This is a genomic window from Dactylosporangium cerinum, assembly GCF_042653625.1.
Classification (GTDB): domain Bacteria; phylum Actinomycetota; class Actinomycetes; order Mycobacteriales; family Micromonosporaceae; genus Dactylosporangium; species Dactylosporangium cerinum.
Genome location: NZ_JBHSIU010000027.1, coordinates 1 through 56,467, shown reverse-complemented (window position 1 = coordinate 56,467; position 56,467 = coordinate 1). Strand labels below are relative to the sequence as shown.

The window sequence follows — 56,467 nt, the reverse complement described above, 5'->3', positions numbered from 1 at the left end:
GCTCACCACCACCGCCAACCGCGAGGCGATCGACCGCATCCGGCGCGAGAACAAGCGCGACGACAAGCAGAAGGCGGCTTGGATGTTGCACGACGACGACCCGCCCGAACCGACCGGCGCCATCGACGACGAGCGGCTCCGGCTGATCTTCACCTGCTGCCACCCGGCGCTCGCGATGGAGACCCGGGTCGCGCTGACGCTGCGCATGGTCGGCGGCCTGACCGTGCCCGAGATCTCCCGGGCCTTCCTGGTCCAGGAAAGCGCCATGGGACAGCGGATCACCCGCGCCAAGGCCAAGATCAAGGCGGCGCGCATCCCGTACCGGGTGCCGGCCGCGGAGGACCTCCCCGGCCGCGTCTCCGGCGTGCTCGCCGTGCTCTTCCTCGTCTTCAACGAGGGCTACCTGGCAACCGGACCGGACACCCCGCCCGTCCGCCACGACCTGACCGCCGAGGCGATCCGCCTCACCCGCCTGATCCGGGCCCTCCTGCCGCGGGACGGTGAGGTGACCGGGCTGCTGGCGCTGATGCTGCTCACCGAGGCCCGCCGCGCCGCCCGGGTGTCGGCCGGCGAACTCGTCGCCCTCGACGAGCAGGACCGCGGCGCCTGGGACACGGCGCTGATCGCCGAGGGCCACCGGCTGGTGCGCGAGCGCCTGACCGTGGTCGCCACCACCGGCGTCGCGCCGGGCCGCTACCAGATCCTCGCGGCGATCAACGCCGTGCACACGTCCGCCCGCGACATCCGCGACACCGACTGGTCGCAGGTCGTCGCGCTGTACGACCAGCTCCAGCGGGTGGACTCCTCGCCGATCGTCGCCCTCAACCGGGCCGTCGCGGTCGCCGAGCTGGACGGCCCGGAGGTGGCCCTGGCCGCCGTCGACCGGCTCGAGGGCGCCCTGGCCGGCTACCACGCCTACCACGCGACCCGCGCGTTGCTGCTGCGCCGGCTGGGCCGCAGCCAGCCGGCCCGCGCGGCGTACGACCGGGCCATCGAGCTGGCCGGCAACACCGCCGAGACCGCGTACCTGACCCGCCGCCGCGACCAGTTGGGGTAACGCGTTTCACGACGCCGGAACCGGATCGCGCCGCCGGGCACCCAGGGTGACGAGCAGCGACGCCGACGTCAGCGCCACCCCGAACCAGACGGCGGCGTCCACGCCCAGCGCATCCGCGAACAGGCCGCCGAAGAGCGCGCCGAGGGCGATCGAGGTGTTGTACCCCAGCGTGTTGATCGACATCGCGGCCTCGAAGGTGTCCGGGGCGGCCGAGAGCATGAGGTTGACCTGGCACAGGTTCGCGGCGCCGAAGGACACGCCCCACAGCAGCACGCCGGCGACCAGGCCCGCGCGGGTGTGGCCGATCGCCAGGAGCAGCAGCATCGAGACGACCAGGCCGGTGACCGCCAGCACGAAGCTTGCGCGCAGGTGGCGGGCGACCGTGTGGCCCGCGACGAAGTTGCCGGCGGCGCCGCCGATGCCGTAGGCCACGAGCAACGCGCTGATGAAGGCCGGCGTCACGGCGGCGTGCTGCTCGGCAAAAGGACGGATGAAGGTGTACGCCCCGAAGTGCCCGAGCACATAGAGAGCCACTGCGTACACCGCCCGGCGCAGCGCCAGGTTGCGCAGCGGCAGGGCGAAGACCTCGCGGACCGCAACGGCGTTGTCCGATGGCAGCGACGGGACGACCACGGCCACCGCCAGGCACACAACGGCGCTCAGGGCGCTCCAGATGAGAAAGGTGCCGCGCCAGCTCGTGAGGTCCTCGAGCAGCGCGCCCAGCGGGATACCGGCCACGGCGGCGATCGAGATGCCGGACAGCGCGGTCGCGGCGGCGCGGCCGGCGTGGCGGGACGGGACGAGCCGGATCGCCATGCTGACGCCGATGGCCCAGAAGACGCCGTTGGCGAAGCCCATCACGAGGCGGGTCGCGAGCACCGGGCCGAAGCCCGGGGCGGCGGCGGTCACCAGGTTTCCGGCGGCGAGGACGGCGAGCAGCACGGTCAGCAGCAGCCGGCGGTTGACCCGGCGGGTCCACGCGACGATGAACGGCACGCCGAGGCCGGCCGAGATGCCGTACAGCGTGACCATCAGTCCGGCGACGCCGACGGAGACCGACAGGCTGCGGCTCATCGGGGTCAGCAGCCCGACGGGCATCAGCTCGGTGGTGACGAACATGAACAGGCTGGCGGTGATGACCGCGACGCCGAGCCACGGCCTTTCCTTGATCGGCATGCGTTGCAGTCTCTCGGGGATCGATTCATGAGTCCAATGCATGTTTGTCAGCCGAGCGATCGTGATTCACGATGGATGCATGGAGCTCCAGCAGATGCGGTACGTCCTCGCCGTCGCCGAGACCGGCAGCTTCACGCGGGCGGCCGAGCGCTGCCTGGTCGTGCAGTCGGCGCTGAGCCACCAGATCGCGCGGCTGGAGCGGGAGCTCGGAACGAAGCTGTTCGAGCGCACCAGCCGGCGCGTGCGCCTGACCCCGGCCGGGGCCGCGTTCCTGCCCGAGGCGCGACACTGCGTGAACGCCGCCGAGCGGGCCGCAGCCGGGGTCGCCGCGGCGTTGGGCGAGGTGCGGGGCCGGCTTGCCGTCGGGCTCATCTCGACCGTGGCCGCGGTCGACATCCCGGGCGCGCTGCGGGAGTTCCGGCGGCGGTATCCCGCTGTGCGTATCAGCCTGCGTGTGCACGCCAGCGACGAGCTGGTCGAGCTCGTCCGCGATGGTGCGATCGAGGTCGCGTTCCTCGGGCTGCCGACGGACGCCCGGCCCGCGGGCGTCGAGTCCCGCGAGCTTGCCCGCGACCGGCTCGTGGCCGTCGTCGCGCCCGACCACCCGCTGGCCGGGGAGCCGGCCGTCGACCTGCGCCGGCTGGCGGGCGAGGTGTTCGTCGACCTGCCGGCCCGCACGGCCGGGCGCGCCCAGTCGGATCAGGCGTTCGCGGCCGCCGGTCTGACCCGCGACGTGGCGTTCGAGGTCACCACGGCATACCTCATCGCCCGCCTCGTCGAGCAGGGCCTCGGCGTCGCCATGATGCCGGCTACCTGGGCGCCGCAGCTGCCCGGCGTCACGGTCGTGGAGGTCACCGACGCCCCCGAGCGGATCGAGCACGTCATCTGGAGCCGCGCCGGTCGCACCCCGGCCGCCACAGCCTTCCTCGACCTACTGGCCTGACCCGGGGCCCACGTGGTGGATCGACAAGAGCTCGCGACCCCGACCCGGAAGCACCCGCGACCAATTGGGGTAGCGCGTTTCACGGCGCCGGAAGTGGTAAGAGACGCTACGTTCCGGCAGCTTCGGCGAAGAGGTCCCCCTGTGTTCGACGGATTCGAAGCGTTCGACATCGCCACGGCAGGTGCGTCGGTGCACGGTCGCACGGGCGGCGATGGGCCGCCGGTGCTGCTGCTGCACGGCATCCCGGAGACCCACCTCATGTGGCACCGGGTGGCGCCCCGCCTCGCCGAGCACCACACCGTCGTGGTCACCGATCTGCGTGGGTACGGCGACAGCGGCAAGCCGCCCAGCACGGCTGATCACGAGCCGTACAGCATGCGCGCGATCGGCGCCGACCAGCTCGAGGTCATGCGACAGCTGGGTTACGACACGTTCAGCGTCGTCGGCCACGATCGCGGCGCCCGCTGCGCCTACCGGCTCGCGCTGGATCACCCCGAGGCGGTCACCCGGCTCGGCGTGATGGACGTGGTTCCCGTCGGCGACGCGTACGACCGTGCCGACAAGGACTTCAGCCTGACCTACTGGCAGTGGTCGTTCCTCGCCGCGCCGGCGCCCGTGCCGGAGCAGTTCATCGGCGCGGCACCGGCCACCATGGTCGACTTCATGCTCAACACCTGGGCCGAGGTGAAGGACGCCTTCCCGGCCGAGCTCCGCGCCGAGTACACCGAGAAGTTCCGCGACCCCGACACGGTGCACGCCATCTGCGAGGAGTTCCGGGCCGCCGCGACCCTGGACTACGAGCAGGACGAGGCGGATCGCGGCCACCGCAGGATCGAGTGCCCGGTGCTGTTCCTGTGGAGCGAGGACGGTGCGGTCGCGACGCTCTACGACGACCCCCTCGCCATGTGGCGGGCGTGGGCCGACGACGTCCGCGGCGGGCCGGTGCCGGTCGGTCACTTCATCCCGGAAGAGGCCCCCGAGGAGACGACCCGCCAGCTCGTGGACTTCCTCCGGTGACGGCATGACCGACATCGCCTACCGCACCGCGGACGTGGCCGGCCTGACGGTGTTCTACCGGGAGGCCGGCCCGGCCGACGCACCCACGTTGGTGCTCCTGCACGGCTACCCGTCCTCGAGCCACATGTTCCGTGACCTGATCCCGCTGCTCGCCGACCGCTTCCACGTCATCGCGCCGGACCTGCCGGGCTTCGGCAGGTCGGACATGCCGCCCAAGAGCGACTTCGACTACACGTTCGAGCACATCACGGACGTCATCGACGGCCTGACCGCGCCACTGCGCCGTTTCGCGCTGTACGTGTTCGACTACGGCGCGCCGGTCGGGTTCCGGATCGCCGCCCGGCATCCCGAGCGCATCACCGCGATCATCTCCCAGAACGGCAACGCGTACGAGGAGGGGCTGAGCGACGCATGGAACCCGATCCGGGCGTACTGGCAGGACCCGTCGGCGGCCAACCGGGCGGCGGTCCGGACCATGGTGGAGCCGCGCACGACGGTCTGGCAGTACACCACCGGCGTCCCCGACGAGACCCGGGTCGGCCCGGACGGCTACGGGCTGGACAACTACTACCTCGGGCGCGACGGCGCCGCCGACATCCAGCTCGACCTGCTCCTCGACTACGCGAGCAACGTGGCGCTGTACCCCACGTTCCAGGAGTACTTCCGCACCAGCCGGCCGCCGCTGCTCGCGGTGTGGGGCAGGAACGACCCGTTCTTCCTGCCGGCCGGGGCCGAGGCCTTCAAGCGCGACCTCCCCGACGCCTGCATCGGGTTCCTCGACACCGGCCACTTCGTCCTCGAGACCCACGCCGAGGAGGTCGCCACGGCGATCCGCGGGTTCCTCACCTGAGCGGTCGGCTCCTTCGAACCCGTCTCCCGGGCCGCCCGGCGGTGCCATGATGATCAGATGCGTGGCACCTACATCGGGCGCGACCGGATGCTCATCTAGGAGCGCCCGACGCACGCGCACCGCCTCGACGACATCACCACGATCGAGGTGCCGGCCGTGAAGCTCGACGACGCGCTGAAGGACGTCCCGGTCATCGATCTGCTGAAGATCGACATCGAGGGCGGCGAGTACCACGCCTTCACCGGCATGATGCAACTCATCCGCGAGGACCGGATCCGGCGCATCGTCTTCGAGTGGAACGCCGTCATGCTCGGCGCGGACACCGGGCGCTTCGCCGCCGTGCTGCGCACGATCCGCGACGAGTGCGGCGGCACCCTCCACGCCCTGAACCAGGAGGGTCAGCCGTCCCCGATCTCGATCGACGAGCTGGAGAAGATCCCGTTCTACCCGTTCGCGGTCATCGAGCTCTGACCGCGCCCGGCACCGTCCTGAGCGAGCCGCCGGGCGCCACCTCGAGGTCGGACGGCGCGCAGCTCGGGGTGCCCTGCGGGACGAGCGCGGCGACCACCGGCCGGCCGGACGTGCGGTCGATGAGCTGCACCGGGGGCCCGGCGGAGTCGCCGAGGTAGCGGTCGCCCCATTGCATGAGACCCACGATCACCGGATAGAGGTCCCACGCCTTCTCGGTGGGGTGGTACTCGGAGCGCTCCCGGGTCCCGTCCTCGCGGTACGGCACGCGGCGCAGCAGCCCGTCGTCCACCATGTCCTTGAGCCGGCCGCTGAGGATCGACGACGAGACGCCCAGGTGCTGCTGGATGTCCTCGAAGCGCCGCACGCCGTTGAACGCCTCGCGCAGCACGATCAACGTCCAGCGCCTGCCGACGACGTCGAGCGCCCGCACGATCGGGCAGTTTCCGAGGTCGACCGACGCCCACTCCATGACGCACGACTGTACCCCCTTGAGTTCGAAGTCAGAAGCCAGCTAGCATCTGGCTTCTGACTTCGAAGCTAGGAGCTATGGTGACGTATGCGTACGACACGCTGACGGTCCGCCTCAAGGACGGCGTCGCGTCGGTCTGCATCGACAACCCGCCCATCAACCTGCTCGACGCGAGGCTGATCGCGGACCTCGACCGCTTCAACACCGACGTGCGTGACGACGACGCGGTCCGGGTCGTCGTCTTCGGCAGTGCCAACCCGGAGTTCTTCCTCGCCCACGGCGACATGCGCCTGGTCACCGACCCGGACGCGCTCGCGGCGTTCGCGGCCGGGCCGGGACCCGGGTTGTACGCGCGGTACCGCACGCTGCCACAGGTCACAATCGGCAAGGTGACCGGCCGGGCCCGCGGCGGCGGCAACGAGTTCCTGCTCACCCTGGACATGCGGTTCGCCGCCATCGGCACCGCGCGGTTCGGCCAGCCGGAAGTCGGCCTCGGCATCTTCCCCGGCGGCGGTGGCACGCAGCTGCTCCCCCGACTGACCGGGCGCGCCCGCGCGCTGGAGGCCATCCTCGGCGCCGCGGACTTCGACGCCGGGACCGCCGAACGGTACGGCTGGATCAACCGGGCCCTGCCGGCCGACGAACTCGACGACTTCGTCGACCGACTGGCAGCCCGCATCGCCTCCTATCCGCGGTCGGCCGTCGACGCGGCCCGCAAGGCCGTCGACGCGGCCGACCTGCCCTTGGAGGAAGGACTCACGGTCGAGGGCGAACTCCTCTGGCCGGTGTTCACCGGGCCCGAGGCGGCCGGCCGTTTCACCGCCGCGCTCGCCGCCGGGGCGCAGACCCGCGACGGCGAGCTCGAGCTGGCCGACCTCCTGAGCCGGATCCGGTAGCCGCACCGGGCCCAGGCGGATGGTGCCGCGACGCACGACGGGGGGTGCCCGGCCCGGCCGGACACCCCGTCACCGTGCGGTGATCAGTGCTCGTGGCTGTGATCGGTGAGCTTGAACGCCAAGCGGCCGTGCGCGAAGGCGCCACCGGCGCGCAGCGCGGCCGCCACCCACGCAGCCTCGGCCAGCTCCGCCTCGGTGGCGCCGGCCTTCACGGCCAGGTTGCTGTGGCCGTCGATGCAGTACACGCACTGCGTGGTCACGGCCACGGCGACCGCGATGAGCTCCCGGTACTTCAGCGGGATCTCTCGCCCCTCGGCGGCGAACACGGCCTGCTCGAACTGGCCGAACGCCTGCAGGATGTCCGGGGTCTCGCGCTTGTAGACCTTCGTGTAGGCGCGGTCCTCAGGACTGTGGTACTCGGTCATCGTCACGTCCGATCATCATGCGGTCTCCTCCCTGCGAGCAGGACCTGCCGCACGCCATGGTGGCACACAACGACCGAATAGCCTAGTAACCCTATCTGCGAGCTAGGAAACAGTTCGGCCGGGGCGGCGGACGTCGCCGCCCCGGCCGGCGCGCTACTGGAAGGAGATGTGGTCGATGGTGATGGTGGAGTTGCCGCCGTACCAGAAGCCCATCGTCAGCTGCGACGGTGAGCTGCGGCTGATCCCATTGGCGGTCAACGGGATCCGGATGTCCTGATAGGACGTCGTGATGACGGGGTGGGCGCCGCCGTCGAGGGTGAAGTCGCCGAACACCTTCGTGGTCCCGCCGAGCCCGAGGTTGAAGTGCGCCTGCTCTCCCCCGGCCGCGCCCTTGACCCGGATCACCAGGTAGGTGCGGTTGCTGAGATCGACGCCGACGTCGGAGCCGAACCAGCCGCAGTTGTTGTACCGCAGGCTCAGCGCCCCGCCGGACACGACGCCGGAGCCGCCCCCGTCGAGGAAGCAGTTGCCGCCGGTCCACTTGCCCAGGTCGTTCTGCGCCGCCGACGGGTACGGCGGGGTGCCGTCGAAGTCGTCCAGGGTCAGGCCGGCCGGGGCGGCGGCGGTGGTGACGGCGACCGCGTTGCTCGCCGGTGAACGGTTCCCGACCGCGTCCCGGGCCTTGACCGTGTAGCTGTACCCGGTCGACGCCGTCAGCCCCGTGTCGACGAACGAGGTTCCGGTCGGCGAACCGACCAATGTGGACCCACGGAACACCTCGTAGCCGGTGACGCCGACGTTGTCCGTCGCACCCGTCCACGACAGCGACACACTGGTGTCGGTCTTCGCCGGCGACGTCAGCGACGGTGCGGTCGGTGCCGTGCAGTCACCGGCACATCCGCTGGTCGTCGCCGGCACCACCGCCGAGGGTCCCGACACGTTGCCGGCCGCGTCCACGGCGCGCACCGTGTACTGGTAGGTCTGCCCCGGTGACCGGCCGGTGTCGGTGTACGACGTGCCGGTCGCGGTGCCGATCTGCGTACCGTCGCGGAGCACCTGGTAGCCGGTGACACCGACGTTGTCGGTCGACGCCGACCAGGACAGCGCCACACTGGTGTTGGTCACCCCGGTCACCGCCAGCCCGGACGGCGCCGACGGGGCCACGCAGTCACCGGTGCAGGTGCCGCCGGTCACCAGCGGGCCGAGGTTGACCCAGCCGTCGGCGCCCTGGTTGGCGTTGGCGAAGGACAGCGGCAGCCGCGGCCGCCACTGGTCGATGATCCAGTCGGTGAGGCGGCTGGCGGCGGGGCGGGCCCGCAGCACGTCGGGCGTGACCGCCTCCAGGGGGTTGCGGACCTTCAGGACCAGGCTGTACGACCCGGCCGGCACGCCCGCGGTGCTCAGCGTCGCCGAGAAGTTGACCGGCCGGCCGAAGTCGAGCGGGTCGGTGCCGACGCCCCAGTCGGGGAACGGCCGGATCTTCAGCGGCTGCACCTGGCGCAGATCCCAGCTGGTGTCCCAGGTCTTGACGACGGCGCCGGTGGCGTCGCGCAGCCCGATGACGGTCGTCCACGGGTAGTAGAACGGTGCGACGCCGGAGTTCTGCATGGTGACGCCGACCTTGAACGTGCCGGCCGCGGTGGCGTTGAAGTTCGCCTGCGGGATGTGCAGGTTGTAGCCCATCTTGCGGACACCGGCGGCGACCTTCGGGTCGGTGACGCTGTACCCGCCGGCCCCGGTCTGGTTGATCATCCAGGTGATGTGGGTGAGTTCGGTTGCGGCCAGGACGTCGTCGACCTGCCCGGAGCCGCCGGGCCAGTCGGTGTAGAGGCTGCCCTGGATCTCGGGCCGGGCCTCGCCGCCGATGGACTGGCTGGTCCAGCGGTTCTCGGTGCCGGTGTTGAGCTGCAACTGCAGGAACGCGTCGTCCCAGCCGTTCATCGACATCGGCAGGGTCATGCCTTTTAGCTGCCCGCCGCGCCACTCCTTGTAGGGCCACGAGTCGTCGTGGAAGCCGATGTTCGCCGTCTCGGTCCCGGCGAGTGGGTACCGGACCTCGAGCTGGATGTTGGCGAACGCGGCGTCGAACGCGCCGATGATGGTGCGGATCGTCGCGTCGGTCGGCATCAGGTCGGGGTAACCGTCGGCGGCGTCGCGGTCGTAGGGCCAGGTGTGCCACTCGCCCCACAGGCCGACGAGGCCCAGGGACATGAACCCGATGCGCGGGTCGGCGGTGCCGCCGGGGCCGGCCCGGTCGTAGCGGTTGGCGAATGCGGTGATGAAGCTGGTGATCGCGGCGATGACGTCCGGGTCGTCGTAGTCGGGGCTGACGGTGCCCCAGAACCCGTTGGTACGCAACGCCATCTTGCCGTTCAGGCAGGGCGGGATGCCGTTGCCGGGGTGGGTACCGCTGCCGCCGGGGTATTCCAGGTAGAACCGGAACGCCACCTGGCGGCCCCACACGGCGGCCTCGTCGAGGGCCTTCTCGAACACGCTCCAGTCGAACACGGCGCAGCTGGCCGGGTCCTTCATGACCTCGTTGAGGGCGAAGTAGCTCCAGACGAGACCGCCGGGGTACTTCGTGGACAGGTTGTCACCGGGGAACAGGTACGGGGCGAATCCCTTCAGCGGCTGTCCCACCGGGGCGTCGGCGTAGGCGTAGGTGTGGGTGGCGAGACTGGTGTCGGGGCCTGGTCCCGCGGCGGGGCGCGGCGGCGGTCCCGCCGGGGCCGCGCTTGCCGCGGTGGGCAGCAAAGCGAGCAGCAACATAGCGACAACGGCGAAGCGCAGGGATCGCAACATCAGACACCGCCCAGCGTGAGCCAGCCGGTGCTGGTGTTCTGCGCGGCGTTGGCGAACCGCAGCGGGATGCCGTTGCGCAGCGGGTTGTCCACGCGCATGACGATCGAGTAGCGGCCGGGGCGCAGACCGCGGGTGTCGATGCGGGCGGACAGCGTGGTGGGGGCCTGGCCGGGCTGGATGCCGGTGAGGTTCCAATCGGTGTGCCAGCGCCGCACGATCCGGCCGTGACCGTCGACGGCGGCGAGCTCGGTGCCCCAGCCGGCGTAGAACGGTGCCACGCCCCGGTTCGCGACACGGACGGAGACCCGGTCGCGGCCCAGCGCGGCCTCGGTGACGGTCAGCTCGTAGCCGAGGGACCTGGCGGCGGCGACGGCCCGCTGGTACTTGTCGCCGGTGAACCCGGTGCCGGTGAACGCGGCGTGGTTGATCAGCCAGGACGCGTGGGTCTGGGTGACGGACTCGGCGTAGTCCTCGTACTGGGTGCAGCTGACCGGCTCGTCCCACAGGCAGGACTGGATCTCCGGCCGCAGCTCGCCGCCGATCGGCTGGGTGCGCCACTTGTCGGTGACGCCCTCGTCGATGAGCCGCTGGACGAAGTGCCACGACGTCGGCGGCAGCGTCTCGAACGCGAACGAGTCGTCGTGGTAGCCGACGTTCAGTGGCTTGTTCTGCTGGCTGGGGTACCGCGCCAGCAGGAACGTCCTGTCGAACGCCGCCTCGTACCGGTCCAGGATGCGGGTGAGCACATCGGTGCCCGGCATCCAGTTCTCGGGCTGGGTCCAGCCGTCGTAGGGCCAGGTGTGCCACTCGCCCCAGAAGCCGATGAGGCCGAGCGTGATGTACCCGATGCGCGGGTCGCCGTCGTAGCGCCGGCCGAGGGCGGTGATGAAGTTCTCCAGGGCGGCGACCAGGCGCGGGTCGTCGTAGTCGGGCGAGACGCTGACGCCGTTGTTGCCGAAGTCGGGGTACGGGCGGGTGACGAGCCCGGCGTCCAGCAGGTACTGCGGGATGCCGGTGGGCTTGCCGGGATAGTCCAGGTAGAACCGGAAGACGGCCTGGTGACCGCGCCCGGCGATGGCGTTGAGCTGAGCCTCGAAGGCGTCCCAGCGGAACTGCCGCGGCCCGGTCATGACATCGCGCAGCGGCAGGTAGAACCACTCCATGCTGTGCGGGAACGTCTGGTAGTCGCCGGCGAACGGCATGAATCCCTTCAGCGGGTTGTCGGCGGGCGCGGGCGTGTAGGCGAGGGGTTTCCACCGCGGTTCGGCGGGGTGTGCGGCGGCGGGAGTGCCGGCGGCGCCGGCGGTGAGGGTGAGGGCGGTGAGCAGGGCGACGGTGAGGCGCAGGGCTCGTCTCATACAGGTTCCTCGTGCTCGGAAGGGGTGCCGAGGGCGCGATCGGGCCCGACGCGTCGGTCACCCTCTCGGCTTTTGGCGGCAAGCTTTACGCAGAGGTATTGACTAACTTACGAAGGACTACATCATTATTCGAAGACGAGCCGGCTGGCAAGAGCCAACCTTCGATCAGCCGCGGCCGATGCGCCCGGCGCCGCCCAGGACGGCGCCGGCGCTCAGCGCTGCGCGAATCCGGCGACCTCGTCGAGTCGCGGCGCATGCCCTCGTCCGCGGTCCGCAGCGTGGGACGTCCACACCGACGGCCGCCCGGTCACTCCCGGCCGAGGTCGTGCGTGTTCATCGCGGCGCGCAGGCGGAGCCACGTCGGATCGGAATCGCCGGCTTCGGTGACGGTTTCGAGGTCGTCGGCGCTCCACGTCCGTTGCCCGTCGGCACGGAGCAGGGCCGTCTCCAGGTCGGCGTCCCCGGGCAGTTCGGCGGTGCCGGCAAGGTACTCCTGGACCCGCTCACGCGCGGCCGCCCCGTCACCGGAACGGGCCTCCCATGGCTCGCCGGTCACCGTCACGCGCCCGGAACGGTCGGCGACCACCAGTTGGCCCGACGGCGTCACCGTCAGTGCGCTGACCGCGGCGCCGGTGACCGCCCGCCGGGACACCCGTTCACCCTCGAGGTCGAACTCGATGACGTTCCCCTGCGGCGAGCCGGCCAGCAGCACCGCGGCACCCGGCGCGAAGGCGATGTTGTGACTGGACCACAGTGCCTGTTCCTCGAGCCATTCCGGCGGGTACGGGAAGCCCGGGTACGGATCCCCGAACGCCGTGTGCAGGACCTTGCGCAACGTCGGGAATTCGAACACGTCCAGCGACTGCACGTACGCATTGCCGCGCAACGCCAGGTACCGGCCGTCGCTGGAGAAGACCGGCGGGTGATAGCCGTCCACGTCCAGGACGATCGCGTGCCGGTAGACGCGGATACCCGCCGGGACGGCGTCGTCCGGCCGGGCGAAGAGGACGTCGGTCGCACCCTGCTCACTGGAGAGCGTCACGAGCAGGCCGCCGCCGGGATGTTCGACGATCCCGGTGTCCCACCACAGGCCCGCCTCCACGGTGCCGGTGGCGAGGTCGAGCACGTCGGAGCGTTCCCATGCCTTGTCCTCGCCGGCCACCGACGACGGCGACACCCACAGGGTCCGCCCGTCCGGACTGAACGCGATGTCCCGATGGTCGGCGCAAGCGGGCAACCACGGCAGTTCGGCGACGCCGTCGACGGTCCAGCGGCGCAACCCGGCCGCGCCGATCACCATCAGGCTCGGCTCGTGCGGATGCCAGGCCACGGACGGGGTGAGCTCGTGCCGCTCCCATGACTCGGGCGGATATGCGGCGGCATCGTCGCCGACGCCGCCGAGTTCCCGGAGACCATCCCCTTCCAGCTGCCACACGCGCACCACGGGCCGGTCGGAGTCCAGGCCGGCGATCAGCGGCAACCGGGGGTGACAGACAAGCCGCTCCACGAAGGACACGTCAGGACCTTAGCGAACGCGATCACGTGGCGCATGGGTCGTCGTGTGACATCGATGTCCGACCGGCTCCACCAGCGCAGTTCTGACGGTTGACACGAGCCGGAGCCTGCGGTCTATATTGGCGGGAATCCATCGACCCCTTCAGGTGCGGCGGCCTGAAGGGCGATGAAAACGTTTGCAGGATTTCTCACCAGGGGCTCATCCAGCGCAGCGCCCGCGTCGGCACTGCGTTCGCCGGTGTGCCCAACGGCCTCCGAAAAGGAGACAACGCGTGTCCAGTACGTCATTGCGCCGGTGGCTCGCCGTCCTGGCCGCCGCCTGCCTCGCCGGCATCGCGGCGCCCACCGTTCCCGCCGCGGCGGCCGGCGCCTTCAACGTCCGCGACTACGGTGCCGCCGGCAACGGCTCGGCCAACGACACCCCGGCCATCAACCGGGCCATCGCCGCCGCCAACACCGCCGGCGGCGGGACCGTCGTGTTCCCCGCCGGCACCTACCGGTCCGCCAACTCGATCCACCTGCTCAGCAACGTCACGCTGCAACTCGACAGCGGATCCACCATCCTCGGCGCGCCCGGTACCGGCTACGATCCCGCCGAGCCGAACCCGAACGACGCCTACCAGGACTTCGGCCACAGCCACTTCCACAACGCCATGATCTGGGGCGACCGGCTCAGCAACATCGGGATCACCGGCTCCGGCACGATCGACGGCGGCGGCTTCCTGAAGATCCACGAGAACGACCTGCCGGATCCCGGCGAGGCGGACAAGATCCTGGCCCTGACCAGGTGCACGAACCTCCGGCTGGACGGCGTCACGCTGCGCCGGGGCGGGCACTTCGCCGCCCTCGTCAACGGCTGCGACGGCGTGCAGTCCAACCGTCTGCGTATCGATACCGCGAGCGACCGCGACGGCTGGAACGTCATCAACACCCGCAACGTGGTCATCACCGACGTCGCCATCGCCGCCCAGGACGACGCGCTCGCGTTCAAGAGCGACTGGGCCCTCGGCCAGCGGTTCCAGCAGGGGCACGTGCGGGTCACCGGCGCCCAGCTGTCGGCCGTGTGCTGCAACGCCCTGAACTTCGGCTCGGAGACCTGCAGCGACTTCAGCGACTACGTCTTCGACACCGTCACCATCACCGGCGCCAACAAGGCCGGCCTGGGCATGGTGTCGATGGACGGCGCGAACATCTCCGACGTGCACTACCGCAACATCACCATCACCGGCGTCGCCGCACCCATCTTCCAGAAGATCGGCACCCGGAAACGCTGCGGCGACAACCCCGGCGTCGGCAGCATCCACGACATCACCTACGAGAACGTCACCGCCACCGGCAAGGGTCCGCAGACCCCGACGCTGTGGGGCGCCGACGCCACCCACCGGATCAGCGACGTCACCTTCACCGACGTCGACGTCTACGTGCCCGGCGGCAGCGCCAACCTCGGCACCGCGGTGCCCACCAACGACCCGAACGCCTTCAACCCGGCCAGCATCGGCACCCGTCCCGCGTTCGGCTGGTACCTGCACAATGCCGACGACATCCACTTCACCGGCGGCTCGGCGCACTTCACCGCCAACGACAACCGGCCCGCCGTCATCGCCGACGCCGGCGCCTCGGTCACGTTCGACCGCTTCGTCACCGAACGAGGCAGCGGATCGCCCTACGACACCCGGTTCCAGAGCATCGCCGGCTACTGCGTCAGCAACGGCACCAACACCACCGGCGGGACGACGCGGGTCAGCCAGACCGGCTCGACCGAGAACTGCGCCGCGCCGCTCACCATCACCGGCGTGACCGTCGCCGGTTGGTCGGTGCAGCCCGATCTGCGCACCGGCGCCACCCAGTACGGCGACCGGGCCTACACCTTCGCGTCCGTGCCGGCCGGTCTCGCCGGCGCCCAGTGGATCCGCACCACCAACGACTCCAGAACCGCCACGACGGACCCGCTGGTGCGGTTCACCGTCAACCGGCCGGTGACCCTGTCCGTTGCCGTCGACACCCGCCGCGGCCGCCTGCCGTGGATGGACACGTCCTGGACCAGCACCGGCACCCAGCTCACCAACACCGAGAGCCCCAGCCGGAGCTTCGCCGTGTACTCCAGGACCTTCCCAGCCGGGCAGATCGCGCTCGGGCCGAACGCCGAACCCGCGAAGGGCAGCAGCATGTACACGGTGGTCGTGCGGTGACACGCCGGGCCGAAGGCTCAACTCGGCCCCGGCCCGGCCGATGATCCCGGTGTCAGGTCCGGCCGGTGTGGGTGGAGGCGGCATGAGTGCAGGTGCGACCGGGCGGCGCTGGCTGGCCGTGGGCCGTTCGGACAGCCTTGACAGCGCTACTGCCGCGGCAACGGCTGCCCGGGCCGCCATGACGGGCGCGGAGCCGAAACTCGTCATCGTGTTCAGCGCCATCACGCACGACCCGGCCGCGGTGCTCGACGGGGTGCGCCAGGTCGCCTCGGGCATGCCGGTCGTCGGCTGCACCACGCACGGCGAGATCGGCCCCGGCGGGCCGACCGACGGCACCGTCACGGTCGCGGCCCTCGGTGGTCCCGGCATCACCGTGTCCACCGCCGTCGCCGAAGGGGTCGCCGGGCGGCAGCGCGACGCCGGCGCCGAGGTCGCCCGGTGCGCCGAGCCCCTCGCGGACCAGCCGCACCGGGTGCTGATGCTGCTCACCGACGGGTTCGTCCGGGACCAGGAGTCGATCCTGCGCGGTGTGTACAGCGTGCTGGGCGCGGGAGTGCCGTTGTTCGGCGGCGCGTCCGCGGACGGCTGGCGGATGACCGGTTCGCACCTCTTCGCCGGTGACCGGGTGCTCAGCGACGCCGACGCCGTCGTCGCCGTCACCATCGCCTCGGAGGCACCGCTGGCGGTCGGCGTGCGGCACGGGTACCGCAAAGTCGGCGACGCCATGATCGTCACCTCGAGTGGCGGCGGCCGGATCCAGACGCGACGGCACCGACGGGGTCATCCTGCGGCTCGCCCAGCGCATCACCGACCTCGCCTGGCAGAACCGGGTCGAGCCGCGCGTCCTGCCGGACGCCCTGAACGTCCCACGGACGTTCAGGTAGGCGGCGCGGGCTCGCCGCGCACATGGAAGCCGATGTCGTCCTTGATGAGGCTGCGCGGGGACACCGGTAGCCACTGGGGGTCGGCCAGGTCGAGCCGGTCGAACTCGATGCCGTTGTCGTGCACCGTGCGCAGGAACTCCTTGAGGAACTCCACGGTGAGCTGTTCGCCGCCGCAGCGGCGGTAGCCGAAGCCGAAGGGCGCGTAGCCGGCCGTGTCGCACAGCGGGTGTTCCGTGCCGTCGACCACGCTGTACACCGCGCCGAAGGCACCGTTGGTCACCTCGGCCTGGCGGCCGTCGTTGAGTTTGAACGGGGCGGGCGGGAAGGGGCAGCGGGCCAGGCCGGCGGCCCGTGCCCGGGACTCGCTGTCGAGCGTTGTCGGTGCCGTGCGGTAGCGGTCCGGGTCGAACTGATCCGGGTTGCGCCACTGGTGGCGGTCGTGGTTCGACGGCGGGTGCGGGGTGACGACGCTGTGGTCGCGGGACGTCACGCCGACCGCCGTCTCCACGGTCGACAGGCTGCCCGCGTTCGGTGAGATCGTGCGGAACAGCTCCATCACGAACCGGTCGAGCGGCGGGAAGGCGGCGTCGTCGGGGTCCATGCGCATCGTCCGGGCGAACCAGGACCGCACGACGGGGTTGCCGTGCGTGGCGTCCAGCGCGGCCATGGTCTGGTAGATCATGTTGCCCCACTGGCTGAAGGCCAGGAAGTTGTGGAAGCACTCGAAGATGATGTCCTTGCGGCGGAAGTGCTCGCCGCCGCCACCGTTCTTGAGCCAGTAGTGGACGAACGTCTCCTCCGGCGCCGCGACGGTGCCGTCGATCACCGCCTGCACCCGGTCGTCGATCCACGTCGTGAGCCGCGGACGCAATGCGCGCACGCGCATGAAGTGCTCATGGACGATGTCCGAGGTCGGGTACCAGTGGCCGAGCACCGTGGTGAAGCTGGTGCCGAGCTCCCGCACCTCGGCCGGGATGTCCTCGCCCGTGGCCCCGAGGTGCAGGTCCCAGTAGAGGTCGAAGTAGGCCGTGTAGTACTGCTGCATCAGCGGCCGGCCGGCGTTGGCCGGGTCGAGCAGCCGGGCGATGAAGCGGCGGACCTTGCCGGCGTACCTGGTCGCGTAGAGGTCGGGCGTGGTCGCCGAGTGGTAGATCTTCTTGCGCTCGTTGTCCGGCCCGCGCTGCTCGTACCCCTGGATGAAGACCGCGACGCCCTCCTCCTCCGGGTCCGGCGCCCACCCGTCGTACAACATCCCCCAGAAGTGCGGCGGCGCGGCGTTCTCCTTGCTCAGCGCCAGATCGATCATCGGCAGCGCCGGGCGTTCCCCGATGGTCTGCTCGCTCAGCAGGTACGGCACGACCGCGTGTTCGACGTACTCCGGATCGAATGCCGGCGGCAGCAGCTTCGCCAGCTCCTTCGGCAGGATCATGCCTCCCAGGCAAGCCGCCGCGGTCCGCAGCGGCATGACCCGGCCCGGATGACCCGGCGATGAAAGTTTCGCCGCGTTTCCTGCGGATTCCCGCCATCACCTTGCCGAAAAGGTTTTCGGCGCGCACCGTGGCGTGGTCCATTGATGAAAGGGGATGCGATGCGGTACCGCGGTCTCATGCTCGCCGCCGCCACGATCGGCCTCGCCACGGCCGGCACGGCGGTCGCCACCACCTCGGCCGGCGCCGCCGTCACCGGCTGCCGGGTGACCTACACGATCAGCTCGCAATGGCAGGACGGGTTCGGCGCCAGCGTGGCGATCACCAACCTCGGCGACCCGGTCAACGGCTGGACGCTCACGTGGAGCTTCGCCACCGGCCAGCGCGTCACCCAGGCCTGGAACGCGACGGTGACGCAGAACGGCTCCGGCGTCTCGGCCGTGAACGCCGGCTACAACGGCGCCCTGGGTACCGGCGCGAGCACGTCGTTCGGCTTCAACAGCGCCTGGAGCGGCTCGAACCCGGTGCCCGCCACCTTCCGGCTCAACAACGTGGTCTGCACCGGCACCGCCGGCCCGACCACGAGCGCCTCCCCCACCAGGACCGCGTCGCCGAGCGCCTCCAGCACACCCGGTGATCCAGGCACTCCGGGCACGAAGACGGTGCGGGTGTTCTGGCTCAAGCCGACCAACGTCGCGTTCGACCAGCGGTACCCCGACGGCATCGCAACCGTGATGCGCGAGGCGCAGCGCTACTACCGCCAGGAACTCGGCAGGACGTTCGCGCTCAACGCCACCGTCGTGGAGACGGTCAACGGCGAGCACGACACAACGTGGTACATCAACACCAACTGCGACCCGAACGGCGATCGCTACTGGTGCGTGGTCGCGAACATGCAGGCGGAGCTGCGGCGCCGGTTCGGTCTCGCCAACCCCGACAGCCGCTGGCTCGTCGTCGGCGAGATCAGCGCCGAGGATCCCGGAAAGTCCGGCGGCGGCGCCAGCCCCGGCTGGGTCCTGCTCTCCGGCCACGACGCCGACGGCGGCGCCGGGCTCAACGGCCCGATGAACCGCTGGTACGGGGGCATGGTCCACGAGCTCGGCCACGGCTTCGGCCTGCCGGACTCGACGTCCACGGACGGCACCCCCATGTCCGCGTCGTTCTACAGCTACCCGAACACGCACTTCAGCCAGGCCCAGAAGAACGCCATCCTCGCCGGCCCGTACGGCAGCTTCCTGACGTAGCTGTCCCCCGTGCGAGCTACCCGCGAATGTCCACCGTGCGGTGACGATTCGGGGCCGTCGAATCCATAGCGTTCGACGTAGTCGCGGCGACCGGCCGCGGAATCATACGGAGGACCATCATGCGACTGCTGAAGCAGCTCGCGGCCGTGGCGGCGGTCGCCCTCGCCGGCAGCCTGAGCGTCGGCGCCGCCGATTGGAACGTGCCGCTCACCCTGCTGCTCGGGCTGGCGACCGCGGCGCTGTCGTTGCTGGTGTACGCCTGGGTGGTCCGGCGCACCGAGCACCGCGCACCGGTCGAGGTCGCCGTCCGGGGTGCCGGGCCCGCGCTCGGTCGCGGGGCGCTGATCGGGGCCGGGATGTTCGCGGCAGTCATCGCGAGCATCGCCGCGTTCGGCGGGTACCGGGTGACCGGCTGGGGTTCGGCGGCCGGCGCGGTGGCGCTGGTCGGGTTCATGGCCGCCGGCGCCGTCACGGAGGAACTGCTCTTCCGCGGCGTCCTCTTCCGGATCGTCGAGGAACGCGCCGGCACGTGGGGCGCACTGCTGCTGACCGCCGCGCTGTTCGGCCTGGCGCACCTGCCGAACCCGAACGCCACGCTGTGGAGCTCTCTCGCCGTCGCGGTGGAGGCCGGTGCCCTGCTCGCCGCCGTGTACGCCGCCACCCGCAACCTGTGGGTGCCGATCGGGGTGCACTTCGGCTGGAACTTCGTCGCCGGCGGCGTGTTCGGCGCCGACGTGTCCGGCCGGAGCGGCCCGGACGGACTCCTGAACGGCGTGACGTCCGGCTCGACCGCGCTCAGTGGCGGCGGGTTCGGGCCGGAGGGCAGCGTGTACGCGCTGCTGGCCGGCGTGACACTGACGGCCGTGTTCATGTGGCTGGCCCGGCGCCGCGGCAACGTGGTGCCCCGGCGCCGGCGTGCCACCGCCGCCGACCCGGCCGCTACGCTCGCCCCGTGAGCGAGCTGCGACGCGTCCCGGACCTGTGGCGGCGACTCGACGTCACGGTCCGGGACCTTCCGCTGGCCCTGCTGCTCGCCGTCGCGTCGCTGGTGCCCGCGCTCCACAACCGCGGGACCCAGCTCGGCGACCTGCCGGGCCGCCCGATGGACGCGCTCGCCGTCGTGGTGATCGCGCTGGAGTGCCTGCCGCTGGCCGTGCGCAGACGGTGGCCGGCGGTGTGTCTCGCGCTGGTGTCGATCGGGTTCGTCGTCGACCAGCTCCGCGGCTACCACCTGGTCGCCGGCGCGGCGCTGCCCATCGCGGTGCTGAGCGCGGCGGCGCACCTGCAACGGTTCCGGCACACCATCCTGGTCGTGGCCTCCGTGGCGTACGTGGCGCTGGCCGTCGCGCTCGACCGGCGCGGGTCCACCGAAGGGGTCGTCGGCTTCGTCACGTTCTACCTGGCGCTGGCCCTCGCCTGGGGTATCGGGGCGTGGCTGCGCACGACCCGGGCGAGCGAGGCGGAGCGCCGCCGGCACGTCGCCGAGACCACCCGCGCCGCGGAACGCACCCGCATCGCCGGCGAGCTGCACGACATCGTGACGCACCACGTGACGGCGATGGTGGTGCAGGCGGAGGCGGCGCGGTACCTGACCGGGTCCCCCGAACGGCTCGACCAGGCCCTGACCGCCATCACCGACACCGGCCGGCGGGCGATCACCGACCTACGGCAGCTGCTGGACCTGCTCAACCCCGACCACGGCACCGAACCACGCACGCCGCCCGTCGGCGAGGTGCACGCCCTCGTGGAGCAGGCCCGGCAGGCGGGGCAGCCGGTGGAGTTCACCGAGGACGGCGGTCCCGCGGCGCTGACCGGCGGCGCGGAGATCGCGGCGTACCGCGTCGTGCAGGAGGCGCTGACGAACGCCCTCAAGCACGCGCACGGCCATCGGACCACGGTGTACGTACACCACGGGAAGAACGAAACCACGGTGACGGTCGACACCGAAGGACCGGATCCGCACCCCGCGGCTCCCGGTGGCAGCGGGCGGGGCCTGGTCGGGCTGCGCGAGCGGATCGGCGTCCTCGGCGGCGAGTTCAGCGCCGGCCGGCGGACCGGCGGCGGCTTCGCGGTGCGGGCCCGCATCCCGACGGGGAGCCCGTCGTGACCGCGCCGCTGCGCGTCCTCGTCTGCGACGACCAGGCGCTGATCCGGGCCGGCTTCACGACCATCATCGACGCCCAGCCCGACCTCGAGGTGGTGGGCGAGTGCGGCGACGGCCGCGCCGCGGTCGACCTCGCCGGCCGGCTGCACCCCGACGTGGTCGTGATGGACGTGCGCATGCCGGTCCTCGACGGCATCGAGGCGACCCGCCTGCTGGCCGGCGCCGGCGTGGCCCGGCCCGTCAAGGTGCTCGTGGTGACGACGTTCAACCTGGACGAGTACGTGTACGAGGCGCTGCGCGCCGGCGCGAGCGGTTTCCTGCTCAAGGACGCCCCGCCGGCGCAGCTGCTCGACGGCATCCGCACCGTCGCGGCCGGCGCCGCCCTGCTGTCGCCGGAGGTGACCCGGCAGCTCGTGGGGCGCTACGCGGCGCGGATCCGTCCCCCGCAGGAGCGGCGCGAAACCGCGCTGACGCCGCGGGAGCTGGAGGTGCTGCGCCTCATCGCCGACGGCCGGTCCAACCAGGAGATCGCCGCGACGCTGGTGATCAGCCAGGAGACCGTCAAGACCTACGTGTCGCGCATCCTCACCAAGCTCGACCTGCGCGACCGCGTGCAGGCAGTGGTCTACGCGTACCGCAGCGGACTGGTCACCTGAGCCGGGCCGCCGCCCATTCCTCGAACGTGGTGAGCGGGATGCCGAGCGCGCGGGCGAACTCCGGGCGGGCGGGCTGCCCGGTCACGTTGATGCGCTCGTGCGAGACGCCGGCCCACACCGGCATGCCCGCCGCGACCGCCTCCGGCTCGGTCAGGTCGGGCGCGGTCAGCTCGACGCCCAGGGCGCGGGAGAGGACCTCGGCGATCTGCGCCATCGTCAGGTGGTCGCTCGCCAGCTCCAGCTCCACCCGGTGGAACCGCTCGGGTTCGGCGACGGCCGCGGCGGCGGCCCGGCCGATGTCATCGACCGCGACGAGGGACAGCCGGGTCTGCGGCCGCAGGACCGTCACCAGCCCGCCCTCGACGCCGCGAGGGAACAGGTACGCGGCGGAAGGCAGGAAGTTCTCCATGAACCAGCCCGGCTTGATCAGGGTCCAGTGCGGGAAGCCCGCCTCGCGGACCCGGTCCTGGATGCCGGCCTTGGTGGTGTAGTACGGCTCCAGGGCCGCCCAGCGGCCTTCGGCCCAGCCGGCGGTCCCGGTGTGCTGCCCGGCGCCGGAGACGGACGTGTGCACGAACTGCGGCACCCGGGCGGCCCGCGCGGCGTCGATCAGGTTGACGGCCTGGGTGAACTCGCCGGCGAAGTCGATGCCGCCGTCGCGCATGGCGGGCATCTGCACCGAGAAGACGGCCCGGGCCCCTTCCGCGGCCCGGAACACCGAGTCGCGGTCGAGCAGGTCGCCGGCCACCACCTCGACGCCGCGTGCGGCGATCGCCCCGGCCCGGTCGGACGCCGGGTCGCGGACCAGGGCCCGGACGGGAATCCCCGCCGCGAGCAGGGCCCGGGCGGTGGCGCCGCCCTGCTGCCCGGTGGCGCCGGTGACCAGGACGGGTGCTGGATCGATGGGCATGACGCTCCTCCCAAAACGGCGGGGGCCGCCGTTTCTGCTTCGGTACGATACGGAGGACCCCGCCACTTAGCAACCTTGAGGTGACCCGGCATGGCCGTCCAGCGCGCGGACGCCCGGCGCAACTACGCGCTCCTGCTCGCGGTGGCCGAGCGGGAGGTCGCCACGCACGGCGCGGACGCGTCCCTGGAGCAGATCGCCCGGGTCGCCGGGGTCGGCTCGGCCACCGTCCGCCGGCATTTCCCCAGCCGGCACGCGCTGCTGGCGGCGGTCTTCCGGGACCGGGTCGCGACCCTGTGCGCGCACGCCCACGACCTCACGGCCCGCGCCGACACCCGGGCGGCGCTGCTGGAGTGGCTGAGCGCCGTCACGGCGTCCGCCGCCACCATCCGGGGACTGGCCAACGCCCTGAACCAGGACCTGGCGGCGGACCCCGGCGCGGTCCACGACCACTGCGCGACGGCGCAGCTCACCGAGGCCGGCGCGCCGCTGGTGCGGCGCGCCGCGGCCGCCGGCGCGCTGACCCCGGGCGTCACCGTCACCGACGTGCTCACGCTCATCACCGGCATTGCCCTCGCCACGGAACATCACCCGGATCCCGCGGCCGAGGCGAACCGGCTCCTCGACCTGACGCTGGCCGGCCTCAGCCCCCGGCGGGATCCCGGTGCGTGAGCGCGGCCTGCTCGACCCGCTCCCGGTAGGCGGCCCACCACTTCGGGTCGGTCTCGGGCAGGTTGGAGTTGCCGTCGTACAGGCCGGCGAACCCGTCGATCGACTCCCGGACGATGTCCGCCTGGCCGGCGTGCCGGTGCGTCTCGGCGATCACGTGGATCAGGATCCGGTGCAGCGTCACGTTGCGGGTCTCCGGCCGCCACCACGGCACCACGCCGGGCGCGTCGAGGTCGAGCGCGTCGATGGTGGCGTCGGAGTGCGCCCAGATCCGCTTGTACAGCTCGACGTGGTGCTCGCGGGTCTCCTCGGCGGTGGCCCACATGTCGGCGTTGGTCTCGGCGCTGTCGGCGAGGTAGGCGATGGGCTCCGGGAACTGCCGGCCGAACACCATGCCGAGATACTCCGACTCGACGGCGGCGGTGTGTTTGACCAGCCCGAGCAGGTTGGTCGCGGTCGGGGTGAGCGGGCGGCGGATGTCGTACTCGCCGAGCCCGTCGAGCTTCCAGAGCAGGGCGTCGCGCCCCTCCTGCAGGTACCGCTTCAAATGGTCCTTCACCGGGTAAATCCTCTACCAGCCGGGGCGGCGTTGCCAGTCGATTCCGGCCACCGGCCGCGTACGCTGGCCGTTCGCACCACGAGAGCACGAGAGGCGGCCTCATGACGGATCCGGCGGAGCAGGACCTACGGGCGCTGTTCGGGCAGTCCACCGCCGTCTTCGCCGCGCTCACGGGGGCGGCGCACGTGGTCGAGTCCGCGAGCCCGGCGTTCCTCGCCACCGTCGGCGGCGATGAGGTGCGCACCGGGGTGGCGCTCGTGGACCTGGTGCCCGGACCGGCCGGTCAGGCCCTCGTCGCGCGGCTGGACGAGGTCTTCGGCACGGGTGAGCCGCACACCGGCCGGGACGTGCGGGTCGTGCTCGGCGCCGACCCGCACGCGCGGGAGGCGTTCTTCGACTTCACCTACGAGCCGCGCCGGGACGCCGCCGGCGCCGTGACCGGGATTCTGGTGATCGGCGTGGAGACCACCCAGGTCAAGCACGCCCAGCGGCTGACGGCAGAGCACCGCGCCCTGCTGGAGCAGATCGCCCGGCAGGCGCCGCTGGCCGACGTGCTCGACGGGATGGCCCGCCGCATCGAGGACCTCGCGCCGCGGGAGGTGCTCGTCTCCGTGCTGCTCGCCGACGCTGACGGCCGGCACCTGCGCCACGGCGCCGCGCCCAGCCTGCCCGACTTCTACAACCAGGCCATCGACGGGATCGCCACCGGCGAGGGCGTCGGCTCCTGCGGCACGGCGGCGCACCGGCGGGAACCCGTCATCGTCACCGACATCGCCACCGACCCGTTCTGGGCCGACTTCCGGGACCTGGCCGGCCAGGCCGGACTCGCCGCCTGCTGGTCCACGCCGATCCTGGCCCGCGACGGCGGCCTGCTCGGCACGTTCGCCATGTATCACCGCGTGCCGCGCGTCCCGCAGGACACCGACCTCGCCCTCACCCGGGTCTTCGCGGGCACGGCGGCCCTGGCCATCGAACGCCACCACACCGAACAGGCGCAACACGCCGCCGAGGCACGCGCCAGTGCGGCCCACGACGAGCTGGCCAAGGCGGTGCACGCCGAGCGGGAGCTGCGCGCCGAGGCCGAGCAGCGCGCCGCCGCCGAGGCGGAACTCAACGCCCGGATGCGCACCGCCGCCACCGCACAGGCCCCCCGGCCGCACCCCGAGCACTGCCAGCTCGGCGGGGGCGCCGGGTGCGCCGCCCCCGCCGAGATCAAGCTCGCCGACTCGTGGGGCGACGCAGCGTGGGGCTGCGCCGCCCACGTCGAGGAGGCCCTCATCAACGTGCGCTCGGTGTTCATCGCCAACGAGGAACTCGGTGGCCTGGCCGCCTACGTCGCGCGCTGAACCGCCGCGCGTCTGTCCGGTCCTGCCCACCCTGATCGACGGTCCCGCGGGCGGACGGGCCTACGCAGCGGTGATCCCGGCGGCGGTGATCTCGGCGGCGGTGGCAAGGGCAGCGCGAGCGCCGACCGCGCGCGTGGCGAGTGCGCCGGCGACAACGGCGAGCCGGACGGCGGTGTCGAGGTCGCGTCCGGTGTCCAGGGCCCAGGCGAGCGCGCCGCAGAAGGCGTCGCCGGCACCGGTGGTGTCGACGGCCCGGACGGGGTGAGCGGGGACGGATCGCACGTCGCCGGGCCGGTTGATCCGGCAGCCGGCGGCGCCGAGGGTGACGACGACGGCGCCGACACCGGTGGCGAGGAGGTCGTCGGGGTCGCCAAGCGCCGCGAGCTCGTGCTCGTTGGGCACGAGCACGTCGACGTCGGCCAGGAGCGAGTCCGGGAGCGAGTGTGCGGGTGCGGGGTTGAGCACGACGGTCCAGCCGGCCGCACGCGCCGCCCGGGCTGCGGCGAGCACCGCCGGCAGCGGCACCTCGAGACTGGCCAGCAGAACGCCGGGGGGCCCGGTGAAGGGTCCGAGGTCCGCCGGTGCAAGCAAGGCGTTGGCGCCCGGGACGACGGTGATGGCGTTCTCGCCGATCGAGTCGAGCATGACGACGGCGAGCCCGGTCGGCTCGGCCGTGACCCGCACCAGGGACAGGTCGACGCCCGGGAGCGACGACGGGTCGAAGTCCGGCCCGACCGCGGCGATCAGCCGGCACGCACCGCCGAGGCGGGCGACGGCCGCGGCCTGGTTGCCGCCCTTGCCACCGGATCCGGTGCTGGACCCGGTCGCGATGACGGTGTGGCCGGGCGGGGCGATGAGCGGGGTGCGCACGACGAGGTCGATATTCACCGACCCGACCACGACGACGGTCATGCCGCCGTCCCGCCGTTGGTCACGCGTCGGATCTCCTCGGTGTCCACTCCCCGATCATCCTCAGATCCTGCTCGGCCGCAACAAGCCGAGGTGCCGCCGCGTGCTCCTCGAACGCTTTTGGGAGCACGCGGCGGCGCGTGCGTCAGCTGACCGTGACGGCCAGGTCGTCGAGCACGAAGGACGTCTGCAGCGACGAGTCCTCGGTGCCGTTGAACTTCAGGGCGACCGTCTGGCCCGCGAACGCGGTCAGGCTGTAGGTCTTGGCCTGGTACCCGGACGCCTTGTTCAGGTTGGACACGGTGCCGAGGGTGGTGGAACCGGCGGTGACGGTCAGCTTGTCGTACGCCGTCGTGGTGGTCGTCTCCGCGGAATCGACGTGGACGTAGAACGTCAGGGTCGCCGAGCAGCCCGCCGGGATGGTGACCGACTGGGTGAGCGACTCGGTGTGGGTGGAGCCGTAGCCGAGCAGCCAGGCCGAGTACGTGCCGGTGCGGGCCGGCTGGCCCTGGCTGGACCACTGGCCGATGGCGCCGGTCGTGCCGGTCCAGGACGTCGCGCCGGACTCGAAGCCGGGGTTGGTGAGCAGCTGCGCGCCGGTGCAGCCGGTCGGCGGCGGGGTGGTCGGCGGGGGCGTGGTCGAGCCGGAGACCGAGGTCTGCCAGATCGTGGCGGCGACCCCGTCGGCGGCCCGGTTGAGCACCGTCGCGCTGATGTTGCTGGTGGTGTCGCAGGCCGCGTGGTAGCAGGAGTCGTAGGCGCTGTTCGCCGTCCCGCCCCACTTGGCCGCCTGCGCCGAGGTCTTCCTGGCGCTGGCGCCGGCGGCGTATCCGGACGTCGGGATGCCGACCCGTTCGAAGGAGTAGTCATCGGAGCGGCCGGCGCCCTCGGTGTTCTCCTCCGGCTGCAGGCCCAGCGAGTCCCAGTACGCCTTCAGCGGCGCGGCGGCCGTGGAGGTGACATGGTTGATGAAGTAGCCGCCGTTCTTCGAGCCGACCATGTCGAAGTTGTAGTAGGCCTTGATCTGCGTGCGCTGGGTGGTGGTCAGCGCGTTGGCGTAGAAGGCCGATCCCTGCAGGCCCTGCTCCTCCCCCGCCCACCAGGCGAACCGGACGTGCCGGCTCATGGTGGGGTTCTGCTGCGCCAGCACCAGGGCGTTCTCCAGCAGCGTCGCGGACCCGGAGCCGTTGTCGTTGATGCCCGGCCCGGCCGACACGCTGTCCAGGTGCGCGCCGAACATGGTGATCTGGTCGGACGCTCCGCCCGGCCAGTCCGCGATGAGGTTGTTCGCGCGATACGTGCAGCTGGTGCAGGTCTGCTCGGCCACGGTGTAGCCGGCGGCCTGCAGCTTGCCCTTGAGGTAGGCGACCGACGCGGTGTACCCGGCGGTGCCGCTGCGCCGGTTGCCACCGTTGCTGGTCGCGATCGTGCCGAGCTGCGTCAGGTGGGCCTGCACGTTCGCGATGGCGATGTCGGGCGCCGCCGCGAGCGCCGGTGTGGCGGTCACCGGCGGCGCGGCGCCGGCCGGGATCGCCAGGCCGGCGCCGAAGAGCAGGAGCGTGGCGGACACGGTCAGTGTCAGCGCCGCTGTGGTGGATCTCATGCGTGAGCTCCTCGATCGGAGGACGAAGGTGGCGCGAGATTCGCATATTTCGATGTACGCGACAAGTGATCGAGGGCATACCAGCCTGGCCATACTGCGGCGACGCCGCGTTGTTACACATGTGGCGGAAAGTGTCGTACCAGCGGTTCATGCTGCTCGCTGACGCGGCCGGTGACGAGCGGGACCGCTAAAGGCCGCGGTACTGCGCCCAGCGGTTCGCCGCGTCGTAGACCTCCAACTTCCACGGCTTCGGGTCCGCGGCGCTGATTTCGTCCCAGAGCGCGACATTCCCGGCCACGAGCGCGGAGACAGCTTGCTCATCAGCCGTCGCGTACGCGGGCAGTGGTCCCTGACGCGGCGCCGGTGTATCCGGCTGTCCTCGATGAGCTCGTTCCGTCGGCGTGGCACCACGTCGAACCGGTATGCCAACAACCGGATAGAAGCAGACCACAGCCAACTCAAGCACCGGCTCAGACCGATGCGCGGACTACAGACCGACCGGACCGCGCAGACGACCATCGCCGGGCACGCCTTCATACAGAACCTGCGCCGCGGCCACTACCAACTCGGACTCGACGCCCCGCGCGGGCTCCGCGTCGCTGCGGCGTTCACCGAACTCGCCACCGCCATCTGAAGACCGGCCGTACTCGCTCCAACGCGTCCTCCGATCTCCAAACGCAACTGTGAGTCAGCGCCAGCGGGATTGACCGAAGATCAGGCTGGGTATGGGTGGTCGATGACGGTGATGCACCGTTTGGGGGTGAGAGTGATGACGGCGCGTAACGCCGATCCGCACGGCAGAGATCTGTACGGGCCGGAGGCCGAAGCGCGCGATGCGGCGCGCCAGGAGGCGGAGGAAAGGCAGAGTCGCCAGGTGCACGACTCCCGTGGCGGGCGCGTTGATGAGGGGGCCGTCGACTCGACCGGCCGGCGGGTCGCCGACCCGCGTCGCGGCACCCAGTTCGACGAAGACGTCTGAGGCACAGGCCTGAGGGCGCGGTTGCATGCAGCGACCTTCAAGATCACTGGTCGCAAGACTCCAACTCGTTCCCCGGCGCCTGGCGCGCGACGCTTGGCGCGCTGCCTGCGCTACTCGACCTCACCGAAGCAGGTGGCCTACGGGTCGGCCCGCTGCGCGACCGCCACGCCGCACCCACCGACTGGGACGCCCCGCAACGTTTGACCGGCTCACCCCCTCGCTGGCGCGGCGTATCGCCAGAGAGCCGTCGGCCTGACTGTCCAGACCCTCCGTCACCCGCAAGACCTGAGCAGCAGCTTCTTCCCCGGGACCCAGAGGTGGTCGGAGAACCGAACGGCGGAGCGATCACGCCGCAACGTCGGGCCGACTACCCGCTGCGTCGACCTCCTCGACAACCTGCACGAGCGCCGACAGCGCCGTCAGAGGGTGCCGCCAACTCGGCCGGCATCGCCAGCTCGGTATCACGGTCCACCGTGATACCCAGGTACGACGTTGAGCACCGCCACGGCGCGACCGCCTCTGACAGCCACGCCACCGCGTGCGGTGGCGTTTGCTCAGCAGCCCCCACGGAGAGCCTGGGCCTACCGGGACCGTGCCGGTGGATGCCGTCGAAGTGCCGACGTAGGTGCCGAGGGACCTTCAGCCCTTGCCCCCGCAGACTGGCCGGGCCAAAGTTGGACATGAGCCCCGGATGCCGGCGAGGTGATCGGAAATGGTGTTCGCCGTCTTCTTGATCGTGCTGGTGGCAGTCGCGGTCGTGTCATCCGCCAGCGCGTGGGTTGCCAGGTGCCGAAGCCGGGATGCGACCGGACCACAGCCGGCTTCGCCGCGACCGGCGGACTCATGGGCTATCTCCGAGACGATCAGCCGAGCTGACTCGCACGGCGAGCGCGTCGAGGCCGTACGCACCGCGTGGCTGCTCGCTGGTCACCTGTCGGCCGAAGAGTACCGGCGAGACATGGCTAACCTTGCCGCGCGGGACGCGCTCTTCCATCCGCTGGTCACCCCGCCCGACCGGTGATCGGGCCTTGCACAGCGCACACCGAAGCATGCTGCACCGGGGCATCGACGGCGAGGACACCAGCCAGCAATGGTTCGGCGCAGGGCCTGACTGAGGCGGCGTTGACGCGCGTCCGTCGGCCTCCGCCGTCGGCGCCGGAACGCTGAGCTGGACCAGAGGGGTGGTCGAGCGTCGCGCCGGCACGACGCGGGCCTTGGCGGCCAAGTTCACCCATGCCGATCGGTCGGCCGATCGGATCGACGAGGACGAGATCATCATCGTGCAGGAGACCTTCCGCCCCTCCACCCGCCGACGGCTCGGCACCCGGGCCATCGCCGCCCTCCTCAACAAGCGCGTCCAACTGCGTCGGTGCGCCCGCCGGAAGGCCGCCAAGCAGGACGGCGCTCGTCAACCGTTGTGAAGATGCTCATGGCGGTCCTTCTTTGCGCCTCGACGGCCCCATCCGGGGCCGAGAGCAAGGCTGCGCTGAACGCGGCCCATGCCCACGCCATGGCTGTCGAGCCCTCACATATCCGTCTCACTCAACCCTTCGCCGGAAGCCGGCCCGAGTTGGCGCAACGTACCGGCGCATGCTCGACGGCTGGCTGGCCGGCTGCGTCAAACACGGTCAACGCGGCCGACACCGAGCAGATCGCCGAACCGGTGTCGCGGTAGACGCCCCTACGCCGCTACCCGGCCGTCGGCCACCGCCACTGCTCTGGCCGGCAGGGCGGGCGTGGTCCGGCGGACCCGAGGCTCGCCGCCTGAACGCCGTGCAGCACCGCGCAACCGTTGCGGTGGACTACCGCGCGGTGTGAACCCGGGACGGCTCGGGGGCGTACTCGCCCTGCGGCGGTTCGACGGTGGCCTGTGTCGATGCCGACCGCTCCAGGAAGCGCAGCAGCTCGACCGGGAACGGCAGCACCACCGTCGAGTTTTTCTCAGCCGCCACCTCGACCACCGTCTCCAACAGCCGCAGCTGCAGCGCGGTCGGTGTCTGCGCCATCGTGGCCGCGGCCTCAGCGAGCTTGCGCGACGCCTGCAGCTCACCGTCCGCGGTGATGACCCGGGCGCGCCGCTCACGCTCCGCCTCGGCCTGCCGGGACATCGAGCGTTTCATCGACTCCGGCAGCGAGACATCCTTGATCTCCACGCGGTCGATGTGGACGCCCCAATCGATCGCCGGGCTGTCGATCATGAACTCCAGGCCCTGGTTGAGCCGCTCCCGATTGGTCAGCAGCTCGTCGAGGTCGCTCTTGCCGATGATCGAACGCAACGACGTCTGCGCCACCTGGAGGACCGCGAACATGTAATCCTGCACGTTGACGACGGCCCGGACCGGATCCACGACCCGGAAGTACACCACCGCGTCTACCTTGACGGTCACGTTGTCGCGGGTAATGCCATCCTGTGCCGGAACCGGCATAGTGACGATCTGCAGGTTCACTTTCTGCAGCCGGTCCAGCAACGGCACGATCAGGGTCAGGCCCGGCCCACGCGTTTCGTCCCGCAGACGCCCGAGCCGGAAGATCAGACCGCGTTCATACTGCCGGACGATCCGGACGCTGGCCACCAACCCGGCCACCGCCGTCACCAACACGACAATAAACATCAAAACCATGGCAGCACGCGCCATCCTTGCATCTCCACCCAGCTTAGCCTGAATCCACCGTCTGGCCTTGGGTCGCGCCGCCGCCGGAGCGTGTCATCGATGTTCGTTGATTGATGTGGTGAATGGGTGTGATGGGTCGGCCGGGCGCTCCGGCATGCTCCGTGGCGGTGGTCGGGCCCGAGGTGGGCGGTCGTCTGGGTCAGGCTGTCGCGGGCGGCGCGTGGACGCGGTCGACGAGGGTCTGCCAGGGTTGCTGCCAGGGCCATTGGCTGGGTAGGTGCAGGATGAGGCGGCGGGTTCGGCGGGCCAGCCGGGCCGGGATGGTGATCAGCTGCCGGCGGATGGTGGCGGTCCGGGCGGTGGCGTAGCGGAGGCTGGTCAGGCAGCCGGCGGCGCGCAGCAGGTTGTGGGTCATCGCGGCCAGGGTGAGCCAGGCGGCGTTGGCTGCGAACCGGCCTGAGGGCAGGTGCGCGAGGGGTCCGTCGATGAGGTCGGCGAAGACCTGCTCGACGACGGCATGACCGCGGTGGGTCAGATCGGCGTCCACTGTGGATTCGGTGGTGTCGGTGAGGAAGGTGTGGTACCGCCACAGCGGGAACAACGCCTCCTGGCCTTCGGGTGCGGGGTTGCGTTCCTTGACTCGGCGCACGACGAACCGGGCGGTGACCTTGTGCCGGCCGGACTCGAACGCGGTGTAGACGGTTTCGGCGACCTCGGCCTCGGAGATCCAGCATCCGGCCTCCTCGTCGAACACCGCGCCGGGGTAGCGCACCGGGGTCCACGCCGCCTCGTCGATACCGGCGATCGCGGCGCGGAGCTTGACGTTGGACTGCAGAGTGACCGAGAAGTTCGCCCCGGCCTTGCGGCAGGCCGCTACCACGACACCGGAGCCGAACGCCGAGTCGGCCCGGACCAGGATCCGGCCGGTGGCTCCGCACGCCCGCGCGGTGGCGATCGCTTGGCGGACCAGGGATGCCGCGCCGCGGGCGGAGCCGGCGTTGCCGCCACGCAGCCGGGTGGTCGCGATCACGGGCGCCGCCTCGGTGGTGCTGAGACGCGCTGCATGTGGTCGACCGGGACGGGCTGCGGCTGCGCAACGGGTTCGGGGTCGACGTGTTCGTGCCGCGGGATTGTTCGTGCCATGGGATGACGTCGAAGCGGTGCGGGAGCGGCGAAGTCGTTGGGCGAGAGCAAGGCGCTCCAGGTGCATGGGGGGACGATATACATCACCGTCTCCGGACAGACCAACGTCCAGATGCAGCTTGAAGAAGGCGGGCAGCACGAGGACGTCAGGATCTACGTGGACGATCCCGCGGGGTTCTGCGCAGGCCGCGGGGTTGATCGTCGGCGGACTGGGCAGGGCAAGACGCCATGGTGACGATCCATCGTGAGGCCCGGTCCATCCGTACGCCCGACGAGGTCTTCGTGCCGCTCGCCGACTTCTACGCGGTCGACGCCTGGCTGCCCGACGTCCTGGAGTCGGCGCAGGACCCGGACCATCCGGGCACCCGCGTCCTGAAGCTGCGGAACGGGGGGACCGCCGCCGAGCACCTTCTGGAACAGACCGGGCGCAGCGTCCGGTACCAGCTTGCGGGCGGAGACGTGCCGGTGAAGAACCACGAGGCGGTCCTCGCCGTGCGCGAAGACCCGGCCGGCGGGTCGCTGATTACGTGGGATGTCCGGTTCGAGCCGGACGGCGCGCCCGAGGCGATGGTGACCGCAACGATGGGCGAGCTGATGCAGGCCGGTGTCGACGCCCTGGTCTGAAACCAGAGAAGCCCTGGTCCGAGGGGAGAAAAGCCTCAGTGGGCGGCGATGTGGGCGCGCACGCGGGCGGTCTTGATGGCCTCGGTCAGGGTGGCGATGTCGTAGGCGCCGTAGTGGCGCTGGCCGTTGATGAAGAACGTCGGGGTGCCGCTGACGCCGCTGAGGTCGGCCGACTCCAGGTCCTGCGCGACCCGTGACGCGTGGACGTGCCGGCGCAGGTCGTCGTGGAAGCGGTCCTGGTCGAGGTCGAGCTCCCCCGCGTACCGCAGAAGGTCCATGGGCCTGAGCTCGTCCTGGTGCGCCAGCAGCAGGTCGTGCATCTGCCAGAACGCGCCCTGCTCGGCGGCGGCTTCGGCGGCCTCCGCGGCGAGCTGGGCCTGCGGGTGGACGTCGGTGAGGGGCAGGTGGCGCCAGACGTACCGCAGGTCGGTGTCGGTGAGCAGCTCGCGGACGATGGGCTCGGCCTGGCCGCAATACGGGCATTGGAAGTCGCCGTACTCGACGACGGTCACCGAAGCTGTCTCGGCGCCGCGGACGTGATCCTGTTCCGGATCGACGGGTGGGATGAGGTCCACCAGTTGGTCCGCGACCCCGAGGAGCGCTACGGCGCGCTTGTGCTTCGGCAGGCGGGCCGTCATGCGGTACACCAGCCAGGTGAACAGCGAGGCGAGGACGGCGGCGGCCAGGACACCGAGCTTTGCCTCGGCGAGTTCCTGGCCCTCGAACGCGAGGCTGGCGATCAGCAGCGAGACGGTGAACCCGATGCCGGCGATCGTGCCGCTGCCGAGGACGGCGGCCCACCCGGCGGCGGGCCGGATACGGCCTCCGGTGACGCGGTTGAGCAGCCAGGACACGCCGACGACCGCGATCGGTTTGCCGACGACGTAGGCGGTCAGGATGCCCAGGGTGATCGGTGAGGTGAAAGCGCGGGCGAGGAAGCTGCCGTCGATGACGATGCCCGCATTGGCCAGGCCGAAGAGCGGGACGATCAGGTAGCTGGTCCAGGGGTGGTACAGGCGCTGGAGGCGGTCGTTCGGCGACAGCGTCTGGGTGAGGCCGAGGGTCGCGGACCGGGCGAGTTCGGCGGTCGGCTGCTCGCGGAAGAGCTTGAACAGCCCGCTGGCGGCCTCCAGCGCACCACGGGCCGGCGAGTACGCGGTGGCGGTCAGGCCGATCGCGAGGCCGGCCACGACGGGGTCGACGCCGCTCTCCAGCAACAGCAGCCACAGCAGGATGCAGAGCGGGGCGAAGAAGACGCCGCGGCGCACGCCGAGGGCGCGCAGGCCGAGCAGCGCGCCGAAGACGGCGATGGCCAGCACGAGGGGCATCATCTTGACGTGCTCGGAGTACGCGACGGCGATCACGATGAGGGCGATGAGGTCGTCGACGACGAAGACGGTGAGGAGGAAGACCCGGGCCTGCTCCGGCACGCCGCGGCCGAGGAGCGCGAGCAGGCCGAGGGCGAGGGCGGTGTCAGTGGACATGGCGACGCCCCAGCCGTGCGTGCCGGGGCCGCCACCGTTGAACGCGAGGAAGATCGCGACCGGGATGAGCATGCCGGTGACCCCGGCGGCGAGCGGCAGCAGGAAGCGGCGGCGGTCGCGCAGGTCGCCGAGGTCGAACTCGCGCCGCGCCTCCAGGCCGACGACCAGGAAGAACAGGGTCATGAGGCCGCTGTTGACCCAGTCGCGCAGGTCGCGGGTGAGCTCCATGCCGCCGAGCCGCAGGGAGAACTCGGTGTGCCAGAGCGCCTCGTACGAGTGGAGGTCGACGTTGGCCCACACGAGCGCGGCGACGATGGCTGTGACGAGCACGCCGGCGCTGCCGGACTCGGTGCGCATGAACGAGCGCAGTGGCGCGGTGACGTCTCGCTTCCACGTGGTGATCGGCCCGAGGATCCCCGGGACGGAGGACCCGGGGCCGGACGGCGCAGGTTCAGCCATAGTCCGCAAGCTTAGTTTCAAGGACCTATTGGCACGCGACGCTACTGTCGGCGCTCACGTAATTCGGTTCTGTCACAGGAAGCGGATGCTGTTTGTGATCTTGGGGCTGGTCGTCGGTCATGGCGCGGAAGAGTTGTTGAAGACGGCTCCGTGGTCGTCGACGTGGGTCGTGCCGGTGTTGGGCGAGTCGGATGATGTTGGTGCCGGCGGCGGTGAGGACGTGTTGGACGTGAGGGGTCCGTTGCATTGGGCGTTCCCTGGCCGGGCAGGCTTGAACGGTGAAGCTCTCGATCCGCCGACGTCGGTCCCTGCCACCACGGTCGGCGTTTGCCGGGGTTCCGGTTCCCGCCGGACGTGATCATGGTCGCTGTCCGGCTGTACCTGCGGTACAACCTGTCCTACCGCGACGTCGAGGAATTGCTGATCGAGCGGGGTGTCGAGGTCGACCACGTCACGATCTTCCGGTGGGTGCAACGATTCACGCCGCTGCTCGCCAACTGCTGACCTGGGCCCACAGCTTCGGCATCCTGAACCGTGCCGGCGTGGAAGGCACCGGCTCCTACGGCGCCGCACTGACCCGTTTCCTGCGCCGCCACCACATCGCCGTGATCGAGGTCAACCGCCCCGACCGCGCCGCCCACCGCCGCCACGGCAAAACTCGCCGCCGGGTTTTCGGGGCGGCGAGCCGTCGCGGGCGCTCCCAGTGTGTTCAATCGCACCGGATTGCAGCGCTGAAGTTCGAGTTCGTCTATATCCGGCGGTGGTGGCCGCGTCGCTGGTCCCGCGCGGTTTCAACGCCGCGGTTGGCTGGTGAATGAACTGGCCCGTCGCCAAAGTTCCGGGTATGACGCAGAAGGTTGGGCCGCCGCGGTGGGGGATCGTCCTCGACGCCGGGGACGGCTGCGGCGCGGTGCGGTTCGACGCCCGTTCCGTCGCGCCGCTGCGCACCGGCGAGGACATCGCGGAGCTAGTCGGTGACGTGATCGTGACCGTGGACGCCGGCTCGCGGCTGCGGGCCGCGCTCGCGGCGCTGACGTGCGGCGACGGTCTCGACGACGCCTCGCTCGTGGGGTTCGTGTGTCCGGACGGGTGGCGGGCGGTACACCGGAAGCTCGTCGAGGAGGCGCTCGGGCGGCCGGGCCCGGCGGTGCGGTTCGTGCCGCGCCTGCACGCCGTCCTGACGTCCTGCGCGCGGCTCGATCAGGCTCACGACGGCGTCCGGGTCGTCGTCGTCCACATCGGGCTTCGGATCACGGAGGTATGGCACGTGATCCGGCATGAGGATGCCTGGCTGGCGACCGGCACGGCCGCCGGCGACCTCGGGGTGGTGGACGCGGACCCGGCGGGCCGCTGCGGGTCGCCGCCGGCGGAGCCGATCGGCGCGGCACGGGCACGGACCGGCGTCGACCTGGCCGGTGGCGTGGAGAAACTCGTGCTGGGCGTGGTCCTTGCAGCGGGCTCGCCGTCGGGTCTGTCGGTGATCGTGGCCGGCCCCGGGGCGGCGCTGCCGGGCGTGGCCGGTGCGGTGGAGCGGGCCGCCGGCGCCCCCGCCGAGACCGCGGGCGTCGACCCGCAGTGGCAGGCCGCGTTCGGGGCGGCCCGCCACTGGATTCCGCTCCTCGACGTCGGGGCGCGGCAGTCGCCGGCGGAGACCGTTCCGGCGTTCGTCGCCGGAGCCGAGTGACGGCGAACCAGATTTTTTTCTGTTGATCTCACACACATTCAGGGAAGGCCATGACCGACTTCGACACTCGCGGCGTACCGGTTGTCAAGATCATGATGTTCGGCGACTCGGGCGCCGGCAAATCCACATACTTTCGCGCGTTCGCCGCCTGCGGACAGGAGGTGACGAGCAAGGTCACGTTCCGGCAGGTGAAACTCGACGACGAGCTGCGGCTCAACCGGGAGTGGCGGGCGTTCGTCCGTGGCGCGCAGGCCATGAAGGGCACCTCCGAGACGCCGGAGCCCTATCGCATCGCCGTCCTCGATCGCGGCAAGCTGGTCATGATTCTCGAGATCATCGACTTCCGGGGCGCCGTCACCACGCTGCCGGTCGTGGGTAGCGCGCCCGACGTGGCCGAGGCGCGTGCGCACATCCATGAGTCCGACATCTTCCTTTTCTGCGTGCCGGGCGACGACGTCGGACGATGGCTGCGCAACCCCGAGCCGGCGACCGCCCTCGACGACGAGCTCGGCGTGCTGCCGATCCGCAGCCACTTCGACCGAGCCAGGGCCGAGCGCGAGGCCCGCGGCCTGCAACCGCCCCTGCTCACCATCGTCATCACCAAGCGCGATCGGCTGACGGCAATCACCGGGCGCCCGGCACACGAGGCCTACCTGCAGTTCGTCGAGCACCTGGACAAGCTGTTCCCGGCGCTGTTCGAGGCGGAGAGCCCGTGGCGGGCCCTCGTGACCGCGGTGCGCATCGCCGAGTTCGACGACGACGGCCGGATCGACCCGGCGTCGGTGCGTCCGGTCAACGTCCTGGCCGCGCCGTTGTTCTGGTACCACCAGCACCTGGCCGCCACCATTGCGCGCCGGCGGACCGGGGTCCGGGAGAAGGAGAACGCCAGCGCCCGGGCGGCCCAGGAGATCGGCCGCATGTCCCGCAACGAGCTGACCAGTTGGTGGTTCGGCGAAGCGATCAAGGGCCGCACCAGCGAACGCGGCCGGCTGCAGGCCGAGATCGGCAGGCTGGGCCGGGACATCGCCGACGACGAGGCGGCCATGCGCCGCCTGGCCGCAGAGCTCGACCTCAACGTCGTCGTGCACCGGGGCAAGCTCTTCCGTCTCGAGGACTTCGCGTGAGCGCCGGCGAGTGGGCGGTGGTGATCACCGCCCGCACGCACACCGACGACACCTGGACCCGGGTGAGCCCCGACGGCACCGTCGACCCGTGGTTGCACGCGGTCGTCGCCGACCTCACCGGCCCCCAGGGCGAGAGGCTCGAGCTGGGTCCGCGGTTCGCCCTGAGCCGCCGCGGCAGCCGCGTGTTCGTCGCCGTGGCCTGCATGGCCCGCGACCTGAGCGCCAACCTGGCGCAGGACCAGCAGAGGCGCGATCTCTACTGCAGCGTCGGCTGGGTCGCCGACGAGCCGTGCGCCGCCCCGTCGTACGGCAGGCTGACGGAGGAGGGCCTGCGGTGGGCGGCGCCCGAGTACGTCCGGTGGCTGACGCCGGACTGGACCTCCTCCGACCCGCTCGGCAAGCCGCACGCGGCGCCGGCTGCGGCATCGCCGTGGACGGCGGAGCCGGTTGCCGGGGTCGCCTTCCCTGAGGTGCCCGCCGGGCACTTCCTGCACATCCCGCCGGGCCGGCTTCCGGACGCCTGGGCGGCCCTGGCGGGTGACTCGGGACGCGACGGCACCGTCGTCGGGACCTACGCCGCGGACGCGGTGCCGGCCCGACGGCCGTCGGTGGCCGACGTCATCGCGGTGACCGGGCTCCGCGAGCCGGCGCTGCACCCGCGGACGGCACCGGCGTTCGGCTCCGGGACGGCGGCGGAGCTGCACCGTCGGCCGGCACCGGGCGACGACGGCCCGCCGCACGGCCGGGACGAACGCAGCGCGGCCGGGCCGGTCCGGCGAGTGCCGGCCCAGCGAATGCCGGCCCAGCGAGTGCCGGGCCGGGTGCCGCGGCCGGCGTTGGTGTGGTGCTGGCTGGCCGACCTGTGGGACGCCCTCGGCGACCGCGTGCCGCAGCGCCCGCCAAACGCCGATCCGGCCGCGAGTCCACCCAGGCACGCGACGCCGTCCGAGCCGGCGGTGCCGTCCGGACCCGACGGTCCCGGGCGCACGCTCGACGACTTCCAGGCCCGCCCACTCACCACCGGAGGCGACGCATGACATCGACCACCCGCCCGGCGCCGCCGGACCTCGACGCGGCAGCGGGCGACCTAGCCGGCATCGCCTCGGTCACGCTCGCACCGGCAGACGCGACCGAGGTGCGCAGCGCCATCAATCTGGTGACCCGACGGTCGGACGCCGCGCGGCTCGTCGCATGGATCATCGGCTACAGCGGCGCCGGCAAGTCCAGCCTCATCAACGACTACCTCGGCGAGCCCCTGCTGCCGACCGGCGTGGGCGAGACGACCGCGGTGCCGGTGACGATCGTCCACGGTCCGGTGCTGCGAGCGTTCGTAGTGACCAAGGACGACACGACGACGGAGATCGACAAGGGCGACATCCACCGGTACGCCGCATACACGGACGACGGCACCGTGATGCCAGACGTGATCTCTCTCGTCATCGAGCACCCGGCGATGCCGCCGCATCTCGTGCTCATCGACGGGCCGGGCTACGACGGGCTGCTGACCCCGGCGCTCGGCGCCGGCATCCGGCACCGCCCCGACGTCGTGGTCCCCGTCTTCCGCGCCGACACCGAGCTGCGCGAATCCGAGGTAGCGGCCATTGCCGCGTCCACCCGCGACGTCGAGCATGTCGTCTTCGTCGGCACCCACACCGACGTGTGCCCGGACTCGCGGGTGGTCATCGACCGAAGTCGAGAGGTGGTCGCAGCCTCGGGGCTCGACGTCAATGCCCGTTGGTTCGTCAACGCCGTCGAACCGCCGGACGACTCGTGCGGCAACCTCGCTCAGCTCAGGGCGCTGCTCGCGACCGAACTGCCGGGCGAGGCGGCCCGGCTGCGCGCCGCCAACGTCGCCAAGGGGCTCCGGTCGATCGCGCGGTACGTCGAAGCCGGCTGCCGGGCCCGCCTGGCTCTGCTCGACCCGTCGACGTCCGCCGCACAGCGGCGGGCCACCCTCGCCGTGGAGGCGAGCGCCCTGGACGTGCTCCGGCGGCGGGTCGCCCGGGCCCACCGGCGGGAGGTCGGCCTGCTGCGCGGCCGTCTCGTGCAGTTGCTGCAGGACGGCGTCCGCCGGATCCGGCACACCGCCGACGTCCGGCTCGCCCAGCCCGATCTGCCGCAGCTTGAGGCCGTCGCGGACGAGATCGAGGCCGGGTTGCTCGAGCTGTGGGCCGAGCTGGTCGCCGCGGCGCCACGCGAGGGAGCGAACACGGTCACGACGCTCACCAGAATGGCGGGCACGACCGGCGGTGGCTGGACACCCGAGGACTTCGCGGAGATCAACGCGACCGCGCTGGCGGTGGTCAGCAGCCGCAACTACGCCTCGCCGGCCGTCGACGTCCTCGAGTTCGTCTCCCCGAGCCTGTTCACGCTGTGCTACCGCAAGATACTGGCGTTGACCGGGTCGCCGACGATCGCGCTGGCCGCCGCCATCGCGGTGGCGGCGGCCATCCTGCGCCGCCGCCGCTACCGCCTGGCCGTCAACACGCTGCGCCGCGACGTGACCCAGAACCTGGGCCTGCGCCTGGACCACGTGCAGGCGCAGGCCGTCCGCGCGATCGACGCCTTCGTCGAGGCCGTCGCCGAGCACGTCACCGAGGCCGTCGAACGTGCCCTCGACGCCCGCGCCGCCGACATCACCGCCCGCCGCGAGCTCGTGGACCGGGTGTCGCGCGACGAGGAGCGTGTCGCCGCGCCGGCGCGCGCCCTGCTCCAGGACCGGCTCGTGGCCCTGCGCGAACTCCAGCGGCGGCTGCGATGACCACGGAGGCGGTCGCCGCGGCGACGACCGTCCAGGCGGTCGCCGCGGCGACGACCGTCCAGGCGGTCGCCGTCCGCCTGGCTCGTCTGCTCGAGGACATCGGGCTCGGACTCAACCCCGGCGAGCTGCGCATCGCCTGCCTGGACCTGGCGCGGCACCTCGCGGACGACACGCCGCTGCTCGGCATCGCCGGGCGGCTCAACGTAGGCAAGTCGACGCTCAGCAACGCCCTGACCGGCGGCAGGGCGCCGACCGCGCCGACGGAGTGCACCGTCGAGCCGCGCCGCTATCGCCCGGTGGATGAGCACCTGGCCGGGCCGTCGCTGCGGTGCGCCACGATCGACACTCCCGGCGCCGACTCGGTCAACCGGCGCGGGCCGGCCGCTCTGGCCGGGCTGGCCCCGGCGGACATCGCCGTGTACGTCGTGGTGACGCCCACGGTCCGGGACGTGACCTTCCTGGCGTCGTTCGCGCCGACCCGGCTTTTCTCCCCGGCCAACACCGTGGTCGTGGTGAACCGACTTGACGAGCGGGTCCGCCCCGGACAGGACCCCACGCCGGCGGCGGCGGAGGCCATCGCGGGGTATCGCCGGACGCCGCAGCTCCGGCCGTTCACGATCCTGCCGATCATCGCCCTGCTCGCCGAGACCCACGCGACCCGGCGGTTCACCGCCGCGGACCTGGCCGGGCTCCATGACGCCGGGGGCACCGAACGGCGGTGGCGGCTCCTCGGCCCGTACGGCGCCCACGCCCTACCCGCCGCCGGGCCGCCCGACCTTGCGACCGCCTACGACCACATCGAGGCCATGTCGTTCCTCCCGGGGCTGCGCGCCCGTCTCGCCGCTCTGGGTGCCCAGCAGGCGACCTTCCGCTGCGTCAACGTGGTGCGCCGCGCCGAACGGCTGGTCGAGACCGTCGCAGCGGGCAACCGCGCCGAGGTGGAGGCGCTGCGCGCGATCGACGATTGGCTGACCCGCACCCGCCGGCGCTGCCCGCCGCTGATGCTGCACGACGTCGCGAACGCCCTCGCGGGCCTGGCCGGTCGCACCGGACCCGCGGGGGCGCCGACCGCCGCCGATCAATGCCTGGCCGCATACGAACGGGCCGGCGTCCGGCTCGCGGGCGGCGAGCCGCCTGACGCGGAGATCGAGCTGCTCCGCGCGGCCGGGCGCAGCGGCGATCGGTTGGTCGCGACGTCCGGCACGACCCTCCGGCACCACCTGATCCTGCGGCGCGCCGCACTCACCGACGAAGGAGCACCAACATGAGCGTCGACGACCAGCCCTACAGCACCGGCGGATCGTCCTACCAGGACGACTACTCCTACAGCAGTTCCGGCACCGGCGGCTCCTCCTATCAGGACGACCACGCGTACAGCAGCGCCGGCTCCGGCGGATCGTCCAACCACGACGACTACACGCACAGCAGCTCCAACACCGGCGGGTCCTCCAACTACCACGACTACACGCACATCGGCGGCACCAGCGGATCGTCCAACCACGACGACCAAGCGCACGGCGGCGCCGGCACCGGCGGGGCGAGCCGGCCGGTCGACGAGGCCGTCCAGGCGACTGGCCGGGGCGGCCCGGACGCGTCGGAGACGTGGCACATCTCGGCGCGGTACGACCCGACGACCACCCACGTCGGGCACGGCTGGGTGATGATCGAGGCTCCCGACGGCCACCGCGCCGACGTCGGGTACTACCCGCAGACGGGCGCAGGCACCCTGGCGACCGTCACCGGCACGGGCGGGCAAATTCACGAGCAGGACCTGACCCACGCGCGGGAGGCCAGCCACGGCTTCACCTATGAGGTCAGCCGCGACCAGGCGCTCGCCGCCATGGAGGTGCTCAAGGGGTACGAGGAGAGCAGCAACAGATTCAGTACCTTCGACACCTTCGGCCACAACTGCGTCGCGGTCGCCGCGGAGGTGATGGGGGCGGCCGGGATCGCGATTCCTGCCCACTTCGGTCCGGGGATCACCGCCGACGACCTGCTCGACACCCCGGCCGGCGCCGCGGCGAACCAGGCGTATCACAGTTCCGGCGCGGCGGGCCTCCCCGGGCCGGGCGTCGAGACCACCCTCGACGACCTGCTCAACCATGCCCGCGGCGGGCTGTGATCCAGGTTGGCCGGTATACCCTGACGGCACCTGGAGGCCGATGGCAGGGAGGGGAGGACAGCTATGCCAGTCCCTGAGGTGCCGCGGATCCTCGACGAGCTGCGGCGGCTCGTCGAGGCGGAGTCGAAGAGCGGGGACCTCCCGGCCCTCATGGCCTGCGCCGACGTCCTCGCCGAGGTCGGCACCGACATCCTGGGCGGCATCGCGCCCCGCTCGCTGCCCACCCCCCGCGGCCCGGTCCTGCAATGGCGGTTCGGGCCGGGGCCGGTCCGGGTGGGCCTGGTCGGGCACTACGACACCGTCCACCCGGTCGGGTCGATCGAGCGGATCCCGTTCCGGGTCGACGGCGACACGGCGTTCGGGCCGGGGACCTTCGACATGAAGGCCGGGCTGCTCGTCATGCTGTACGCCGCCCGGGCGATGCTCGACCAGGACCCGGGCGGGCTGGACGGGGTCGTGCTGCACTGCTGCCCGGACGAGGAGGTCGGCTCGCCGGCCTCGAAGGTCCTGCTGCAGGAGGCGGTCAACGAAGGGCTGCGCGCGGCGCTGGTCTACGAAGGGGCGGCGCCCGGCGGCGGGATCTACGAGTCTCGGCGTGGCGGGCTGTGGCTCGACGCCGTGTTCAGCGGTCGGGACGCGCATGCCTCCCGGGCGTACGAGGGAGCCAACGCGCTGCACGCACTCGTCGATTTCGCCGGTCGGATGCTCGAGCTGGCGGCGCCGGAGGTGGGCACGACCGTGACCGCAACCGAGGCCGAGGCCGGGACCGCGATCAATACGGCACCCGGGCGCGCCCGGCTGACCGTCGACAGCCGCTGCACGACGCTCGCCGAGCAGCTGCGGATCCGCGACGCCCTGACGACGATGGGCTCCAACGTCGCGGGGGTGACCACCCAGGTGTCGATCATCCAGCAGGTGCCGCCGTTCGAGCTCGGCCGGTCGCAGCCGGCGCTGGAGGTGATCCGGGAGGGGCTGAACCTGGCCGGCGTCCCGTGGCCGGGCGTCGCCAGTGGGATGGGCATCTCCGACGCCAATCACCTGTCGCTGATGGGCGTCGCGGTGGTCGACGGGCTCGGCCCGGTGGGCGGCGAGGACCACTCACCGGCCGAGTGGGTCTCGGTGTCGAGCATCGTGGAGCGCATCGAGCTGTCCCGGATCTGCGTCACCGCGCTGCGCAAGGCGTTCGGCTGACGGTTTCGCGACGCCCGGGGCGGTCAGCCGGTCTCGCCGTTGATGGCGAACAGGCGCTTCTGAAGTTCCCCGAAGCCCGCCTTGTCGTGCTGGTTCAGCCGGCGCCAGCCGTCGGTCAGGATCTGGTGCATGCCCTCGACTGTGTCGTTGAGGATCTGCCGGTTCGGTGAGACCCAGCCGTCCCCGCCGTGCAGCAGGTGGTGGCGCTGCTCGGCAGTGGCGTCGTCGGGAATGTGCGCGGGCACGTAGATCCGGGCCCGGGTCGGCGCCCCGTCCAAGGTGATGTCGGCGACGTCGGCGCGGTATCCGCGGCCACGCTCCTCGGCATCGAGCAGGACGCGCTGGTGCTCGGGGATCCGCAGGACCACCACCGTCTCTCCACGCGACCGGGTGGAGCGCATCACACCCATCGCGCAACTGCGGGGGTCGTGCAGTTCCGGCGGCGCGTAGAAGGTCCGGGTCCAGCCGTGCAGCGTCACAATCCCGGCCGGCTGCGCGCCGGGCGTGGTCCGCCGGTTGTAGTTCTTGTTCATGTGGTCGCCGTAGGCGACGACGAGCTCACTCTGCCCCAGCCGTTCTATGCCGTCCGCGTCCAGTTCCTCGAGGTGCTCGCCGGGAGCGAAGTGCTTGGCGAGGCTGTTGGCGAACTCGGCGTTGCCCCGGACGATCTCGGCGGTGACGAACCGCGTCCCGTCCCACGCGTCGGTCTCGAAGAGCAGCACGACGACGGCGTCGCCGCCCGGGTCGATGATGCAGGCGTCGAGCGGCCACGACGTCGAGGCGAGCAGGACCCGGTATCGCTCGCCGTTCTCCACCTTGAGCTGCTTCAACATTTTCGCCCAGGCCGGGTCGACGACCGGGCTCGTCTGGATCCGCACGATCTCGACGCCCCGGTCCAGCGCTTCCCGCTCCGCCCGTTCGAGGTCGTCGAAGTATCGCCCCGGCGGCCGCAGGCTGCCCGTGCCCGACCGGTAGATGTGCAACTTCGCAGCGGCGGTCGCCGCGACGAGCTGAGCGTGGAACGCCTCGATGTCCTTGATGTGCTGCGTGTCGCTGTGCGCCGGGGGCGGCGCCTGCACCGGCGTGACGAACAGGGCGGTGTACCAAGCCCGCCACGCATTGATGTCGAGGTCCTGCGGATCGATGTCCGTCCGGGGCCGCTTCGACAGGGCCCTCCTGGCCGCTTCGATGAAGCTCTCCAGCGTGCGCAACTGAGGTCTGGTCCTGCCGTTGCGCAGGTTCGACAACGTGCCGGCGCTGAGCTCGTTAAAGTCCGAGGGCCGGAACATCCGGTAGATCCGATTGATCTCCGCACGGAACTGTTCCTCGTTGCCATCGCGCGGGGTGGTGCTCACGCGGCCTCCCTCAGGTCGCACGGGTCACTCACCGCGCCATGCTACGCCCACGACCGCCGGGTGGACGAGATCGGGCGTCCACCGGGGCCGGCCGCCGCCGGGTCCGGCGGCGGGAGGGTTCGCGCCGGGCAGGCGGCCCCGAACGAGGCCCGGTCGGTGAGGGTGAACCGGCAGCCGAAGTCGGCGGCGACGGTGCGGCGGTCCATGATCGCGTGGCCTGCCGGCCGGTGTCCGGTGCGCACCCAGGTGACCAGGTCGTCGAAGCCCTGGGCGAGCACGGGGCCGGTGAAACGTCGACCGCGACGTAGGTGTGCCAGGCAGCGCCGCCGTCCGCCGCGCCGATCGCGGCGACGTCCCGACCGTCGAGCGAGGCGATGCGGTACCCCGAGCCACGTCCGTGAACGTCCAGCCGAACGGCGTCGTTGCGTTGTCTGATCGGATGGCGCAGCGGGCCTGTGTATCCGGCTGTGTCAGATGGCGCCGGCGAGCATCGGGTGGGCTAAGAGCTCAGTTCAGAATGAACTGGCGTGTCGGATTGCCTGATCGGGCAAGGGGATCGATGCTCAGGCGGTGTCTGACACGGTGCTCACGGATGAGCTGTGGTTGCGGAGCCGCTGATCCCGGTGCGGCAGCGACGGTTCCGGTATCCAGGCCCGGCGCGGACGTCGGATCGGGCTGCGCTGGAAGGGATCCTGTTCGCAGCCCGGACCGGCGTCACGTGGAACACGCTGCCGACAGCGGCGTTCGGCGCGTCGGGTGCCACGTGCTGGCGGCGGTTGAAGGAGTGGCACGAGGCCGGCGTCTGGCAGCATCTGCACGAGCTGATCCTGGCCGAGCTCCGCGCCGCGGGCCGGTTGGATCTGTCCGCGGCGCTCGTGGACTCGTCGCACCTGCGGGCACTCGAAGGGGGGACCTCACCGGTCCCAGCCCGGTCGACCGGGGCAAACTGGGCAGCAAGCACCACCTGATCACCGACGCCACCGGCATCCCTCTCACGGTGATCCTGAACGGCGGCAACCGCAACGACATCACCCAACTCCTGCCGCTGCTCGACGCCGTCCCGCCGATCCGCGGCCTGGTCGGCCGGCCGCTACGCAGGCCCCGACGCATCTACGCCGACCGCGGCTACGACTTCGACAAGTACCGCCGCCTCGTCCGGGCCCGCGGCATCACCCCGCACATCGCCCGCCGCAACACCGGCCACGGCCGCCATCGCTGGCCCGTCGAACGCAGCATCGCATGGCTCCATGCTTTCAAGAAGCTCCGACTACGCACCGAACGACGGGCCGACATTCACCAAGCACTCATCAGCCTGGCCTGTTCGGTGATCTGCCTCCGCCAACTCATTCTGAACTGAGCTCTAATACTGCAACGACAGGTTGTGATGATGCCCGCGTCGCTTGTAGTGACTGATCCGGGCACGTGTCTGGCTCGTTCGTCGCCACCTCGACCAGTGCACGACGTGTGCGACGAAGCGCCCAGCGGCGCCGCGATCCGGTTGAACAACCGCCGAATCTCGTTGACTGATAACGGAATCAGCGGTTCGCTGCCACCGTCAGCGGATCCCCTTTTTTGACGGCGTCCCGGGTGATGCGGGCTCGGACGGTGAGAATCAGCTGGTCAAGGGCGCTAAGGTTGCAGAAACAAGGGGTTCCTCGCGCGGTGATCGCCGCAGACTTTCCCGGTCGATCACCAATAGTCTTCCCCATGAGAATCATCCACACGGGACAGCTAGTGGGATCACGGACCGTAGTCAACCTGCTGGGCCGCACGGCCGAGCTGGAGCTGATCGAGGCATTGCTTGCCGAGCACAGCCCGACAGGCCTCTGTCTGCTGTTGCGCGGCGAGCCCGGGATCGGCAAGACATCGCTGCTGGATGCCGCGGCGGTGCGGGCCGAGGCGGCCGGGTTGCGGGTGTTGCACGCTTCGGGGGTGGAGTCCGAGGCGGAGATCAGCTTCTCGGCGCTGCATCAGCTGCTCTATCCGCTGCGTGAGCGTGCCGGCCGGCTGGCCGCGGGCCAGCGTGACGTCGTCGACCGGATTTTCGATCTCGCGCAGGCAGCATCGTTGGATGCGTTGGTGGTCTCGACGGCGGTGCTGGCCCTGCTCGGCGAGGTCGGCGCCGAACGTCGGGTGCTGCTGATAGTCGACGACGTGCAGTGGCTGGACCGCGCCAGCGCGACGGTGCTGGGCTTCGTCGCCCGCCGCCTCGCCGACACCCCGGTGGCGTTCCTTGCCACGGCCCGCACCGGGGCCGTCAGCTGCTTCGACGAGGTCCGCCTACCCCAACTGGATGTCAGACCACTCGACGAGCAGCCAGCGGCCACCCTGCTGGACAGCTGGTATCCGCGGCTGGCACCGTCGGTGCGGCGGCGGCTGCTCGACGAGGCTGCCGGCAATCCCCTCGCGCTGCGCGAGTTGCCCGTGACGCTGACCGACCGGCAGCGCCACGGCCAGGACCCGCTGCCCGTGCTCCTGCCTCTTTCCGGGCGGCTGGAGGCCGCCTTCGCCCCGGCGATCGAGAGCCTGCCCGCACAGACCCGGCACGTGCTGCTGCTGGCCACGCTCGAGCCCGATGCGAGTCTGGCCATGCTCCTGCCGGCCACGGGTCGCGCGGATGTCGATGACCTTGAGTCGGCGCGACAGGCCGGCCTGGTGTTTGCGGATCCGGTCGCCAGCCGTATGTCGTTTCGCCCTCCGATGATCCGCTCGGTGATCGTGCAACTGTCCTCGCCGGCCGAGCGCCGTGCGGTGCACCAAACTCTGGCCGACGTGGCCGACGACCCGTGCCCCCGGGCGTGGCATCTGGCCGAAGCCGCGACCGGCCCGGACGAAGCGGTGGCCCACGCGCTGGAGCAGGCGTTCCTTGCCGAGTTCCGCCGTGGCGGTGCGGCCACCGCGGTGACCGCGCTGGTACGCGCTGCCGAACTGAGCCCGCAACCGGCCGACCGTTCCCGCCGGCTGATCGAGGCCGCGTACCTGGCCAGCAGCACCGGCCCGCTGGACCAGGTGCCCCGACTGCTGGCCGACGCCCGCAAGGCAGATGACGCCCGGCTGGTCTCGGGCACGCGCAGCGGATCAGTCTTCGCCGCCGCTACGGCGACCTACCTGCTTCATGCCGATGGCGATGCCGATGGCGCGTATCGCCTGCTGACCCAGGCGCTCGACGACGCGGCCACCGCCAAGCCCACCAGCGAGTGGATCGACGACCTGCTGTACGCGCTGTTGTTCGTGTGCATCTACGCCGCCCGGCCAATGTTCTGGGACCTGCTGGGAAACGCGCTGGCCCGCTTCGACCCGCAGGCGGCAATGCCCCTGCGGCTGTGCTACGACGCGTTCACCCACTCGGCCCGGACCTCCGCAACGGTGCACGAGGGCCTCGCCCGCGCCTTCGCCGCGCTACCCACCGAAGCGGCACCCCAGTGGCTCATCCCCCTGGCGTTCGCGGCCATGCGGATGGACGCCCTGTCCGACTATCGCCACCTGGTCTGGCACATGATCGAGCGGGAACGCGACGGCGGCGCGATCGTCTTGGCACTCACCGGCTTGCTGCTGCTCACCATCGACTCCTACCACCGCGGGCAGTGGGACGAGGTCGAGACTCTGGCACGTGAGGGGTTGGACCTGGCAGTCGCCAACGGTTATCACCTTCTCAAGGCGCAGCTTCGGATCAGGCAGGCATTAGTTGCGGCCGCTCGCGGCAACGCCGACCTCGCCCAGTCCCTGACCAGCGAGGTCATGACCTGGGCCGAGCCGCGGGGCATCGGGCTGACGCAGGCATTCGCCCGGCAGGTGCGCGCCATCGCGGACCTGGGCCGAGGCGACTACGAAGACGCCTATGCCCAGACCTCCTGGATCGGCCTGCCCGGCATCCCCGGCACCGGCATTCCTGCCCGGTGGATGGTCATGGACCTGGTCGAGGCGGACATGCGGACCGGGCGGGTCGAGGAGGCCCGCGCCCACGTCGCCGCCGCCCAGCAGGCCGGCGTCCCCCGCGTCTCCACCCGCTCGGCGCTGATCACCGCCGGGGCCGCGGCCCTGGCCGCCCCAGACGACCAAGCGGGCGCGTTGTTCGAGGCAGCACTGTCCCTGCCCGACGCCGACCGGTGGCCGTGGGAACACGCACGCGTCCACCTCGCCTACGGGCAATGGCTACGCCGCACCCGCGACACCACCCGCGCCCGGCTGCACCTCCGCGGCGCCATCGAAACCTTCAACCAGCTCCACGCCGAACCGTGGGCGCAACGGGCCCGCGACGAACTCCGCGCCACCGGAGTCGCCACCGCCACCACCAGGCCCGACACCCGCACGCCCGCATTGACCGCGCAGGAGCGGCAGATCGCCACGCTGGCCGCCACCGGCCTGACCAACAAACAGATCGGCCAACAGCTGTTCCTGTCCCACCGCACGGTCGGCGCCCACCTGCACCGGATATTCCCCAAGCTCGGCATCACCTCACGCGCCGCCCTCCGCGCCGCGCTGGAGACAATCACCGTCGACGAGCACGACCAGGCCCCACGGCCGGCGTCCCCCACACCGAAGATCAAGACGGCCAACGAACCCGTTCGACAACGCACCGCTGAGCACCGCCGAATCGCATAACTCCAGACTCGACGTGCTGAAACACCCGCCCTGATTTGCCGCAGGTCTCGCGCGGCCGTCGACATGAAGACGGTCACGCTTCGTGGTGGCGGGTCCGGCGTGTCGAACCACGGCAGCAGCGCTGCTCGTGCCGATGCTCGGACACACGTGATCAAGAGCGCCGCGTTGAGCGTCGGGTGCCTCAGCGGGCGTCGTGATGTTCGGATATCCGTGCCGACCGGCTCTTCGCCGCCGTGCCCGACTGGGGCGGCGACCACCGACGCAAAGCCGAGCCTGCTCGATCTCACGCTGGAGGGCGGTGGTGTGGCAAACTCGCGGCGGTGAGCGACCGCATCGTCTTTCCGGGCAACCCTTGGCCCACCGGACATGCCGTCGAGGATTTGGCGTGGCTGGGGCGGCTCGACCCTGCTGGCCGACTCTGGTTCGACCTACATATCAAGAGCGCCGAGTATTACGCCGAAGACCCCACGTACTGGGACGACGACAGCGACAGCGAAGACGACTGGAACTCGAAGATCGTGTGGGGCAACTACCATGCCTGCACGATCTCGTCGACCTACTGGGGGCATCGGGGTTTCGTCGCGGCCACGGACGCCGAGCCGCTGGCGCTGGACACCCTTGCAGGGCGGACCTTCCACGTCGATCGAGATCCGGACCGGCCGGACGCAGTACCGGACGGCGTGGCCGACGAAGACATCGAAGACGACGACGCCGCGTTCGGGATCTACCTGCTGGGCCACGACGCGGTGGGCGACCACCAGATCAGGTTCGGCGCGCGGCAGGGCCGCACGGTGTTCGCCCTCGACTGGCAGGGGCGGATCGCGCTGCGCTACGCCAACAGCATGGCGCCGTTCCAGTACACCTTCCAGGCGACGATCGGCGCAGTTGCGCTGGACCACGTCGCAGTACCGTCCTCATTGGACGACGGTGCGGCCGAAGCCCTCCTGCGCCGCGTGCTCGTCGACGCCGCGATGTTCGATCTGACTGGAGCGGGCGACCGCCGGCGGTTCGTGGCACGCTGACGCTCGACGCTCACATCGTCGGCACCGGTCCTTTCGACCCAAGAGCACAGTCGGTGCTTGCACGGCGCGATCCCAACGACCTCGGTCAACCCCACCACCCGATCATGAGAGACCTCGGCGCAACGGCAACATCACACCCCGGTGCTTCAGCACGGATCCATGTCGGCATCCGCTCATGTTTGATATGTAGGTGATCGTGCGTCACTAGGCTGTGGCACCGGACCACGATTTGGGAGGCTTGTACGGTGTCTGCGATCGCGTCGTTGTACGTGCTCGATCGAGACCGGGTGGTGGAACTCGCCGGTTTGGTCGGCCAGACGCCGTGGCGGGCCCGATTGACCAGTTCCCGTGCCGACTCCGACCAGAACGCTGCGTTCTTCAACGCGCTGGTTGAGCATGCACGCCCTGTGCAGCCTGGTTATGAGCTTAATGCAACAGCGCCCCTTGCCCGGCCGGGCTGCTGATCGTAATTGAGCTGATTTCATCCTGCGTCGCGCCGCTCCTCGATGAGTTGGAGGAACAAGATGGCGGCGAGGATCGGGGTCGCTCGTTGTGGGCAGCAGTGCAGCTTGGTCAGGATCTTCCAGGTCTTGACAGTCGCGATGGCGCGTTCGCCGATGGCGCGGACCTTGGCGTGCGCGGAGTTGCACTCGCGCATGCGCTTGGGCAGGTTGCGGCCGTAGAACGGTACGGCCACGACCGGACCGGCGCCGCGGTAAGCCTTGTCGGCGAAGGTCGCGACGGCTGCCTTGGTCAATGCGGCGATGATGCCATGGGTGCGGGCGGCCTTCAGGTCGTGGACGGCGCCGGGCAACGCGGGTGAGATCCATATCAGCCGGCCGTGTGGATCGGCGATGACCTGGGCGTTGATGCCGTGGCGGCGGTGTTTGCCGGAGTAGTGACGTCGGTCGGCGCTGCCGGAGAGGCGGTCGATGGGGATCAGCGTGCCGTCCAGGATCGCGAAGGCCAGCTGGCCGATGCGGCGCATCGCCTGCTCCAGCGTGGGTGCCCGGGCGGCGAGCAGGTCCACGGCCTCACGGATGTAGCGCCATGCCGTGGTCGGGCTGATCCCGAAGCCAGCAGCCAGGCGGGTACGGCTGTCGCCGTTGCGCAGATGGGCCAGCACCAGCAGCGCTTGGCGATCGGGCGCCAGGCGGCGCCAGCGGCTGCCCACGATCGTGCGGTGGGTGCGTAGCAGCTGCGACAGGCGGGTCAGGCTGCGGGTGGACAACGGGATCGTGGCAGGATAGGCCAGCACGGAGCTCCTCGGGCGACGACAGATGTCTTGGTCGACTCAGTCATCTACCAGGAGCTTCGTCCATTCTGGACGATCGACACGCGGCGTGTTCGATCACGGCCGGGACGAGCAGGAGTGTCGAGGATGGCCCGCACCTGGCTGTCGATTCGGGTGGAGTTGGTTGGTGGTCGAGGGGTCGATTTCTGGCCGCGGCCGGGCCGGATCTTCGCGGCGGCCCGGTCTCACTCGTTCGGCCAGCTCGCCGGGGCGATCGACCTGGCCTTCGCACGGTGGGACCTGGCCCACATGCACATGTTCACCCTCGCCACCGGCGCGGAGATCACCGCCCTCGATCAGTGGGACGGCGAGGCACCCGGGGGCAGCCTCGACAGCGACGCCACCAAGCTGAGCCGGCTCACCCCCGGTGAACAGTTCGCCTACCTGTTCGACTTCGGCGACGACTGAGCCCATCTGTGCACCGTCGCCGCGCAACGCATCGATCCGCTCGACGAACTCGGCATCGTCCCACCACAACCGCTGCCGTACTTCGGATGGGGCGATCTCCCCGACCAGTACGGACGCCGCTGGGACACCGACGACGGCGAATCACCCGAACCCAAACGACCGGCACGCCTTCTGACCGACCTGCCGCCGATCCTGCCCTGGTGGGGACCACGCCAACGAGGATGAAATCAGCTCATTGTGCCGTTCAACGCTTCGACCCGGTCGGTAAGTCCGATGAGGCCGGTACCACGTGCCGGATCAGCGCCACCCACGCCGTCGTCTGCGATTGACAGGTGCGGGCGACCATCAAGTACCGCCACGTCGATGCGCATGAGCGAAGTGTGCGGATGTTTGGTGGGGTTCGCAAGCGCTTCGGCGACGATGTAGTACGCCGCCATCTCGACGGGCTCGGCGAGCCGGCCGTTGAGGTGGAGGTCGAGGTCTATTGCGACGGCGGAACGGCGGGCCAGCGCATTGAGTGCGGGCCGCAGGCCGCCCTCGGACAGGATCGCTGCGGCCCGCAGTACCAATGCGGTCAAATGACCCATGCCCGGGTAGTCACGGCGATCGCACGCTTCTCTTGTCAGGCCAGGAGCTGGCCAGGAACTGCTGCCGTTCACTCGGCGGCTGCCGGATTGGAGTTGCGATGACCACGATGTCGAAGACCGTTGCCGTACCAGCGCCGAAGCGTGCCTCGCATGCCTTCGCACCTACCGCGCCGAAGCCGGCCTTGGCGCCGCGTCGCAGCCCGGCGGCGGCGCGGAGGCCGGCCGTGGTCGCTGGCGGGATCGTCGATGGCGAGGACATCATGGTGCCCGGTGGCCCGGCCGGCCAGACCTGGCTGCGGCTGTTCCGGCCGCTCGGCGTGCCCGGACCGCTGCCCGTCGTAATCTACGTGCACGGCGGCGATGCGGCATTCAGCGACGCCGACACCCACCGGCAGGCTTTCAGAATGGCGGCGGCGGTGCAGGCGGCGGTCGTCGTCGTCGACTACGCCCTTTCCCCGAACGCCCGCATTCCGGTAGCGGTCGAGGAGAACTACGTCGCCGCAACATGGATTGCCCAGCACGGTGGCGAGCACGGTCTGGACGGCACCCGTATCGCCGTCGGCTCGGACTCCTCCGGCGTCGACATGGCCAACGAACTGATGCTCATGACGGACGCGCGGGGCGGGCCGGACCTGGCCGCACACGTGCTGTGGTCGTCACGAGCGACGGCGGTACTTCGAGCGGCGCTCGCCGCGTGAGCCGAGCGGCACAGTTGCGTTGCGGAACCGGCGGACGTGTTGGGAATCCGTGTCGAATGGGCAGTGTCTGGAGTGGTCGCTGGTCCACGAACTGTGCATTTGATCCAGGCACGTGAACGACGCGGCGCCCGCGGTCACCGGGCCCGAGTCCTGGACCCGCGAACAGGCCGAGGAGCGCCGGCAGGGCCCGGTCGCCCTGGACCCGGGCCAGGTGCCTCTGTGGTGCCGCCGCAGGCGGGTTCCCCGCCGATGGACGGCAGCGACCCGATGACGAGGACAGCGCGCGGCCGCGACCGAGGCCGCCTCGACGGAGCGGTTCCTGGAGTTCGCTGAGACCTGGGGATCGAGGTATCCGGCGACGATCATGGCATCCGCTCATCCCGCAAACAAGGCGCGCCCATCTCCAACACCCGTCACCGTGCGTAAGCGGTGCGCGGCCGACGATACGTGAGCTGGCCCTCGCCGCAGGGTGGCGCTCAAACTCGCGAACATCGGCAGCGGCGAGATCCCGATGGTCCCGAAACTCGGCGACATCTGGTGCCGGAACTCGGCTCTGGCGCAATCTCCGTGAATGATCATTACCGGCGCGCGAGGCGTCGTTCGCCACTGGCCCCTTGAGCGTAGACGAGGTTGTAGTGCGCGAAGATCCCCGCTTCGTCGCTGGCTGGGAGTTCTCCATCGGTATCGATCGACGGAGCGGCCTTGACCTGACTCTTGAGGTACCTCACTTTGAGGTAGCCGGGACCGACGGTGGCGTCGGTCAACGGCACGAACACCAAGCGGTGCCGTGTCGGCAGTCCCACTGTGACTGTGGCGAACGAGGGCTGATCGGTGGAGGTGTCGACATAGATCGACTCCAGCGTGCCGACCTTATGGCCGTCGGTGTCAACGACATCGTGGCCGAGCCACTCTCGGACATCCCCTGCCTGAAACACTCCGGCCTCCGATGCTCATCCCTCAATACAGCGGGTCAGGCGGCTGCCCGGACCAGCTACTGCCCGCGGAGTTCCCGCACTTCGTCTGGGCACTACCCATAGAAGCGTCGAATCCACGTTGCAGCACCTGTGCCATTTCTCCAGCGATGCGATAGTTTCCAAGATCAGGTGCACGCATGCCGCTGGTCTCGCGCGGCGGCGGCACCGTGGTCGTCACAGCGAGCGCCGCGCCCCGGCGACGCTTCCTGTCTTGGCCGATGAGCGGGCACCTGTGCTTGTGGTCGAGGCATCCGGGGCTAGCCCTGTTAGGGTTTCTCGGCATGACCAGCCTGCTGCGGCGCTCGTGCCGGTGACGGCGAGCCGTGTCCTTCCACGCCTATGGGCCGTCCGGTGACGACTTGGCCCTCCTCGACGACCTTCGCCGGGGTGACGACCGTCCTCAGGGTCCTGACGAGCCGTTCTGGCGTGCGCCGTACTCGTTTCTGTGGTCGGCGTTGTACTGCGGCGGAAACCTGACTCCGGCCACCGTCGAGGGAGTGCGGTACCTCGTCCGGACGATCGGAGAGCCCGAGTTCGGCGGCGAGGACCCGACGCTGCGCAGTGCGGCCATTTGGTTCTTGCGTGAGGTCGCCCGTGAAGTGCTCGCGGGCATCGACCGCGCGACAGCGTCCCGGCGTGACGCGCCCGACGTGCGTGAGTGGCTGACCAGGTATTTGTGCGAACGCCGTTTCGTCCTGGACTGGACAGACGCCGACGCGCCGGGTGAGGTGCTGCTGGCTGCGGCGCGCGTGGACTGTTTCGACCTGCTGCCCGAGGTTTACGCGACGATCGAGCCACTGTTGAGCGCCCAGGCGCCGGCACTGCGGGGTTGTGCGGCCTTGACTGCCGCGACGTTGAGCGGCCACCCCGACCTGGTGGTGCATCGGCCTCGGCTGCTGGCGTACCACTTGGCGGAGTGCGCCTCGGCCGACGCGCACCATCGCGCCTCGATGCTGTTGGGCGCCGGTGAACTGGGCGGGGCACCGCGTGCGTGGCTGCGCGACCCGCATCCGGGTGTGCGGGTGTGCGCCGCGCTTGCTCCGGCGTTTGCCGACGATCCCGAGGCGAACACCGTGCTGCTGGCCGAGGCGTCCAGGAATCCGGCCGTCATCGGCATGCAGGGGTTCGAGGGCATGATGGGGCTCTCGGCCCTGCCGTACCCGGAAGCCGCGCTCGCCGAACGGCTGTGCGCGGCCGTCCGTGACGTCGACCGCCTCCTGCCGGCGGCGATCGTCGCGGTGCCGTCTGCCCCGACGTATCTCGATGTCGGCGAGCAACGCCGGGTGTTCGGCGCGCTGGCCGAGCCGTACCTGCGTGTGGTCTTCCCAGACGGACTGCCGTCGCCGGCGGCGGCCACGCCCGTCCAGCGCCGATTCGCCGAGACGGTCGCCCGGCACGCGCCCTTCCGCGAGTCTGACATCCGGGCGCTGTCGTCCTTGGGCCGCCACCTCGAAGCCTGGGATGGGACATTTTCACGGCTCGGCCTGCCCAACGACCGGCCTTCGTGGCAGGCCGTGGCTGGCGTTGCCTGAGCCGGTTCCAAGCGCCGGTCAGCAGCGGCGGGCATACCTTCGGACGCCGGCGTTGTGCGCCGGCTACAGCAGCACGCGGAGAGGTCGCCCGAGTCAGGCCTACCAGTTCGTCAGTCTGAGCCCGGCTTTGTCGGTGAGAACGGGGCTCTGGCCCACACTTTTGTGAAGCCAGGCCGTAGGCTACCAACGGCTACCTGAGGGCCGAGCGTCGGACTGCACGAACAGCGCCGGCTTCGACGGCGCCCACATGGTCGCAGTGATCATTCACGGAGATGATGCTGTTGGTGATCTTGGTTGTTTGGCCGGTTCGGGGCGCGTCGCTGCCGAAGCTGAAGG

General features: G+C 70.9%; 52 protein-coding genes and 1 pseudogene (1 of these 53 cut by a window edge). 35 read left to right on the top strand and 18 right to left on the bottom strand.

The window, feature by feature from the left end; genetic code table 11:
- On the top strand, positions 1-1,057 hold the 3' portion of the coding sequence (locus ACFPIJ_RS22440) for an RNA polymerase sigma factor (RefSeq protein ID WP_380117132.1). 179 nt of this gene lie to the left of the window's left edge; only the last 1,057 of its 1,236 coding nucleotides appear in the window; its start codon lies beyond the left edge, outside the window; its stop codon occupies positions 1,055-1,057.
- Positions 1,058-1,063: 6 nt separating this feature from the next.
- On the opposite strand, the gene ACFPIJ_RS22435 is transcribed toward ACFPIJ_RS22440, so the two are convergent.
- On the bottom strand, positions 1,064-2,233 hold the full coding sequence (locus ACFPIJ_RS22435; protein WP_380117131.1) for an MFS transporter: 1,170 nt from the start codon (positions 2,231-2,233) through the stop codon (positions 1,064-1,066).
- Between the two features lie 79 nt (positions 2,234-2,312).
- On the opposite strand from ACFPIJ_RS22435, the gene ACFPIJ_RS22430 reads away from it, so the two are divergent.
- The 4 genes from ACFPIJ_RS22430 (at position 2,313) to ACFPIJ_RS22415 (ending at position 5,514) form a co-directional block, all read left to right on the top strand.
- Complete coding sequence (locus ACFPIJ_RS22430; RefSeq protein WP_380117130.1) at positions 2,313-3,176, top strand: LysR family transcriptional regulator; 864 nt, start codon at positions 2,313-2,315, stop codon at positions 3,174-3,176.
- Positions 3,177-3,317: 141 nt separating this feature from the next.
- On the top strand, positions 3,318-4,193 hold the full coding sequence (locus ACFPIJ_RS22425) for an alpha/beta fold hydrolase (RefSeq protein ID WP_380117129.1): 876 nt from the start codon (positions 3,318-3,320) through the stop codon (positions 4,191-4,193).
- Between the two features lie 4 nt (positions 4,194-4,197).
- Positions 4,198-5,043, top strand: coding sequence for an alpha/beta fold hydrolase (locus tag ACFPIJ_RS22420; RefSeq protein WP_380117128.1), 846 nt, complete (start codon positions 4,198-4,200; stop codon positions 5,041-5,043).
- A gap of 132 nt (positions 5,044-5,175) precedes the next feature.
- Positions 5,176-5,514 carry an FkbM family methyltransferase gene (locus ACFPIJ_RS22415; protein ID WP_380117205.1) on the top strand — a complete coding sequence of 113 codons (339 nt, stop codon included), beginning with the start codon at positions 5,176-5,178 and terminating at the stop codon, positions 5,512-5,514.
- On the opposite strand, the gene ACFPIJ_RS22410 is transcribed toward ACFPIJ_RS22415, so the two are convergent.
- On the bottom strand, positions 5,501-5,983 hold the full coding sequence (locus ACFPIJ_RS22410; RefSeq protein WP_380117127.1) for a winged helix-turn-helix transcriptional regulator: 483 nt from the start codon (positions 5,981-5,983) through the stop codon (positions 5,501-5,503). The two genes, ACFPIJ_RS22415 and ACFPIJ_RS22410, sit on opposite strands and share 14 nt — an antisense overlap.
- A gap of 77 nt (positions 5,984-6,060) precedes the next feature.
- On the opposite strand from ACFPIJ_RS22410, the gene ACFPIJ_RS22405 reads away from it, so the two are divergent.
- Positions 6,061-6,879 (top strand): enoyl-CoA hydratase/isomerase family protein, encoded by an 819-nt coding sequence (locus tag ACFPIJ_RS22405; RefSeq protein WP_380117126.1) that lies wholly within the window; start codon positions 6,061-6,063, stop codon positions 6,877-6,879.
- An 83-nt stretch (positions 6,880-6,962) separates the two neighbouring features.
- Here the strand turns inward: ACFPIJ_RS22405 and ACFPIJ_RS22400 are convergent, their stop codons facing one another.
- From ACFPIJ_RS22400 to ACFPIJ_RS22385, 4 genes are all read right to left on the bottom strand, one after another.
- On the bottom strand, positions 6,963-7,304 hold the full coding sequence (locus ACFPIJ_RS22400) for a carboxymuconolactone decarboxylase family protein (RefSeq protein ID WP_380117204.1): 342 nt from the start codon (positions 7,302-7,304) through the stop codon (positions 6,963-6,965).
- Positions 7,305-7,457: 153 nt separating this feature from the next.
- The gene (locus ACFPIJ_RS22395; protein WP_380117125.1) at positions 7,458-10,073 is read right to left on the bottom strand and encodes a fibronectin type III domain-containing protein; all 2,616 of its coding nucleotides are present in this window, start codon (positions 10,071-10,073) and stop codon (positions 7,458-7,460) included.
- 32 nt (positions 10,074-10,105) lie between these two features.
- Positions 10,106-11,464, bottom strand: coding sequence for a DUF4832 domain-containing protein (locus ACFPIJ_RS22390; RefSeq protein WP_380117124.1), 1,359 nt, complete (start codon positions 11,462-11,464; stop codon positions 10,106-10,108).
- Positions 11,465-11,771: 307 nt separating this feature from the next.
- Positions 11,772-12,980, bottom strand: a complete 1,209-nt coding sequence (locus tag ACFPIJ_RS22385; RefSeq protein WP_380117123.1) for a WD40 repeat domain-containing protein — start codon at positions 12,978-12,980, stop codon at positions 11,772-11,774.
- 271 nt (positions 12,981-13,251) lie between these two features.
- On the opposite strand from ACFPIJ_RS22385, the gene ACFPIJ_RS22380 reads away from it, so the two are divergent.
- The 6 genes from ACFPIJ_RS22380 to ACFPIJ_RS22355 all read left to right on the top strand — a co-directional run bounded on the left by ACFPIJ_RS22380 (position 13,252) and on the right by ACFPIJ_RS22355 (position 21,483).
- Positions 13,252-15,168, top strand: coding sequence for a glycoside hydrolase family 28 protein (locus ACFPIJ_RS22380; protein WP_380117122.1), 1,917 nt, complete (start codon positions 13,252-13,254; stop codon positions 15,166-15,168).
- A gap of 82 nt (positions 15,169-15,250) precedes the next feature.
- On the top strand, positions 15,251-16,237 hold the full coding sequence (locus tag ACFPIJ_RS22375) for an FIST signal transduction protein (protein ID WP_380117121.1): 987 nt from the start codon (positions 15,251-15,253) through the stop codon (positions 16,235-16,237).
- Positions 16,238-17,640: 1,403 nt separating this feature from the next.
- Positions 17,641-18,723: a cellulose binding domain-containing protein gene (locus tag ACFPIJ_RS22370; RefSeq protein ID WP_380117120.1), complete on the top strand. Its 1,083-nt coding sequence runs from the start codon at positions 17,641-17,643 to the stop codon at positions 18,721-18,723.
- A 119-nt stretch (positions 18,724-18,842) separates the two neighbouring features.
- Positions 18,843-19,679: a CPBP family intramembrane glutamic endopeptidase gene (locus ACFPIJ_RS22365; protein WP_380117119.1), complete on the top strand. Its 837-nt coding sequence runs from the start codon at positions 18,843-18,845 to the stop codon at positions 19,677-19,679.
- Entirely contained in the window at positions 19,676-20,830 is a 1,155-nt protein-coding gene (locus ACFPIJ_RS22360) for a sensor histidine kinase (RefSeq protein ID WP_380117118.1), read from the top strand. The genes ACFPIJ_RS22365 and ACFPIJ_RS22360 overlap by 4 nt, the downstream gene beginning before the upstream one ends.
- Entirely contained in the window at positions 20,827-21,483 is a 657-nt protein-coding gene (locus ACFPIJ_RS22355) for a response regulator (protein ID WP_380117117.1), read from the top strand. Before ACFPIJ_RS22360 ends, ACFPIJ_RS22355 begins: the two co-directional genes overlap by 4 nt.
- Here ACFPIJ_RS22355 and ACFPIJ_RS22350 read toward each other — a convergent pair.
- Positions 21,476-22,393 (bottom strand): NmrA/HSCARG family protein, encoded by a 918-nt coding sequence (locus ACFPIJ_RS22350; protein ID WP_380117116.1) that lies wholly within the window; start codon positions 22,391-22,393, stop codon positions 21,476-21,478. The genes ACFPIJ_RS22355 and ACFPIJ_RS22350 overlap by 8 nt on opposite strands.
- Before the next feature lie 90 nt (positions 22,394-22,483).
- Here ACFPIJ_RS22350 and ACFPIJ_RS22345 point away from each other — a divergent pair, with 90 nt between their 5' ends.
- A complete protein-coding gene (locus tag ACFPIJ_RS22345; RefSeq protein WP_380117115.1) occupies positions 22,484-23,062 on the top strand; it encodes a TetR/AcrR family transcriptional regulator in 579 nt (192 codons plus the stop codon).
- Here the strand turns inward: ACFPIJ_RS22345 and ACFPIJ_RS22340 are convergent.
- Entirely contained in the window at positions 23,034-23,618 is a 585-nt protein-coding gene (locus tag ACFPIJ_RS22340) for a DinB family protein (protein ID WP_380117114.1), read from the bottom strand. The genes ACFPIJ_RS22345 and ACFPIJ_RS22340 overlap by 29 nt on opposite strands.
- A gap of 101 nt (positions 23,619-23,719) precedes the next feature.
- Here ACFPIJ_RS22340 and ACFPIJ_RS22335 point away from each other — a divergent pair, with 101 nt between their 5' ends.
- Entirely contained in the window at positions 23,720-24,964 is a 1,245-nt protein-coding gene (locus ACFPIJ_RS22335) for a GAF domain-containing protein (RefSeq protein ID WP_380117113.1), read from the top strand.
- 60 nt (positions 24,965-25,024) lie between these two features.
- On the opposite strand, the gene ACFPIJ_RS22330 is transcribed toward ACFPIJ_RS22335, so the two are convergent.
- Together ACFPIJ_RS22330 and ACFPIJ_RS22325 are read right to left on the bottom strand one after the other, a co-directional pair.
- Positions 25,025-25,876: a ribokinase gene (locus ACFPIJ_RS22330; RefSeq protein ID WP_380117112.1), complete on the bottom strand. Its 852-nt coding sequence runs from the start codon at positions 25,874-25,876 to the stop codon at positions 25,025-25,027.
- A 142-nt stretch (positions 25,877-26,018) separates the two neighbouring features.
- The gene (locus tag ACFPIJ_RS22325) at positions 26,019-27,476 is read right to left on the bottom strand and encodes a M28 family peptidase (RefSeq protein ID WP_380117111.1); all 1,458 of its coding nucleotides are present in this window, start codon (positions 27,474-27,476) and stop codon (positions 26,019-26,021) included.
- A 382-nt stretch (positions 27,477-27,858) separates the two neighbouring features.
- Here ACFPIJ_RS22325 and ACFPIJ_RS22320 point away from each other — a divergent pair, with 382 nt between their 5' ends.
- From ACFPIJ_RS22320 to ACFPIJ_RS22305, 4 genes are all read left to right on the top strand, one after another.
- Positions 27,859-28,110, top strand: coding sequence for a DDE-type integrase/transposase/recombinase (locus ACFPIJ_RS22320; protein WP_380117110.1), 252 nt, complete (start codon positions 27,859-27,861; stop codon positions 28,108-28,110).
- Between the two features lie 135 nt (positions 28,111-28,245).
- On the top strand, positions 28,246-28,455 hold the full coding sequence (locus tag ACFPIJ_RS22315) for a hypothetical protein (RefSeq protein ID WP_380117109.1): 210 nt from the start codon (positions 28,246-28,248) through the stop codon (positions 28,453-28,455).
- Between the two features lie 712 nt (positions 28,456-29,167).
- The gene (locus ACFPIJ_RS22310) at positions 29,168-29,476 is read left to right on the top strand and encodes a hypothetical protein (RefSeq protein ID WP_380117108.1); all 309 of its coding nucleotides are present in this window, start codon (positions 29,168-29,170) and stop codon (positions 29,474-29,476) included.
- Positions 29,477-29,636: 160 nt separating this feature from the next.
- On the top strand, positions 29,637-29,876 hold the full coding sequence (locus tag ACFPIJ_RS22305; RefSeq protein WP_380117107.1) for a hypothetical protein: 240 nt from the start codon (positions 29,637-29,639) through the stop codon (positions 29,874-29,876).
- A gap of 381 nt (positions 29,877-30,257) precedes the next feature.
- Here the strand turns inward: ACFPIJ_RS22305 and ACFPIJ_RS22300 are convergent, their stop codons facing one another.
- On the bottom strand, positions 30,258-31,091 hold the full coding sequence (locus tag ACFPIJ_RS22300) for a slipin family protein (RefSeq protein ID WP_380117106.1): 834 nt from the start codon (positions 31,089-31,091) through the stop codon (positions 30,258-30,260).
- 175 nt (positions 31,092-31,266) lie between these two features.
- Positions 31,267-32,097, bottom strand: coding sequence for an IS1380 family transposase (locus ACFPIJ_RS22295; protein ID WP_380117105.1), 831 nt, complete (start codon positions 32,095-32,097; stop codon positions 31,267-31,269).
- 344 nt (positions 32,098-32,441) lie between these two features.
- Between ACFPIJ_RS22295 and ACFPIJ_RS22290 the strand changes: the two genes are divergently transcribed.
- Positions 32,442-32,834 carry an SRPBCC family protein gene (locus ACFPIJ_RS22290; RefSeq protein ID WP_380117104.1) on the top strand — a complete coding sequence of 131 codons (393 nt, stop codon included), beginning with the start codon at positions 32,442-32,444 and terminating at the stop codon, positions 32,832-32,834.
- A gap of 35 nt (positions 32,835-32,869) precedes the next feature.
- Here ACFPIJ_RS22290 and nhaA read toward each other — a convergent pair whose 3' ends face one another.
- Positions 32,870-34,777 carry a Na+/H+ antiporter NhaA gene (gene nhaA, locus ACFPIJ_RS22285; protein WP_380117103.1) on the bottom strand — a complete coding sequence of 636 codons (1,908 nt, stop codon included), beginning with the start codon at positions 34,775-34,777 and terminating at the stop codon, positions 32,870-32,872.
- Positions 34,778-35,137: 360 nt separating this feature from the next.
- Here nhaA and ACFPIJ_RS22280 point away from each other — a divergent pair.
- The 9 genes and pseudogenes from ACFPIJ_RS22280 to ACFPIJ_RS22240 form a co-directional block, all read left to right on the top strand.
- Positions 35,138-35,269: pseudogene (locus tag ACFPIJ_RS22280) on the top strand (IS6 family transposase); the annotation flags it as partial.
- Positions 35,242-35,595 (top strand): hypothetical protein, encoded by a 354-nt coding sequence (locus ACFPIJ_RS22275; RefSeq protein ID WP_380117102.1) that lies wholly within the window; start codon positions 35,242-35,244, stop codon positions 35,593-35,595. The pseudogene ACFPIJ_RS22280 and the gene ACFPIJ_RS22275, both read left to right, overlap by 28 nt.
- A 26-nt stretch (positions 35,596-35,621) precedes the next feature.
- Positions 35,622-36,461, top strand: coding sequence for a hypothetical protein (locus ACFPIJ_RS22270; protein ID WP_380117101.1), 840 nt, complete (start codon positions 35,622-35,624; stop codon positions 36,459-36,461).
- A 50-nt stretch (positions 36,462-36,511) separates the two neighbouring features.
- Positions 36,512-37,585, top strand: a complete 1,074-nt coding sequence (locus ACFPIJ_RS22265; RefSeq protein ID WP_380117100.1) for a hypothetical protein — start codon at positions 36,512-36,514, stop codon at positions 37,583-37,585.
- Positions 37,582-38,622, top strand: a complete 1,041-nt coding sequence (locus ACFPIJ_RS22260; protein ID WP_380117099.1) for a hypothetical protein — start codon at positions 37,582-37,584, stop codon at positions 38,620-38,622. Before ACFPIJ_RS22265 ends, ACFPIJ_RS22260 begins: the two co-directional genes overlap by 4 nt.
- Positions 38,619-40,346, top strand: coding sequence for a dynamin family protein (locus tag ACFPIJ_RS22255; protein ID WP_380117098.1), 1,728 nt, complete (start codon positions 38,619-38,621; stop codon positions 40,344-40,346). Before ACFPIJ_RS22260 ends, ACFPIJ_RS22255 begins: the two co-directional genes overlap by 4 nt.
- Positions 40,343-41,614, top strand: coding sequence for a GTPase domain-containing protein (locus tag ACFPIJ_RS22250; protein WP_380117097.1), 1,272 nt, complete (start codon positions 40,343-40,345; stop codon positions 41,612-41,614). Before ACFPIJ_RS22255 ends, ACFPIJ_RS22250 begins: the two co-directional genes overlap by 4 nt.
- Positions 41,611-42,468, top strand: coding sequence for a hypothetical protein (locus ACFPIJ_RS22245; RefSeq protein ID WP_380117096.1), 858 nt, complete (start codon positions 41,611-41,613; stop codon positions 42,466-42,468). Before ACFPIJ_RS22250 ends, ACFPIJ_RS22245 begins: the two co-directional genes overlap by 4 nt.
- Positions 42,469-42,531: 63 nt before the next feature.
- Positions 42,532-43,659 carry a M20/M25/M40 family metallo-hydrolase gene (locus ACFPIJ_RS22240; protein ID WP_380117095.1) on the top strand — a complete coding sequence of 376 codons (1,128 nt, stop codon included), beginning with the start codon at positions 42,532-42,534 and terminating at the stop codon, positions 43,657-43,659.
- A 23-nt stretch (positions 43,660-43,682) separates the two neighbouring features.
- Here the strand turns inward: ACFPIJ_RS22240 and ACFPIJ_RS22235 are convergent, their stop codons facing one another.
- Both ACFPIJ_RS22235 and ACFPIJ_RS22230 read right to left on the bottom strand, forming a co-directional pair.
- On the bottom strand, positions 43,683-45,014 hold the full coding sequence (locus ACFPIJ_RS22235) for a hypothetical protein (RefSeq protein ID WP_380117094.1): 1,332 nt from the start codon (positions 45,012-45,014) through the stop codon (positions 43,683-43,685).
- Between the two features lie 41 nt (positions 45,015-45,055).
- Positions 45,056-45,292, bottom strand: a complete 237-nt coding sequence (locus ACFPIJ_RS22230) for a hypothetical protein (RefSeq protein WP_380117093.1) — start codon at positions 45,290-45,292, stop codon at positions 45,056-45,058.
- Between the two features lie 321 nt (positions 45,293-45,613).
- On the opposite strand from ACFPIJ_RS22230, the gene ACFPIJ_RS22225 reads away from it, so the two are divergent.
- The 4 genes from ACFPIJ_RS22225 (at position 45,614) to ACFPIJ_RS22210 (ending at position 51,102) form a co-directional block, all read left to right on the top strand.
- Positions 45,614-46,371, top strand: a protein-coding gene (locus ACFPIJ_RS22225) for an IS5 family transposase (RefSeq protein WP_380117092.1) whose coding sequence is annotated in 2 segments (ribosomal slippage) — positions 45,614-45,917 and positions 45,917-46,371 — 759 coding nt in all. Because the reading frame shifts where the segments join, the coding sequence is not laid out codon by codon here.
- Between the two features lie 305 nt (positions 46,372-46,676).
- Complete coding sequence (locus tag ACFPIJ_RS22220) at positions 46,677-49,616, top strand: ATP-binding protein (RefSeq protein WP_380117091.1); 2,940 nt, start codon at positions 46,677-46,679, stop codon at positions 49,614-49,616.
- Between the two features lie 320 nt (positions 49,617-49,936).
- Positions 49,937-50,638 (top strand): hypothetical protein, encoded by a 702-nt coding sequence (locus ACFPIJ_RS22215; protein WP_380117090.1) that lies wholly within the window; start codon positions 49,937-49,939, stop codon positions 50,636-50,638.
- Positions 50,639-50,883: 245 nt separating this feature from the next.
- Positions 50,884-51,102, top strand: a complete 219-nt coding sequence (locus ACFPIJ_RS22210) for a hypothetical protein (RefSeq protein WP_380117089.1) — start codon at positions 50,884-50,886, stop codon at positions 51,100-51,102.
- Positions 51,103-51,119: 17 nt separating this feature from the next.
- Here the strand turns inward: ACFPIJ_RS22210 and ACFPIJ_RS22205 are convergent, their stop codons facing one another.
- Positions 51,120-51,896 carry a transposase family protein gene (locus tag ACFPIJ_RS22205; RefSeq protein WP_380117088.1) on the bottom strand — a complete coding sequence of 259 codons (777 nt, stop codon included), beginning with the start codon at positions 51,894-51,896 and terminating at the stop codon, positions 51,120-51,122.
- Positions 51,897-52,019: 123 nt separating this feature from the next.
- Between ACFPIJ_RS22205 and ACFPIJ_RS22200 the strand changes: the two genes are divergently transcribed.
- The gene (locus ACFPIJ_RS22200) at positions 52,020-52,340 is read left to right on the top strand and encodes an IS1096 element passenger TnpR family protein (protein WP_380117087.1); all 321 of its coding nucleotides are present in this window, start codon (positions 52,020-52,022) and stop codon (positions 52,338-52,340) included.
- A gap of 227 nt (positions 52,341-52,567) precedes the next feature.
- Here the strand turns inward: ACFPIJ_RS22200 and ACFPIJ_RS22195 are convergent, their stop codons facing one another.
- Entirely contained in the window at positions 52,568-52,927 is a 360-nt protein-coding gene (locus ACFPIJ_RS22195; RefSeq protein WP_380117086.1) for a sensor histidine kinase, read from the bottom strand.
- Between the two features lie 98 nt (positions 52,928-53,025).
- Here ACFPIJ_RS22195 and ACFPIJ_RS22190 point away from each other — a divergent pair, with 98 nt between their 5' ends.
- Positions 53,026-53,625 (top strand): alpha/beta hydrolase fold domain-containing protein, encoded by a 600-nt coding sequence (locus ACFPIJ_RS22190; RefSeq protein ID WP_380117085.1) that lies wholly within the window; start codon positions 53,026-53,028, stop codon positions 53,623-53,625.
- 578 nt (positions 53,626-54,203) lie between these two features.
- On the opposite strand, the gene ACFPIJ_RS22185 is transcribed toward ACFPIJ_RS22190, so the two are convergent.
- Positions 54,204-54,560: a PRC-barrel domain-containing protein gene (locus tag ACFPIJ_RS22185; RefSeq protein ID WP_203854158.1), complete on the bottom strand. Its 357-nt coding sequence runs from the start codon at positions 54,558-54,560 to the stop codon at positions 54,204-54,206.
- A gap of 398 nt (positions 54,561-54,958) precedes the next feature.
- Between ACFPIJ_RS22185 and ACFPIJ_RS22180 the strand changes: the two genes are divergently transcribed.
- Positions 54,959-56,131, top strand: a complete 1,173-nt coding sequence (locus tag ACFPIJ_RS22180; RefSeq protein ID WP_380117084.1) for a hypothetical protein — start codon at positions 54,959-54,961, stop codon at positions 56,129-56,131.
- Positions 56,132-56,467: the final 336 nt, after the last annotated feature.

What these genes read in the sequence shown, in the direction of transcription:
- ACFPIJ_RS22390 (WP_380117124.1), bottom strand. Translation starts at nt 11,464, where the DNA reads ATGAGACGAGCCCTGCGCCTCACCGTCGCCCTGCTCACCGCCCTCACC.
- ACFPIJ_RS22345 (WP_380117115.1), top strand. Translation starts at nt 22,484, where the DNA reads ATGGCCGTCCAGCGCGCGGACGCCCGGCGCAACTACGCGCTCCTGCTC.
- ACFPIJ_RS22265 (WP_380117100.1), top strand. Translation starts at nt 36,512, where the DNA reads ATGACCGACTTCGACACTCGCGGCGTACCGGTTGTCAAGATCATGATG.
- ACFPIJ_RS22400 (WP_380117204.1), bottom strand. Translation starts at nt 7,304, where the DNA reads ATGACCGAGTACCACAGTCCTGAGGACCGCGCCTACACGAAGGTCTAC.
- ACFPIJ_RS22245 (WP_380117096.1), top strand. Translation starts at nt 41,611, where the DNA reads ATGAGCGTCGACGACCAGCCCTACAGCACCGGCGGATCGTCCTACCAG.
- ACFPIJ_RS22320 (WP_380117110.1), top strand. Translation starts at nt 27,859, where the DNA reads ATGAGCTCGTTCCGTCGGCGTGGCACCACGTCGAACCGGTATGCCAAC.
- ACFPIJ_RS22350 (WP_380117116.1), bottom strand. Translation starts at nt 22,393, where the DNA reads ATGCCCATCGATCCAGCACCCGTCCTGGTCACCGGCGCCACCGGGCAG.
- ACFPIJ_RS22375 (WP_380117121.1), top strand. Translation starts at nt 15,251, where the DNA reads ATGAGTGCAGGTGCGACCGGGCGGCGCTGGCTGGCCGTGGGCCGTTCG.
- ACFPIJ_RS22405 (WP_380117126.1), top strand. Translation starts at nt 6,061, where the DNA reads ATGGTGACGTATGCGTACGACACGCTGACGGTCCGCCTCAAGGACGGC.
- ACFPIJ_RS22420 (WP_380117128.1), top strand. Translation starts at nt 4,198, where the DNA reads ATGACCGACATCGCCTACCGCACCGCGGACGTGGCCGGCCTGACGGTG.
- ACFPIJ_RS22335 (WP_380117113.1), top strand. Translation starts at nt 23,720, where the DNA reads ATGACGGATCCGGCGGAGCAGGACCTACGGGCGCTGTTCGGGCAGTCC.
- ACFPIJ_RS22435 (WP_380117131.1), bottom strand. Translation starts at nt 2,233, where the DNA reads ATGCCGATCAAGGAAAGGCCGTGGCTCGGCGTCGCGGTCATCACCGCC.
- nhaA (WP_380117103.1), bottom strand. Translation starts at nt 34,777, where the DNA reads ATGGCTGAACCTGCGCCGTCCGGCCCCGGGTCCTCCGTCCCGGGGATC.
- ACFPIJ_RS22315 (WP_380117109.1), top strand. Translation starts at nt 28,246, where the DNA reads ATGACGGCGCGTAACGCCGATCCGCACGGCAGAGATCTGTACGGGCCG.
- ACFPIJ_RS22240 (WP_380117095.1), top strand. Translation starts at nt 42,532, where the DNA reads ATGCCAGTCCCTGAGGTGCCGCGGATCCTCGACGAGCTGCGGCGGCTC.
- ACFPIJ_RS22430 (WP_380117130.1), top strand. Translation starts at nt 2,313, where the DNA reads ATGGAGCTCCAGCAGATGCGGTACGTCCTCGCCGTCGCCGAGACCGGC.
- ACFPIJ_RS22250 (WP_380117097.1), top strand. Translation starts at nt 40,343, where the DNA reads ATGACCACGGAGGCGGTCGCCGCGGCGACGACCGTCCAGGCGGTCGCC.
- ACFPIJ_RS22325 (WP_380117111.1), bottom strand. Translation starts at nt 27,476, where the DNA reads ATGAGATCCACCACAGCGGCGCTGACACTGACCGTGTCCGCCACGCTC.
- ACFPIJ_RS22270 (WP_380117101.1), top strand. Translation starts at nt 35,622, where the DNA reads ATGACGCAGAAGGTTGGGCCGCCGCGGTGGGGGATCGTCCTCGACGCC.
- ACFPIJ_RS22410 (WP_380117127.1), bottom strand. Translation starts at nt 5,983, where the DNA reads ATGGAGTGGGCGTCGGTCGACCTCGGAAACTGCCCGATCGTGCGGGCG.
- ACFPIJ_RS22200 (WP_380117087.1), top strand. Translation starts at nt 52,020, where the DNA reads ATGGCCCGCACCTGGCTGTCGATTCGGGTGGAGTTGGTTGGTGGTCGA.
- ACFPIJ_RS22330 (WP_380117112.1), bottom strand. Translation starts at nt 25,876, where the DNA reads ATGACCGTCGTCGTGGTCGGGTCGGTGAATATCGACCTCGTCGTGCGC.
- ACFPIJ_RS22370 (WP_380117120.1), top strand. Translation starts at nt 17,641, where the DNA reads ATGCGGTACCGCGGTCTCATGCTCGCCGCCGCCACGATCGGCCTCGCC.
- ACFPIJ_RS22190 (WP_380117085.1), top strand. Translation starts at nt 53,026, where the DNA reads ATGACCACGATGTCGAAGACCGTTGCCGTACCAGCGCCGAAGCGTGCC.
- ACFPIJ_RS22310 (WP_380117108.1), top strand. Translation starts at nt 29,168, where the DNA reads ATGGTGTTCGCCGTCTTCTTGATCGTGCTGGTGGCAGTCGCGGTCGTG.
- ACFPIJ_RS22365 (WP_380117119.1), top strand. Translation starts at nt 18,843, where the DNA reads ATGCGACTGCTGAAGCAGCTCGCGGCCGTGGCGGCGGTCGCCCTCGCC.
- ACFPIJ_RS22300 (WP_380117106.1), bottom strand. Translation starts at nt 31,091, where the DNA reads ATGGCGCGTGCTGCCATGGTTTTGATGTTTATTGTCGTGTTGGTGACG.
- ACFPIJ_RS22195 (WP_380117086.1), bottom strand. Translation starts at nt 52,927, where the DNA reads ATGGGTCATTTGACCGCATTGGTACTGCGGGCCGCAGCGATCCTGTCC.
- ACFPIJ_RS22255 (WP_380117098.1), top strand. Translation starts at nt 38,619, where the DNA reads ATGACATCGACCACCCGCCCGGCGCCGCCGGACCTCGACGCGGCAGCG.
- ACFPIJ_RS22395 (WP_380117125.1), bottom strand. Translation starts at nt 10,073, where the DNA reads ATGTTGCTGCTCGCTTTGCTGCCCACCGCGGCAAGCGCGGCCCCGGCG.